The sequence below is a fragment of the Acidovorax sp. genome, assembly GCF_046291265.1.
Taxonomy (GTDB): domain Bacteria; phylum Pseudomonadota; class Gammaproteobacteria; order Burkholderiales; family Burkholderiaceae_C; genus Acidovorax.
Map to the genome: position 1 here is coordinate 1 of NZ_JBKBTV010000041.1, position 45,686 is coordinate 45,686.

Below are 45,686 nucleotides of genomic sequence, written 5' to 3' on the forward strand. Positions count from 1 at the left end.
GGGGTGTCTGGCGGTGGAGGGGAGGTTATTGGTAACGCTAGGCGATGTCGTCCATACCGTTCGGGCTAAGCCCGTCGAAGCCTCGCGCAGCGCTTCGACAGGCTCAGAGTGAACGGTTGGTAGTGGGTGTTATGAAGGCGGACAGCCATCAAGGTTTGAAACCAGAGCGCTGCACCACCGGCGCCCACTGCGCCCGATAGGCCTTGAGCATCGCCTCGGTCTGCGCCATGGTCGCCACCACCGGCTCCATCTTCGCCGCCTCGAACTTGCGCTGGGTGTCCGGGTCTTTCATGACGTCGTGGATCAGCCCGGCCAGGCGTTCGGCCTGGGCCTTGGGCATGCTCATGGGCGCAAAGAAGGTGTTCCAGCCCGTAGCGGCCAGGTCCAGCCCGCCTTCTTTGAAGGTGGGGATCTTCGGGTCCAGCGCACTGCGCTTGGTGCCCGACACGGCCAGAATGCGGATCTTGCCCGCCTCGTGCTGGGGCAGCATCGTGTCGAAGGTGTCAAACGCCACGGGCACCTGCCCGCCCAGCAAGTCGTTGAGCAGCGGCGCCGAGCCGCGGTAGCCCACCACCTCGGCGCGCACCTTGGCGGCGTCGCCCACCATCAGGCCAAAAAAGTGCGGCAGGCTGCCCGTGGCGGGCACGCCGAAGTTGGCCTTGTCGGGGTTGGCGCGCAGCCAGGCCATCAGGTGCGGCAGTTCTTTGACCGGCACGGCGCTGGCCACGGCCACGCCAAACTCGTAGCTGTTGACATGGCTCACGGGGCGAAAGTCGCGCTCGGGGTCATAGCCCGCGTCGGGGAAGACCAGGGGCGCCACCAGCATCACGGCCGGGTTGGCCAGCAGCAGCATGGGCTGGTTGGCGGGCGCGGCTTTGACGGCCTGAGCCGACAGGCGGCCGCCCGCGCCCGTCTTGTTCTCCACAATGACCGGCGTACCGAGCTTGCTGCCCAGCTTGTCGGCCACGATGCGCGCCACGCGGTCGGTGGCGCCGCCCGGGGCGTAGCCGACCACGATGCGCAACGGTGCTTCTTGCGCTTGCGCGACGGAAGCGGCCAGGGCCAGCGCAGTGGCCAGAACAGAGGCAAGGGGTTTCCACATGGTCGAAACATCTCCAGGGGCAATGACGGGCCTGCACCACCGTGCAGGTTGATGGGCGCACTGTATTGGCCACACAATCAATTGATCTAATCAACTCTTGCCCGGAAATACCCTGATGCCCACCCCCGCCCCGGCACCCGCAGGCCCTGCAGACCCGGGCCACCGCCTGACCCATCCGGCAGCGGCCAATGATCTGTTGATGTACCGCCTGAACCGCCTGTTGGCCGTGGCGGGCAGCCTGGTGGTGCGGCTGTGCGAAGGGGGTTACGGCATCACGCGGCGCGAATGGGGCCTGCTGATGGTGCTGGCCCAGCACCCCGGCATGCCACCGGCCGAACTGGCGCAGCGCCTGGGGCTGGACCGCGCGCGCACATCGCGCGCCATCACATCGCTCTTGGCCAAAAAGCTGCTGACGCGCGACGCCATGCCGGGCGACCGGCGCCAGGCGGTGTTGTCGCTCACCCCCGCGGGGCAGGCGGTGCACGACGACCTGTTTCCGCAAGTGAAGGCGCTGAACCAGGACCTGCTGGCAGGCCTGAACGCAGGCGCCATCCAGGCACTGGACCACGCGCTGGCCGATATGCAAAAGCAGGCCGAGGCGCTGGTGGTGCGCCGCACCGACGTGCCGCGCACCTACCGGCTGCGCGGCGGGCGGCACACTGACTAGGAGCCGGTGGGCCAAGCAGCGGGCTGTGGCCTGCAAGGGACAAGCGGAACACGATGCCCCAAAACAGGGATGAGGCGATATCCTCGAACACCCAGGGCGCGCCCGTTGGACCCGCGCAACCGGCACGCCATCCCCTTTGTCTTAACCAGACCTGTTCTCCACCCCCCACATCCTTCATGTCGTCGCACTCAACCTCTTTGTGGAGCCCCCTGCGCCAACCCGCGTTCCGGGGCCTGTGGATCTGCGGTGGCATCTTTTTTGTGGGCAGTGGCATGCAGTCCATGGCGGCGGCCTGGCTGATGGTGGAGCTGACGGGCTCATCGTTTCTGGCGGCGTTGGTGCAGACCGCCGTGTTCATGCCGATGTTTTTGCTGGCGCTGCCCGCCGGGGTGCTGGCCGACACCACCGACCGGCGCCGCTTGATATCGGGCGCGCTGATGGCGCAGGTGTGCGCGTGCACCTTGCTCACGCTGCTGGTGCTGGGCGGCTGGGGGGGGCCGGCGTCGGTGCTGTTCCTGGTGTTCATCTGCGGCTGCTGCACGGCCGTGCTGACACCTGCGTGGAATTCTTCGGTCATCGACCCCGTGCCGCGCGACGAGTGGCCCCAGGCCATCACCGCCGTCAGCATTGCCTACAACGCCGCGCGCGCGGTGGGGCCCACGCTGGCCGGGCTGGTGTTTGCGCAACTGGGCGCGGGCTGGGTGTTTGCTGTCACGGTGGTCACCACGCTGGTGATGTGGGAGTCCATTCGCCGCTGGCCGCCCAAGGCGCATCCGCCGTCCAAACTGCCCGCCGAGCGCCTGTGGGGCGGCACTTTGAGCGGCCTGCGGTTTGCCTGGCACTCGCGCATGATCCTGGCGCAGCTCGTGCGGGTGATGGCGTTCAGCGCCGCGGGATCGGCCCTGTGGGCGCTGCTGCCGGTGATTGCGCAGCGCCTGGGCACCGGGGCGCCCGGTTTTGGCCTGCTGATGGGTTGCCTGGGCACCGGCGCCGTGTGCGTGGGGCTGTTTTTGGGACGGCTGCGGGCGCGTTTTGGCATGGAAGTCATCGTCGGTGTGGGCGGCGTGGTGTTTGCTGCGGCCATGCTGGCGGCGGCGCTCACGCAGATCGCCTGGCTGGTGTACGTGTCCATGCTGTTTGCGGGCGCGGCCTGGATGTCGGCCATGTCCACCTTCAACACCGCCACGCAGGCCAGCGCACCGCAGTGGGTGCGCTCGCGCGCGGTGGCCATGCACATGGTGGCCGCGCTGGGCGCGTTTGCCATGGGCTCGGCCGTCTGGGGCGCGGCGTCGGACATCGTGGGCCTGGCGCCCACGCTGTGTGTGGCCGCTGCCCTGATGACCGCAGGCCTGCTGCTGGCGCGCCCCATGCCGCTGCGCATGGGCGCCTTGCACGAGGTCACCCAGGCCACGCCCTGGGACGAACTCTTCATCGAAGCCGAGCCTCTGCCCGAAGCAGGCCCGGTGGCGGTCGAGGTGGGCTACCGCATCGCGCCCGGGGCGGATGCCGCGTTTCTGGACACCATCAGCCGCATGAAAGCCCCCCGCCGCCGCGATGGGGCCACGTTCTGGCGCGTGTACAAGGACTTGGGCGACCCCTCGCGTTATGTAGAGCGCTTCATCGTCACGTCCTGGGCCGACTACCTGCACCAGCGCGCCCGCGCCACGATGGCCGACCAGGCGCTGGAGACCGAGGTGCGGACGTTTCTCGCGCCCGGCGAGACGGCAAAGATGTCGCACTACATCGCTGAGCGCTGACCTCGCACACCCCGGCCTGTTCAACGCTGGTAGAGACGGAAAATTTTCAGAAAACTGATCAAAAGCAGGAGCTACTAGCGCTTATTGAACAAGCGCTAATACCCTATTTGTATAGGCATAAATCGCTATTAAAACAATAGCAATCAGACTCCAGCCTGCCGTCCCCCGCCCGAAGGCGCTTCAGACCGCCTGCGACAATCGGGGGCATGAGCAACACCTTCGCCCCCCTGCAGAACGACACCTTCCTGCGCGCCTGCCGCCGCCAGGCCACCGACTACACCCCCCTGTGGCTGATGCGCCAGGCGGGCCGCTATCTGCCTGAATACAAGGCCACGCGCGCCCAGGCGGGCAGCTTCATGGGCCTGGCCACCAATGTGGACTACGCCACCGAAGTGACCCTGCAGCCGCTCGAACGCTTCCCGCTCGACGCCGCCATCCTGTTCAGCGACATCCTGACCGTGCCCGACGCGATGGGCCTGGGCCTGACGTTTGCCGAAGGTGAGGGCCCACGGTTTGCAAGCCAAGTGCGCGACGAAGCCGCGGTGGACCAGTTGGCTGTGCCTGACATGGACAAGCTGCGCTATGTGTTTGACGCCGTCACCAGCATCCGCAAGGCACTGAACGGCCGGGTGCCGTTGATCGGCTTCTCCGGCAGCCCCTGGACGCTGGCCTGCTACATGGTCGAAGGCAAGGGCAGCGACGACTACCGCCTGGTCAAGAGCCTGATGTACAGCCGCCCGGACCTGATGCACCGCATTCTGGCCATCAACGCAGACAGCGTGGCCGCCTACCTGAACGCCCAGATCGACGCGGGCGCCCAGGCCGTGATGATTTTTGACAGCTGGGGTGGCGTGCTGGCCGATGGCGCCTTCCAGGAGTTCAGCCTGGCTTACACCACGCGCGTGCTGGCGCAGCTCAAACGCACCGGCGTGGACGGCACCGACGTGCCCCGCCTGGTCTTCACCAAAGGCGGCGCCCTGTGGCTGGAAGACATGAAGCCGCTGGACTGCGAGGTGCTGGGCCTGGACTGGACGGCCAACCTGGCCAAGGCACGTGCCTTGGTGGGCGGCGACGTGGGTGGCCCCGGCAAGGCGCTGCAGGGCAACATCGACCCCAACGTGCTGTTTGCACCGCCCGCGCAGATCGTGAAACAGGTCCACAAGGTGCTCGACAGCTTTGGCGCCCCCCACACCGACCGCACCACCACCGGGCCCACCCACATCTTCAACCTGGGCCACGGCATCAGCCAGTTCACGCCGCCAGAGCATGTGTCCGCGCTGGTAGAAGCCGTGCACAGCCATTCACGCGCACAGCGGAAGGCTTGAACCAACCCGACGGCCGGGCCCCGTGCGGACTTATGCACAAAACTGGAGCGCTGACCGGGCCCACGCCCGGCGGCACACTGGTTTTTTAAAAAACCAGTGTGTTTAGCTAAGTCGTTGAATTCAAACGCATTTAATTCCCTGCTTTTTTGACAGGCAACCCAGCGAAAGCACGGTTTTTCAAGGGCTTGCGAAGCAAACCCACGAGATATCAACAAAGTTATCCACAGAAATTCTGGATTGTTTACAAATACCCAGTCAAATCAAGCACTTGCGGCCTAAACCGGAGAAATCAGTGAACATGGACCCGGCCTGCTAGCACAATTTTGGGGCTTTCCAGCCCCTTGACGAAATGCAGATGTCCGACTTATGCACACAAACCGTGATGCAGCGCAACATGAATGACTCTCAGGCGCATAGCACAGAATTTGCGGGCAAATTTCTTCAGATGATTGATTCATAAGGATTTTTTCGGTGTGCCAATTTTGTGGGCAATCTGTTGGCACCCAGGTTTCATGCGGCCTGGACGGCGGTTGAGCAAGGATGTCAACAAAGTTATCCACAGAAATTCGGGATTACTCACATGCCCGATGCAAATCAAGCACTTAGCGGTTAAACCTCTACGTAACATCCACAACACCCCGCAAGCACCCTTCCGTCTTCATAGCCCGTGCCTATCCATAACGCCATCGTCCAAGTCGCATTGCATACCCCGTCGCACAGCGGCGTGGGCGACCTGCTGAGCTACGCCAGTGAGCGCCCGCTTGCGCCCGGCACGTTGGTGCGCGTGCCACTAGGCGCCCGCGAAGTGCTGGGCGTCGTGTGGGACACCGACGAGGCCACGGGCGAGCTGCCGGACGGCGCCACCCTGCGCGCCATTGCCGGGGTACTGGAAGGCGTGGCGCCGCTGGATGTGCCCTGGCGCCGCCTGGTGGCGTTTGCGGCGCGCTACTACCAGCGGGCCTTGGGCGAAATCGCCATGGCCGCCCTGCCGCCCCAACTGCGCGACCTGCGGCCTGAGCAACTGGCGCGCCGCCTGCGCCGCCCGGTGGCAGCGGCGGGAGCATTGCAAGACGCTATTCAAAACATAGCGCTCACACCAGAACAGGAAAGCGCTAGAGCCCGAATTTCTTCTGAAAATGGCCCCTTCCTGCTGTTTGGCAGCACCGGCAGCGGCAAGACCGAGGTGTATTTGCGCTGCGTGCAGGAGGTGCTGGAGGCCGACCCGGCCAGCGACTTTCCGACCCAGGCGCTGGTGATGGTGCCCGAGATCAACCTCACGCCCCAGCTCGAAGAACGTTTTGTCAGCCGCTTTGCAGCCCGCTTTGGCGCGGGCGCCGTGGTGTCGCTGCACAGCGGCATGACCAATCCGCAGCGCCTCAAAAGCTGGCTGGCCGCTCACAGCGGCACGGCGCGCATTGTGCTGGGCACGCGCATGGCGGTGTTTGCCAGCCTGCCAGGTCTGAAACTCATCGTGGTCGATGAGGAGCACGACCCGAGCTACAAGCAGCAGGAGGGAGCGCGCTACTCGGCGCGCGACCTGGCCATCTGGCGCGGGCGCGAGCAGGGTGCCAAGGTATTGCTGGGCTCGGCCACGCCGTCGCTGGAGAGCTGGCACGCCAGCCGCCCGCCCACACCCGAAGACCCCGAGGGTGGCCGCTACGTGCGGCTGCACATGCCCAGCCGGATTGGCGCAGGCGCCCTGGCCCGCGTGCGGCGCGTGGACATGAACCAGCAGCCGCGGCGCGCAGTGTTCAGCGCCCCGCTGCTGCAGGCCATCACCGAGCGCGTGGCGCGCGGTGAGCAAAGCATGGTGCTGCTCAACCGCCGGGGCTACGCCCCCGTTCTGCACTGCGTGGACTGCGGCTGGAAAAGCGACTGCCCGCACTGCAGCGCGCACCAGGTCTTCCACAAAACGGACCGCACCCTGCGCTGCCACCACTGCGGCTACACCGTGCGCGTGCCGTTTCACTGCCCCACCTGCGGCAGCCCCGACATCCACCCCATGGGCCGGGGCACCGAGCAGCTCGAAGAACAACTCTCTGCCCTGCTGTCCGAAGTGCTGCGGCCCGACCGCACCCCCGCGCGCATTGCCCGCATCGACGCCGACACCACCAAGGCCAAGGGCGCGCTGGAGGCGCAGCTGGCGCAGGTGCATTCGGGCGAGGTGGATGTGCTGGTGGGCACGCAGATGATTGCCAAGGGCCACGACTTTCGGCGCATCACGCTGGTGGCCGCCGTGCAGCCCGATGGTGCGCTGTTCAGCAGCGACTTTCGGGCGGCCGAGCGCCTGTTTGCGCTGCTGATGCAGGCCGCCGGCCGCGCCGGGCGCGATGCGGCCTACATGGCGGCGCAAGGCACGCAGTGCGAAATGTGGGTACAGAGTTTTCACCCCAAACACGCCGTGTTTGAAGCGCTGCGCACGCACGACTACGAGGCCTTTGCCGCCCAGCAACTGAAGGAACGCGAGGAGGCCGCCATGCCCCCCTTTGCGTACCAGGCCCTGGTGCGGTCGGACGCACGCACCCAGGAAGTGGCGCAAGGTTTTTTGACCGCTGCCACCGCCGCCGCCCACGCTGCGGGGCTGCCGGGGCTGGACGTGGTCACCTTGTACCCGCCCGTGCCACTGACCATTCAGCGCGTGGCCAATGTGGAGCGCGCCCAGATGCTGATGGAAAGCTCCAGCCGCGCCGCACTGCAGCGTTTTCTGGCCGCGTGGCAACCGGTGCTGCAAACCACGCGCAGCCAGCCCGCGCACAAGGGGTTGATACGGTGGCTGGTGGATGTGGACCCGTTGGCGATCTGAAACAGCCAGCCGCGCAAGCGCCCAAAAGAAAAAAAGGGGCAACGCCTACTGCGCAGCCCCCCGTGTGTTGAAGAAGCGTGCTTTGACTACAGCGCGCCGTCGCCCAGCACGATTCCTTCACGGCGCGGGTCCACGCCGCCTTCCAGCCGGGTCTGGCCGTTGCGCTGCACGCGCATGATGGTGGACACACCGCTGGACTGCGCGCCGCTGTTCACGGTGTGGCCCTTGGCCTTGAGACCGTCAATCAGCCCCGTGAGGTCGAGCGCAGTGTTGGCGCCGTCCACGTTGGTGGTGACGCTGTTGGTGGCGCCAAAGTTCACGAGCGACGTGGCCTGCTGCGCGTCCAGACCCCAGTCCACCGCGCCCACGACCGTCTTGAGCACGTACTGGATGATGGTGCCGCCGCCGGGCGAGCCGGTGGCCATCACGAAGTCACCCGGCTCCGTGCCGCGGAACACCAGCGTGGGGGCCATGGTGCTGCGGGGGCGCTTGCCAGGGGCCACGCGATTGGCAATGGGCACACCGGCACCGTCTGCGGGCTGGGCCGAGAAGTCGGTGAGCTGATTGGTCAGCAGAAAGCCGCCCACCATGTGGTACGAGCCCATGCTCGATTCGACCGTGGAGGTCATGGACACCACATTGCCGTACGCATCGACGATGGAGAAGTGCGTGGTGCCGTATTCGATGGTCTTGTCCACACCCAGCGGCACGCTTCCCAGGTCACCCGCAGCGACCACGCCCAAGGAGTTTCCATCGGGCTTGATCAGTGCGGCGCGCTGCTTGAGGTAGGCCTTGTCCAGCAGGGTGGACACGCCCTTGCCCGGCAGCGGGATGAAGTCGGTGTCGGCCACGTACTTGTCGCGGTCGGCATAGGCCAGGCGCTCGGCTTCGGACACCAGGTGCACGCCCATCACGCTGGGCACACCGCCTTCGTTGGTGGGGTTGGCCGGGCCGTATTTGGACAGCTCGAAGTTCTCCAGAATGCCCAAGCCCTGCGCAATGGCGATGCCACCCGACGACGGCGGCGACATGGTGCAGATGTAGTAGCTGGCGCGGTACGTGGTGCACACGGGTTCGCGCTTTTTGGCCTGGTAGTTCTTGAGGTCGTTCACCGACATCAGGCTGGGGGTGATGGGCGTTTTGGCCGCATCGTCGCCCACCGACTGCGCGGCCTTGGCCACGATGGCTTCGGCCAGAGGACCGGAGTACATGGCATTGGCACCACCGCTGGCCAGCGCGCGCAGTGTCTGCGCATAGGGCAGGTTGGTCGTCACGGTGCCGGTGGCCTTGGGCGTGCCGTCGGCGTTGAAGAAGGCCGCCATGGCGTTCGCGTCCAGCGCCAGGCTGGCGGCGTTGCTCTTGATGGCGTCGCCCAAGCGGCCCGGAATGCGGTAGCCGTTGGTGGCCAGGTTCACGCCCTCGTCGAACAGCTTGTCCCAGCCCAGCTTGCCGTGTTCCTTGTGGGCCACGTCCAGCATGCGCATGACGCCGGGCACACCGATGGAGCGGCCGCTGCGGCGCGCGCTGGGTACAGGTGCGGGGGACGACGCATCGCCCTGATCCTGGCGCACCAGATAGTAGCCATTGGCAGCCGAGGGAGCGGTCTCGCGGCCGTCATAGGCCACGACCTTTTTGCTCGCCGCGTCGTAATACATCATGAAGGCACTGCCAGCCAGCGTGCTGGACTGCGGCTCCACCAGGCCCAGCACGGCCTGCACGGCCACGGCGGCGTCGATGGCGGTGCCACCGGCCTTGAGCACATCACACCCGGCCTTGGTGGCCAGCGGCGTGTTGGCCACCACCATGTATTTGCTCGACTGCTTGGCCTTGTAGCCCAGGCGGTAGCCCGACGCGGCCTCGGGCGCTGCCGGGTCGCCTGCCACGCCTGAGCCCACCACCACGGCAGAGCCAGAGCTGGAGACCACCGAGCAGCTTTGCGCGTTGTTGTCCACGGCCAGATCGGAGTCCGATCCGCTGCCGCAACCATAGAGCGCCACCGAAAGGGCCACGGGCGTCAACACCCAGAGCCAGGTTTTCTTTTGCATTCAAAACTCCTGTTGTTTTCCATTGTGTGCAGCCACGGGCCACGCGCTATCGTCCGCGCAAAAAACATGCCGAAGCCACCGTTGTGCCGTGCCGATTGCGCACAGCAGCCGTCACCCAAAGGCAATGGCAATGGCAATGGCAAACCATGGCCCCGACCACCGGCTGGGCCCATCGTGCGCCCACGCCGCACAAAAAACAACAAAAAAGTGCCTCCAGCGCTTATCCATCAAGCGCTAACAGCTATCAAAATATGAGTTCCTGCAAAACCCGCAGGCACCGGGCTTCTCTTGCCTACACTCAACTCAACTCAACTCAGCCCACGCCCCCAGCAGGAGACCCGATGACCCCCGATTCATTTGCCGCCGCGCTCGAACAGGAAGGCTTTGAGCCCGCCGTCACCATCACACGCGAAGGCGGCGGCATGCTGGCCGACCACACCCACCCGTTCGAAGCCAAGGCGCTGGTGCTGGCGGGCGATATCCGCATCGTCACCGCTACGTCGGAGCGGGTGTACCAGCAGGGTGAGGTGTTCCACCTGCAGGCCCACGAGCCGCACTCAGAGTTTTACGGGCTGATGGGCGTGAGCTACCTCGTGAGACGCAAGACGCCGTCCTGAGAATTGCGCCTCAACTTCGCGCGTTCTGTGCGTATCGTCCTGCGCTACCGGCGGTACATGCAGGCGAATTTATTCTGATAAATGAGGTTATTCACAGTGGCATCGGCGAATCTGCGCCCCGCACACCCGGGCCAGGGCTGCGCCAGTGCGACGAACACGGAACAAAGCCTGCATCCTTAAAAACCAGACACCATGTACACAGAATCGAACAAATTCGAAGAACTCCCCCCCATGTGGGCCACCATCACTGTCGCCGTGGCAACGCTGATAACCAACTGGATCTGGGGGTCCGTGTTCTCCCAGGTCCGTGGAATGGAAGCGTTCCTCTTGATGTTTGTTTGCCTTCTTGGGTGGCCCCTGACGCTGTTTGTCATCATGCTGATCCTGACCTTTGTCCTCAAACTCTGCGAAGGCTATGCCTGGTTGCGCATGGCCATCGTGTTGTGTGTGATTGGTCCAGGCATCGCCGTGTATGGCGTGCCTCTGTGGAGCCTGATCGTCTGCGCGATCATGACCATCGGTGTCGGTTTCAAGATATTCAGGGCTGCGCAAGACGACGCAGATCTGGAGAACTTGTAAATGGCTGTCAGAGAAGCTCCGCCCCCCGGTTTGCTCGACAGTTTTTCGGCCCCGCTGTGGAAGAGATTGGGCCTTTCAGTACAAAGGACCGAGTGGATCGTCAAAGGCCAGCACCGAGGCTATGACTGGATGGCCATCGAAACTCATCACGAAACCACGAACTTCCTTGACAACCATGGGAGCAGCACCACCTTCTTCGTGATGCGGCTGCCTCGAAAATCCAGGGACTGGTATCTGCCGCCCAGCCGAATCACGCCCTCCCGACAGGTGTGCGTGGACGAAGAATGCGTTTACGTCGCAGAGCTCGGCCAACAACCCCGCGTGCGCGAGTGGCGCTATTGGCTCGACACTACCGCCGATGTGGCCGATGAAGTAGTGCGCACGAAGGGCACACGCACTGCACAACCGCGTGCGCATCTGACCGCCTCCAAAAAAGCAGCTAGCGAAACAGAGCGCAGTTGGAACCCACACGACACCAATTGGGTTCTTCTCTGGTGCTCTGTGATGTTGCCGCTGACTGGGCTCCTGCTTGTGTTGCTTACGTTCACCTACACCGACTGGCTGAGCACTGGCAACGTCACCGATTGCGACTCGGTGGGGTACACATTTTCGGCGATGCAAGGCTGGAGAATGTGGGCGCTATTGGCGATCCTGGTCACCCCCTTGGTCTGGATGTGCAAGATGGTCCACACCATGTTCACGCGCATCTACAAGCCGGGTTTTGCGCTGCAGATCAATCTGGAAGGTGCCGTTTTGGTGGGCGGCACGTTTGTGCTGGCACATGCCCTTGACGCTTTAGAAGCATCCGTGCGCACCGTGTGCTGACCCGCGCAACCCACAATGGCCCTTGACACCATGGGCCATCTGGCGATCAGGCCGGAACAAACTGCCCATGCAACCCCAGCGGCAGGCCATACGGCAGCGTGACGCTGGCTAACGGCCCGGCATTCACCGCCTGCGCGTCGAACACGGACAGCGTGGTGCGCTCGCTGGGCCAGTGGTAGGCGGTGCCCAGCACCCAGCCCCGGCCCTCGGGTGCCGTGGGGTTGGTAGGGATGTAGACATGCTCCTCGGCGATCCAGCCCGCGCCGTACCGGTGGCGCTGCGGTGTTTTGTCGCCCTGCAGCGTGAGCAAGCTGTCAAAGCCCTGCACTTGGGCATCCATGCCCGGGCTGCGTTCCAGCAGGGTGGTAAATCGCGTAGGCAGGCCGTTGCGTGCCGGGTGAATGCGCGGGAACTCCACGTGGGCCAGCCCCGGATATTCGAGCCGCGCCTCGCCCGTGGACGGGGTGAGCGTGATGTGCGCCCACCGGGTGGCGGCCGCTGCCGGATTGCTGCGCGCGCCATCCACGTTCAGGTGGCGCAGCGCGCTGAGGATGTCAGGCTGCGCCACAAACCGCACCTGCACCGTGCCGCCCTCTTCCCAGGCATTGGCCAGGTGGAACAGGCCGGTGGCGAGCAGCTCGAAGCGCTGGACCTTGAAGTCCGCTTTGTCGACCAGCAGCACCACCAGCGGCGCCTTGTGGTCCCAGCGGTAGTTCGGCAGCGGGCTGCCGACGCCAGGGTGTCCGTTGAACAGCAGCGGCATGAGCAGGAACACCAGGTGCCGTTCGGTGATGGCGAAGTCATGCACCATGTCGGCCTGCGCAGCATCCAGCACATGCTGGCGGCGCAGCTGGCCGGTCGGCGCAATGTCGTACACCAGCAGTTTCCCAGAGCCCGGCACGTAGCCAAAATTCCACACCGAGCCATCGGGCGCCACACGCGGGTGGGCCGAAAACGGCGCGCCCCGCGTCTCGGGCGACCAGGTCTTGAACCCCTGGGCCTGCAGCGTGACGGGGTCTACCGCCAGGGCGGAACCGGCCTCCCACAGTGCAAACAGCTCCTTGCGCGCGGGCAGGGCCAGCAGGTTGATGTTGGCGGGGTTGACGTCGTCGGGCCCGCTGAGTGGCGGCGAACCGGGCAGCGTGGTGGCAAACCCCGAGTACAGAAGCCGCCCAGCGGCCTCTTCCGCCGTGAGCTTGGGGGTGGCCAGCAGGGCACCGCGGTGGGAGATGCGGGGCGGTGTTTGTGTTGACGCCTGGCCGCCCTCCAAACGAAACGCCTGCAGCATGCCGTCGCCGTCAAACCAGTGGTTCATGGCCACGCCGCCCAGTTCGCGGCGGGCGGGGCCGATGCGGTACAGCGTGCCCTGCAGCGCTGCGGGCCAGCGCCCCCGCACGGGCAGCGGGCCGCTGGCCAGTGGCGCCTTCAAAGGCCCGTTGTAGGGGGTGTAGCTGCTGCGCCAGGCGTGGGGCGCTTCGGCACTGTGGCCCAGGGTGGGCAGCAGGCTGGCGCCCAGGGCGGCCAGCACGGCGCGGCGTGGTGGATGGGGGTGGGTCATCGCGAGGCTCCTTGCGGGCTTACTTGAGTTCGACCAGCTGCGTGACGGGGTCTGCACCCACACGAAATGCAGCGTCGGCAAACAGCGGCGGGCCTACGGGGCTGCGCGCGTTGCGGCTGAAGCCATACAGCTCGGTGGGCAGGCCGAACAGGTTGGCGTCCAGCTTCTTGTTGGCGTTCTCGTCCAGAAACACCGACACGGCGTAGTCGCCTTCGGGCAGGCCCGCAAACTGCACCACCGCCTTGCCATCGCCCGGTTGGGCCGTGGCGACCTGCAGCGGCTTGCCACGCGGAAAGCCCTCGCTTTTGTCAAACAGGGCCGCCAGAACGGCGCCTTGCTTGTTGGCGGGCAAGGACACTTCAACGCTCAGGTCGGCGGCATGGGCGGCCAAGGCTGCCATCGCGGCCAGGCCAAGGATCAGGTTTTTCATGAAAGGGCTTTCAGTGGGTGGTCGACGAGCTGGGTCACGCCCAGATCGACACGCACTGTGCCCAGCCCGCCGCGCGACGGCGAGTCGATTGCGACGAAATGCCGCAAACACAGCGTGATCCGCAGTACGCAGGCGCGAGTTACGCCAGCCTGCCAGGGGACCCTACCCCGGTAGGGGAACGCCAAAATACAAGTGTTATTGGCCGCTAGCGCTTGATAGCAAAGGGCCTATAGCTATCAAAAATGCAATCAGGTCAGCAACGCCACCGCCGCCGAAAAGCTCACAAACGCCAGCGCTGTGGACACCAGAATGATCCGCGCCACGCGCCCGTTGTTGGCGCCGAACTTCTCGGCCAGCAGCGACACGTTGCTGGCGCTGGGCAAGGCCGACAGCAGCACCAGCACCGTCAGCGCAAACGGGGTGAGCGGCACGCCCAGCGCCATCGCGGCCGTGCCCACCGCCCACACCAGCAGCGGGTGCACCAAGAGCTTGGCCAGCGCCACCGGTACGTAATCGCGTGCGGGTACCTGCTCGTGTTGGTTCATCTGTGACCGGGCCAGCACGGCGCCGATGGTGAACAGGGCCACGGGCGATGCGGCATCGGCCAGCATGGCCACGGTTTTGTCGACCGGACCGGGCAGCTGGAACTGCAGGGCCGAGGCCAGCGCGCCCAGCGCAATGGACCAGGGCATGGGATTGGTCGCCATGCCCTTGAAGGCGCTTTTGAGCGCCACGCCCACGCCGTGGGTGCCTGCGCCATCCAGCCGCGACAACGCAATACACAGCGAGCTGGTGATAACCATGTCCACCACGATGGTCACGATGGCCGGGCCCGCGCTTTGCGCGCCCAGCAACGCCACCAGCAGCGGCACACCCATGAAGCCCGTGTTGGGAAAGGCCGCCACCAGCGCGCCAAAGGCGGCGTCGTTCCAGCCGATGTGGGCCCGGCGTGTGAAGGCCACCGTTCCGCCCACCATGATCAGCGCGCACACCCCATACACCCCGGCCACGGCTGGGTCCAGCAGTTGCCCGATGGGCGTGCTGGCCCCAAACCGGTACAGCATGCACGGCAGCGCAAAGTACAGAACAAAGGCATTAAGCCCCGGGATGGCAGGCTGAGGCAGCACGCCACGCCGTGCGGCCAGATAGCCGCAGAGCACCAGCGCGAAGAAGGGGAAGGTGATGAGAAGGACGGAGAGCACGGGCGCTATTGTCTGTGCTGCGCCGCGGCGCCGGGCTGGTGCGCCGCCCCGGTGGTCAGCGCAAAGTCAGATGGAGGCCATCACACACAACGACGTGAGCCGGTTGAACACAAATCCACTTCACTGTTTGCGCTGAATGATCAGATTGCGCTTGGCATCTTCTGGGTAAGCAAACGTGATCGTACCGCTCTTGACCGCGCCAATGACCAGCATGTTGCGGGTGATCGCGTCCTTGTCTTCCACGCTGAACGGCTTTTCGTAGGTGGACACCACGCCGTAGTAGGTTTTCATCTTGCCCTCCAGCGACTCCTTGATGGCTTTGCCGTTCAGGTTGCCATCGCGAATGCCCAGCAGGGAATACATCAGCAGGTAGGTGGCGTCGTAGGCGTTGGCTGCGGCCATGGGCACTGCCACCCGGCCCTTGTATTTGCGGGTGTAGCTCGACAAGAACGAGGCCCGCCGTTCGTTGCTGGGCTCGGCAATGAAGGTCTGCACCATCAGCGCGCCCTCGGCCGCGTCCTTGGCACCGTCGATGAAATTGGGGAACGACAGGGGCCACGCGCCCACCTGCGGCACCTTCCAGCCCAGGGCCTTCTTGCCGTTGGCGATCACCGCGTTCTCGGGGCCCACGGTGTAGCTGTAGACCACGGTGGCGCCTGCGTTGCGCGCGGCGGTCAGCTCGGCGGTGAGGTCTTTGACGCCCAGCGCAAAACGCGCCACGTGCACCGGCTTGAGGTTCTTGGCGGCGAGGGCAGCCACCACGTCGTTGTAGCCGCCCTCGCCGTAGCCCGTGGTGTCGGCGAAGATGGCGACCTTGTCCCAGCCGCGCTTCAAGATGTCGTCCACCATGAAGGGCGCCTGCAGCGCATCGCGCGCCTGCACCCGAAAGATGTAGCTGTCGGCAGGCGGGTATTTGGCCGTGACGGCCGTGCCCGACGCGCACGGCACGATGAGCGGGGTCTTGGCGTCCTGAAACAGGTCGATGGCCTTCATCGCCACCCCGGTGTTGCAGAACCCGATGGCTGCGACCACCTTCTCCTTGAGCAGGTCCTGGCTGACCTTGCGGCCCTCGTCGGGGTTGGCGGTGTCGTCCTTGATGACCAGCTCCAGCGGCCGCCCCAGGTAGCCGCCCACCGCATTGATCTCGTCCACAGCCAGCTTGATGCCATTGAGCATGGGCACACCAAAATCTGCCGACGGCCCGGTGAAGGGGCCCACGACACCGATGCGCACGGGGGCACTGTTGCCGGTCTGGGCCTTGACCAGCCCGGGCGCGGTGGCAGCCCACACCAAAACGCCGCCCGCCAGGAGCACCTGCAGACACCTCAAAGACCGATGGCGGACGACCGAGGTGGCAGCCGCCATGGCGGGGGAGTAAAGCGCAGCAAAGGAGATCATGGGGTGTGCCTCAAAGCGCAGCCCGCGGGGTGGGGCGTGCGTCGAAGCTGCAGTATCAAAGTGCGACAACGGCCGTCACTACGGGGGTTTCCCGCAGCAAGATGGCGGAGGGAGTGGTTTGGCGCAGCTTTGGCGCTTTCATGTCAGGGCAATGTCAGGCGCCACCTGGCGGCCCAGACGGCGCCGGTATCATTGCGCGCTTCGGAGGCTGGTTCCAGCCCTCCTCCCGCACCGCCCCCTCCTTTCGCTCGCTCTCCACCCTCCTCCTCCCATGTCCGCCGGTCTCAACCTCGCCCAGCTTCAGGCTGTCCACTACACCGACGGTGCCTGCCTGGTGCTGGCGGGTGCAGGCTCGGGCAAGACGCGGGTGATCACGCAGAAGATTGCGCACATGATCGAGAAAGGGATGGACCCCAAACGCATTGCGGCCATCACCTTCACGAACAAGGCGGCGTCGGAAATGCGCGAGCGCGCCAAGAGCCTGATCGGCCGCCGCGCCAAGGATGTGCTGGTGTGCACCTTTCACGCGCTGGGCGTGCGCATGGTGCGCGAAGACGGCGCCGTGCTGGGCTTGAAGCCCCAGTTCAGCATCATGGACGCCGACGACGTGACCGGCATCCTGAAAGAAGCGGCGGGCGGCACCACCGACATGGCCACGGCCCGCCAGTGGCAGTGGGTGATCAGCAAGTGGAAGAACATGGGCCTGACCTCGGAGCAGGCCCTGGCCCAGGCCGCGGACGACAGCGAGCGCAGCATTGCCGTGCTGATGGCGCGCTACGAAGAGCGCCTGTCCGCCTACCAGAGCGTGGACTTTGACGACCTCATCGGCATGCCGCTGCGCCTGCTGCGCGACTTCCCCGAAGTGCGCGCCAAATGGCAGGCGCTGCTGGGTCACGTGCTGGTGGACGAATACCAGGACACCAACGCCACGCAGTACGAGCTGCTCAAACTGCTGGTGGGCGAGCGCGGGCATTTCACCGCAGTGGGCGACGATGACCAGTCCATCTATGGCTGGCGCGGTGCCACGCTGGACAACCTGAAAAAGCTGCCCGAGGACTTCCCGAGCCTCAAGGTCATCAAGCTGGAGCAGAACTACCGCTCCACCAGCGCCATCCTGCGCGCGGCCAACAACGTGATCGGCCCCAACCCCAAGCTGTTCCCCAAGACCCTGTTCAGCGAACTGGGCGAGGGCGAGCCCGTGCGCGTGGTGGACGCCGACAGCGAAGAACACGAGGCCGACCGCGCCGTAGCGCGTATCCAGAGCCTGCGCGCCGCCAGCAACCCGCCGCCGGACTGGAAGAGTTTTGCCATCCTGTACCGCGCCAACCACCAGGCCAAGCCGTTTGAAAAAGCGCTGCGCAAGGCCAACATTCCGTACAAGGTGTCGGGCGGCACCAGCTTTTTTGACCGCGCCGAAATCAAGGACCTGTGCGCCTGGTTTCGCCTGTGGATCAACAACGACGATGACCCGGCGTTTTTGCGCGCCATCACCACGCCCAAACGCGGCATCGGCCACACCACGCTGGCATCGCTGGGTGCGTTTGCCACGCAGCACAAGCAAAGCATGTTTGGCGCGCTGTTCAACGGCATGCTGCCTGCGGCTATCCCTAAGCGCGCCATGGACGGCCTGCACGAGTTTGGCCGCTACATCAATTACCTGGAATACAGCGCCCGCCGCACGCACGGCGCCGAAGACGCCCGCACTTTTCTGAACGAATGGCTCAAGGAAATCGGCTACGAGCAGCATCTATACGACGGCGAAGACAGCGAAAAGGTGGCCGCTGCCCGCTGGAGCAATGTGATGGAGTTCTGCGACTGGATGGCCCAGCGCGCGGGCGGGCAGATCGACGACACCTCGGGCGCCGTGGTGGCCAAGGAGACCAAAAGCCTGCTGGAGGTGTCGCAGACGATTGCGCTGCTGTCCACCATCTCCGAGCGCGAAAAAGACCAGGACATGGTGACGTTGTCCACCCTGCACGCCAGCAAGGGGCTGGAATGGCCGCATGTGATTCTGGTGGGCGTGACCGAGGGCATGCTGCCCTTCAAGCTCGACGACGACGAAGGCCGCCAGCACAAGATCAGCGACGACACCCTGCAGCGCCTGCAGGAAGAGCGCCGCCTGATGTATGTGGGCATCACCCGCGCCCAGCGCACGCTGGCCGTGAGCTGGACCAAAAAACGCAAGAAGGGCCGCGAGATGGTGGCGGCACAACCGAGCCGTTTCATCGCCGAGATGGGCCTCGATAAAACCACCGCCCGCGAAGACCCGCGCGAGAAGCTCAAGGCCCTGCGCGCTGAATTTGCCGCCAAGGCCCAGGCCAGCAGCGTGGCCAACGCCGCGGCGGCGGCCAATCCGGCGGCTGCGGCCTGACGGGCAGACCGCGAACTGCTTGCAGCTTTTTCGCCACTCCCCGTCCGCTACCACTTTGTTTTTGATAGCTATCAGCGCTTATCCTACAAGCGCTAGAGGCCAAAAAGACCCAAAATCCACGCCAGCCTGCCCTGCAGCGGGCTCGCTGAACTGCACAGCCCGGTAGCGGACACCCCGCCCCCGGCAGCGGTCACCACAGTGTTGCATTTGGGCCCACACCCCGAACGGGCACAGAGCGTGCGTGGTACCGTGCAGCGCAGCGGCCCGACGGCGCGACAACACCGATCAAGTCGGTGGCGATGTCGATGCAGGCCCCGCTGAGTTATCAAAAATCGATCAATGGCACCCACATCAGTGCGCCCTGGACAGGCCAGGTCGTGGCTGGTCGTGGCGGCAAGGAAATAAGCGCAACATGGAACAACGCCACACCCACCCCCTCGGCGCCTTCGGCTCCAACCATCCCCTTTGTCCTGCGCAAGCAGGCGGGCTGGCAATGACCCCCGCAACCCACCGCAACCGGCGCCTGCACCACACGGCAGCCCTGGTATTGGCAGCGCTGGCACCCGCAGGCGCCGCGTTGGCACAGGCGACGGCCGCAACCCCCTCGGCTGCCAGCGGCGCGGCCAACGCGCTGAGCCGCTGCACCGCGCTGTCCAGCGACAGCCAGGCCCGCCTGGCCTGCTTTGACCAGTGGGCTGCCCAGCAAGCCTGGCAAGCGCCGGCTGCATCAGCGGGGGCCGCTGCGGCGGTGGCGCCACCGGTGGACACCACGCTGCCCGCCACCCGCGTCATCGACGTCGCGCGCACCGAAGGCTGCCGCGATCCGCAGTACAGCGACCTGTCGCGCTTTTGGGAGCTGGAATCGGGCAGCGACTGCGGCACCTTCAGCTTTCGCGGTTACCGCCCCATCACCGTGTCGGTGGTGGCATCGAGCAGCGTGAACCGCCAGCCCACGTCCGGTTCCGAAAACGGCTCGGCCACGGAGTCCACGCCGTACCGCCGTACCGAAAACCGCATTCAGCTGTCGGTGCGCACCAAGGTGGCCCAGGGACTGCTCACCCAGGGGCACCCCACGCTGAAGGACTCTGTGTGGGTGGGGTACACGCAGCAGTCGTACTGGCAGCTGTTCACACCCGAGATCTCGCGCCCCTTCCGCACCACCGACCATGAACCTGAAGTCATGTACGTCTACCCCACCACGGCCGAGCTGCCGTTTGGCTGGAAGTGGCGCTACAGCGGCATCGGGCTGGTGCACCAATCCAACGGCCAGAGCGATCCCCTGTCGCGCAGCTGGAACCGCGTGTACCTGATGACCGGCCTGGAGCTGGGCAACAACTGGAGCGTGAACGCACGCCTGTGGCGGCGCCTTACCGAAAGCGCGGACAGCGACAACAACCCGAACATCAGCGACTACGTGGGCCGTGGCGAGTTGTCTGCACTGTGGAACTACGACAAGAACAACACCGTGGGCGCGACCCTGCGCAGCTCGTTGTCCAGCTCGGGCCGCGGGTCGGTCCGCGTGGAGTGGATGCAGGCCCTGGGAACGGGCATTTTCGGTGGCAAGACCAACTTGCGCCTGCACACCGCGCTGTTCAACGGCTACGGCGACAGCATGATCGACTACAACCGCAAGCGGACGGTGTTCAGCGTTGGTCTGAGCCTGGTGGACTTCTAGCCAGGTACATCCCCCTGAGGCGCTGCGCGCCTTCACCCCTTCTCTCGAATTGCTGCGCAATTCGGGACGGGGGACGCAGCCAGTGCGGCGGGGCAGCCCTTGCACGGCTGCCCTGGCTTGGGCCGCGCCAGTCTCTGCGGTTGGCGAGCAAGTCCGGACGGCGAAATGCTCGGCCCAGTTCGGCGCCGCACGCACTCACAACTCGTTACGACATCGCCCTCAAGTTTTGCGACGCGGTGTCGATGCGCCGCCACAATGGCACGCGCACCCAGACGCCATGGCCCGCAGCGCGCCACGCTTTTGATAAGAGCGGTTTTCCCGCCGTTTAACCTGCCATTGCCCCTGTGTGCGCCCCTCCAAAATGTGAGCAGAGAGGAACACCCCATGGACATGCAATACCAGCTTAAGGCAGGCAGCTACTACCTGTACGACATGCGCGACACGCCCAGCGCCGTCACGGGAGAACGCAGGTTCAAGCTCAAGACCGACACCGTCGCCATTGCGTTTGATGCGCACACGGGCGAGGTGCACCAGCATGGCAGCCCCACGCGCATCCAGTCCTGGGCCAACAACACCCGCCGCCGCCTGCGCGCTGCCGGGGCGCAAGAGATGGCCAACGACATCGTGGTGGTGTCGGGCCCGCTGCCCGTGGATGAACTCAATAAATGCCTGTGGGTGAACGGCTATGTGCGCCGTATGTTCTCGCGCCTGGCCACGTTGCCGCATGGCAAGCTGCAGCGGCCTGCTGCCGAGCCGTTTCGCAAGGCTGCCTGATTGGCGTGTAGAAATTAGCAGGAAGAAGGCTTCGCGCCTTGTTCCCCATCGCAAAGTATCTCAAGGGCCGCACGCAGCGGCCCTTGTCGTTTGCGCTGGTCTTCTGGTCGAGCGATCAGGCCTCGGCGTCCTCGGCCACGTCGCCGTCCACCAGCTCCAGCACTTCGGCATGTTTGACGATGGTCACCGGCACGGGGCTGGCGTGCGCCACCTCTTGCGACACCGAACCCAGCAGCGCGCTGGTGATGGCGCCCTGGCCCTTGGCGCCGATGACGACCATGTCGCAGCCCGAGCGCTCGATCATGTCCACCAGGGTGTGCGCCACATCCCCCACGCCCACATCGGTTTCGTACGAAACGCCCGCTGCATCCAGCAGTGCACGCGCAGACGCCATGAGGTGGTCGCCCGCCTCCAGGCTGGCGGCGGCAATCAAGTCGGGGTCGCGGGTGGTGACCAGCTCGTACAGGGTGGCGGGCTCCTGCACATTGGCCAGCACCATCGACGCCTGCAGCCCCTGGCGAACCAACGCAAGCGCGTGGTGAACGCCGTCCAGCGCGAGTTCGGAGCCGTCCACGGCGATAAGAATCTTGAGCATGGTGTTCTCCTTGAGTCAGTGAAGACCAGTGTAGCGACGCCATCCGCCAGCGCCAGCCCATACCCTTGAGCCAGGTCAGGGTAGCCCGTCTGGGACAATGCGCCCCATCATGCTGCAGTTCGACCTCCTCAAAACCGACCCCACCAGCCACGCACGCCGTGGCACGCTCACGCTCAACCATGGCGTGGTGCAGACCCCCATCTTCATGCCCGTAGGCACCTATGGCACCGTCAAGGGCGTGATGCCGCGCAGCCTGCACGACATGGGCGCACAAATCATCCTGGGCAACACCTTCCACCTGTGGATGCGCCCTGGCCTCGATGTGATGCAGAGCTTTGGCGGCCTGCATGGCTTTGAAAAGTGGGACAAGCCCATCCTCACCGACTCGGGTGGTTTCCAGGTCTGGAGCCTGGGCGCCATGCGCAAGATCACCGAAGAAGGCGTGACCTTTGCCAGCCCCGTGAACGGCGACAAGCTCTTCATGTCGCCCGAGGTGAGCATGCAGATCCAGACCACGCTCAACTCCGACATCGTGATGCAGCTGGACGAGTGCACGCCGTACGAGACCAAGGGGCATCTGACCACCGAGGCCGAGGCGCGCAAGTCCATGGAGATGAGCCGCCGCTGGGCTGTGCGGTCGAAAGCCGAGTTCGAGCGTCTGGAAAACCCCAATGCCCTCTTCGGCATCGTGCAAGGCGGCATGTTCGAAAACCTGCGCCAGGAATCGCTCGACGCGCTGGTGGAGATGGACTTCCCCGGCTACGCCATTGGCGGCGTGAGCGTGGGCGAGCCCAAGGACGAGATGCTGAGCATCATGGCGCACACGCCCCACCGCCTGCCCGCCCACAAGCCGCGCTACCTGATGGGCGTGGGCACGCCCGAAGACCTGGTGCAAGGCGTGGCCGACGGCGTGGACATGTTCGACTGCGTGATGCCCACCCGCAACGCGCGCAACGGCACCTTGTTTACGCGTTTTGGCGACCTCAAGATCCGCAACGCCCGCCACAAGACCGACCACCAGCCACTCGACACCAGCTGCACCTGCTACGCCTGCGCGGGCATGTCGGGCGTGTCGTGGGACGACGGCGGGCGCGAGGGCTTCAGCCGCGCCTACCTGCACCACCTGGACCGCTGCGGCGAAATGCTGGGCCCCATGCTCACCACGGTGCACAACCTGCACTACTACCTGAACCTCATGCGCGAGGTGCGCGAATCGCTGGACGCGGGCGAATTTGCGCAGTTCCGCGCGCGCTTCAAGGCCGAGCGGGCGCGGGGCGTGTGACAGACGCTCTGCTCATTTACTATTATTTTGATAGCTACTAGCGCATGATGCATAAGCGCTAGACGCCAAAATCATTAAAACTTTGATGCACCCCTGGCTGCGCTGGCCGCTGCGGGCCTTGGCGGGCACGCGCACTGGGTACACCTGAAGGCGGCGGTGCTGGCGCGAGCCCGCGCCTCCTGGGCATGGCGCATGGCCCGGGTCGTCAAGCGGTACTGCAAGCGGTGGTGACAGCGGCGCTGAGCCGCCCACCGCACTGCGCGCACCCTCCCTGACCGAAGCCCGTGCACCGGGCGTGGCGTGCGGTCCAGCGGTTTTCTGCACCGCCCCGCACACCTGTCAACCCTGCTTCAGTGGGGATGGGTCAACACACCCATCGACCGTAGAGTGCGTGGCACCTCCCCAGCGCCCGGACCACGCGCGTTGAGTGGCGGTTTTTCCAATTTTGAGCGCGCCGTTGGAACACTCACCCCGCTGCCGCACCCGGAGATCTCCACCATGCATCGCCCGCTTTCCATCCACCCCAAACCACAGCGTCCGCAGGTCCGTGCCGGATCAGATTCCGGTGCAGTTCGTTGGGCCGCGCGGCTGTGCGCTGCGTGGGTGGTGGGAGCCTTGCTGATGGCCTGTGGCGGTGGTGGCGATGTGGCAACGCCCCCGCCGCCACCGCCTCCCGCCACCGTGCAGCACTCGGTGGGCGGCACCGTCACGGGGCTGAGCGGCACACTCGTATTGGCCAACAGCACCGGCGGCGAATTGACCATCACGGCCAGCGGCAGTTACTCCACCCGCATTTCCCAAGGCGAGGCCTACAACATCACCGTGCGCACCCAGCCCGCCGGGCAGACCTGCGTGGTGGAAAACGGCTCGGGTGTCGTGGCAGGCCCGGTCACAAATATTCTGGTGACCTGCACCACCCACACCTATACCGTCGGCGGAACCGTCTCTGGCTTGGTGGGCGCTGTCACCCTGCGGCTCAACGGCGCGGCGGATTTAACGGTGACCGCCAATGGCGCATTCCGTTTTGTGGTGCCGGTACCTCACGGCAGCGCCTACACCGTGGCCGTGCACACACAGCCCGTGGACCAGGCCTGCGTGGTGGAAGCGGCAACGGGCGTGGCTGTGGCACCGGTGACCCAGGTGCAGGTGTTTTGCCGCACTGTGTCCGTGCCGCCCCCCCCACCCCCTCCGCCACCGCCCATAGCGCCCACACCGACAGGGCTGGGCATCACCTATGGACCAAAGGCACTGACTTTTTCCTGGGTAACCGCGGCGGGTGCCAGCAGCTACACCGTGTCCGAAGACCCCGATGGCGCTGGCCCACTGGCACCCGCACCCGTGGGTTCTACGGCGGCCACCACCCTGGTTTATGCCGTGCCGACCTTGTTGCACCACCGGCTGAACGCCACCTACACGGTGCAAGCCTGCAACGTGAGCGGCTGCAGCGCCCCCTCCGCGTCCGTCGCCGCGGACATGGTGCAGGCCATTGGCTACGTCAAAGCCTCCACCACCACCGTCGAAGGCCGCTTCGGCAACCGTGTCGCCCTGTCCAGCAACGGCGCCACACTGGCCGTGGGCGCCTACGGAGAGGGCGGCAACACGGGCGCGGTGTACGTTTTTGCAAAAAGCGGCGCCACCTGGTCGCAGCAGGCCCGCATTGCGGCGCCCGACGGGGAGGCCAACGACTACTTTGGAAACGCGCTGGCCTTGTCTGCCGATGGCAACACGCTGGCCATTGGGGCGGACGGCGAGAGTGGCGATCAGACAGGCACCTTTGCGACGATGCCGGCCAGCAACAACCTGGCGAACAGCTCGGGCGCCGTGTATGTGTATTCCCGCACGGGCGCCGCGTGGTCGCAGCAGGCATTCATCAAGGCGCACAACACCGACGCCAGCGATTTGTTCGGTTCGTTCGTTGCCCTCTCGAACGATGGCAACACGCTGGCTGTTGCCGCCTACAACGAGGATGGCGATCTGACCGGCACCCATGGCAACGCGGCCTATGCGGCGTCGGGTGCTGCCTATGTTTTTACCCGCACCGGCACCAGTTGGGCGCAACAAAGCTATCTCAAAGCCTCCAACGCGGGGGCAGGCGACTTCTTCGGTATCTATCTCAGCCTGTCCGGGTCGGGCGACACCTTGGCCGTCGGCGCATTTTTGGAAGGCAGCGCCTCTGCCGCCACCCCTGCGGATGACTCGCTGACCAATGCGGGGGCCGCCTATGTGTTCCAGCGCAATGCAGGCGCGTGGCTGCAGCAAGCGTATTTGAAGGCCCCCGCTCCTCTCGCAAACGACCGTTTTGGCGTGGCGGTCCAGCTGTCTGGCGACGGCAATACGCTGGCCGTGGGCATGGACGGAGACAGCAGCAACCACACAGGCACATTCCCGGTGCCACCTGCCAGCAACACGTTGGCCGTCAACTCGGGCGCGGTGTTTGTGTTTACCCGCGCGGGCGGGTCTTGGTCCACCCAGGCGTATCTGAAAGCCTCCAACACCCGCACGCCCCACCGTTTCGGGAACAACCTGGCCATGTCCAGCGACGGCAACACCCTGGTCGTGCCCTCCTACCGGGACGACAGCAACGCCAGCGGCTTCAACGGAGATCAAGCCAACACCAGCGCCACCGATGCAGGCGCCGTGCTGGTGTTTCGCCGCAGTGCGGGCACCTGGGTACAACAGACCTATTTGAAGGCGCCCAACACCGGCAGCGGCGACCGGTTCGGTGGCCGCGTGGCGCTATCGGGCGATGGGCATACGCTGGCCGTGGGGGCATCCACGGAAGACGGCGGATCGAACGGCATTGGCGGTAACCCGGTGGACGAGAGCAGAACCAACGCGGGCGCGGTGTATTTGTATTGAGGTGGATTTCTTTCCATTTTTGGTGAAATTTGGCTCTGGCGCTTATGGAATAAGCACTGCTAGCTATTGTTTTTATAGTTATTTGCATGCTTGTGTTGAGGGCGGAGGCCGGGAGTTTCCCGGCCTTCGTACTCCAACCAACAGCAGAAATCAAAACCGATAGCCGCCACCGCAATCTCACCCCTCGGGTGATGGCCGCACGCAACACGCAGCCCCGCAATTGTCAATAAATGTTTTTTTGTGTTGAGCCTACTGGCGCGTAACCCACTGCGCCCGATGACAATCGCCAGCAGCCCCGCTGCCACTTCGCTCCACACCATGATGACCCTCTCCTTTGCGCGCCCCCGGTCGCTTCCACGGTCATGGCTCTGGCTGGGCCTGGGTGTGCTGGTCTTTGCCGCCTGCCTGGTGGGCATCTTTGCGCGGCCCATCGGCTTTCTGTCGGCGTTTTGGCCCGCTAACGCTTTGTTGCTGGGGATTTTGGTGCGTTACCCCGCTCTGGCGCGCCCGGCCGCCTGGGGGGCGGCGGCGGTGGGCTACATGGCTGCCGACCTGATCACTGGCAGTTCCTGGGGCATGTCGCTGTGGCTCAACGGCGCGAACCTGCTGAGCGTGACGGTGGGCTGGCTGCTGCTGCGCCGCCTGAGCGAGCCAGTGCTTCGCCTGCGGCGCACGGTGTCGGCCATGTACCTGCTGCTGGCGGCGCTGGCAGCCAGCGCGGCGGGTGCGCTGGCGGGCAGCGGCGCGGCCCCGGTGTACTTCAACTCCCCCTGGACAGACCTGCTGTCGTTGTGGTTCAGCACAGAACTGATGAACTACATGCTCATCGTGCCCGTGGTGCTAGCGGCCCCGCGCGATGACGACCCACCCTCGGCCGTGCAAGGGGCACCGATGTTCTGGCGGGTAGCGCCAGTGGGCTCGCTGCTGCTGGCGGAAGGTATCCGCGGGCTGGTGGGCGGACCGGGCGTGCTGGCCTTTGCCGTGCCCGGCTTGCTGTGGTGCGCGTTGAGTTACAGCACCTTTGTGGCCAGCCTGCTGTCGCTGGTGGTGTGCCTGTGGACCATGGCGGGTGTCGCCATGGGGGTGCTTAACTTCACCCCGGCGCACGCGGGCGACGTGTTCTCGCTGCGGGTGGGCGTGACGTTGCTGGCGCTGGGGCCGCTGGCCGTGGCCTGCGCCAGCGCGGCCCGCGCCGAAACGCTGCGCCGCCTGGACCACGCGGTGCGCCACGACGACCTGACCGGCGTGCTGGCGCGCCGCGCCTTCATGCGCCAGGGCCAACGCCTGCTCACCCGCTATGGACGCGAAACGGCCGGTGTGGCGGTGCTGATGCTGGACATCGACCATTTCAAACACGTCAACGACCAATACGGGCACAGCGCCGGAGACCAGCTGCTCATCGGCATCACCCAGGCGATGGGCACCGCGTTGCGCGCGCAGGACGCGCTGGGCCGCATGGGCGGAGAAGAGTTTGCAGTGGTCTTGCCCGAGGTGTCCCACGCCGAGGCGCAGGCCATCGCGGAGCGCCTGCGGGACGCCGTGGCCAGCCAGCCCTTTGCAGTGGCGCCTGCGGGCCAGACCTTGCACGCAACCGTCAGCATTGGCCTGGTGCACAGCGCCTCGATGAGTGGCGAGGCAGACATCGACACCCTGCTGCTCGCCGCCGACGCCGCGCTGTACCGTGCCAAGACCGAAGGGCGCAACCGCGTGTTGACGGGATAGCGGGAAAACGGGACCAGACACCAGGACCGGGAGACGCCGCCCGTACCCTGTTTAGCTTCCAGATCGAGTCTTGAGGGTGGCGACCATCGCCACAACACAGCAAAGCACAGGGCTCGTGGGCACCCCCGATGCACACAAAAAAACACCTGCCGTGGGGTGCGGCAGGTGTCGTCTGGGTTTGAAGTGAAAAAGCGGTTAGTCGCGCAGTTCGGGCGGCAGCGTGCCACCGTTGGCCGCGATGCTTCTCATCACCTGTTTGTGAAGCCAGATGTTCCAGGCGGCGGACCCGGGTTCGTCACTGCCGCTGTAAAACAACTCGCCCGCCAGCTCCTTGCGCGCAGCCATGCTGCTGTCCAGGCCTAGCAGCTTGAGCAGATCGACGATGGAGGTGCGCCAGTTCAAGCCGCTGGCGCCCGGCATGGCATCCAGGATCGGCGCCACGTCGCCCAGAGGAATGGATGGCGGCGCTGCAGGTGCTGCCGAGGCCGGAGCGCCTGCGGAGGCCGCCGCCGGTGGAACGGGCACCACTTCGGCCGCATTGGCAGAGGGAAAAATCTTCGAAAAAATCTTGGAGAAAAAACCCATGAGGACTCCTTGGAATGGCGTTGAAGATAGTTGTGGCAGCAGCACCCGGGAACAACCCAAACGCTGTTTGGCGTTGTATCACGCTGGCGTGGCTGGAGATGCAGTGGACGACCCGCTCTCTGCCCCCGTGCCACATGCATGGCAGAACTTGGCAAACGCGCTCTTGCGGGTGCTGCACTGGCCACAGTGGTCAAACAGGCCAATGCCGCAGTGGGGGCAGAAGTCGATCTTCTCGTTCTTCAGGTCCACCGGCCGCTCGCAGCCAGGGCACACGCTTTTGGCCAGGCGCGCCAGGGCCACGTCGTAGCTCAGCTCCTTGCGGCGCTCCTGGTCGGGCATCGCCTCGGCGAGCTTCTGGCGCTCCAGGTAGCGGTTGAGCGCCAGGATGGCGTAGCGCCCCACGATGGCGGTGATGGCAATGCCGACCACATAGCGCACGTATCCGCCGTAGCTGGGCAGGTAAGGCACCAGCTCCACGAAGAAAGCGAACAACGCGAAGAAGATGAAGCCCCATACAAACGGCCAGTAGGTGCCCTTGCGCTTTTTGACAAACAACCAGCCCGCAATCGCCAAGAGCGGCAGGGTGAGTGCCAGGCGGTACAGAAACACCCGCAGCTCCACCTTGCGCTGCTCGACGCGCATCAGCTCGTAGCCGCTGGCTTCCAGATCGTGCAAGCGGTCTGTAGCAGCGGCGGCAGCCTGGCGCGCATCCAGTGCGGCCTGCTGTTGCTGCTCTACCGCCTGCTGGGTCTTGCGCTCGTTGATGCGCAGGGCGTCCAGCCCCTGGGTGCGCGACAGCACCTCGGGGTCCTGGTCGGCGCGCTGGGTCACGCTGCGGGTGGCCAGCCAGCTGTCAAAGCTGTCGCGTGCGGTGCGGCTTTCGCTCTGCGCCTTGCTGCGCTGCAACTGGGCTTGCTCCAGCGCCGTCTGCGCGTCCTGCTCGGCATCGCGCGCGTCGCGCACCTGCTTGCGCAGGGTTTGCGCGGCGGCCTTGTCCAGAAAGTCATCCACCTGCAATTGGGTTTCGACCTTGGGCAGGTCTCCCACCAGCGTACCGCCCAGGCCGATGAGGAAACTGGCAAACACCAGCGCCACCAGCCACAGGCCACGCCGGAACCATTTTTCAGACAAACGCAGGGATTTGCTCACGGTCTTCTCCTCTGTGATGGATCAACCAAAAACCCCATCGCCATTGCCCCGAAAGGCGGCGATCAAGGCATTTGCTTCTCTTTTTATAGCTGCTAGCGCTTATGGAATAAGCGCTAGAGCCCATTTTCATTCAATTTTTCATCACAAAGGTCACAGGCGCTGCCGCCAGCTGCGCACGCTGCAGCCAGGCCAGCACCGAGTCCACCGTGACCGTCTCGATGCGGTCTGAGAACCGCTTGTCGCCGGGGTGGTCGTCAAACGCGATGTTGGCCGACCCCACGCGACCGCCCATGCGCGTGAGCGGCCCGAGCTTGAGCGTGGTGGGCGTGTAGCCCTTGAACTGCAGCCACGCTTGCGCCTGGTCGCGCGTCAACACAGTGGCGGGCTCCATGGCCACGGCCAGGGTCTCCAGCGCCCACTGGTTGGACTGCTGGTATTTGCGGCCCCACACGTAACTGACCATGCTGTAGGCCGGTTGCTGCAGCGTGCGGGTGCGAGCGGTGTCCTGCAACACCGCCAGCAGGCGCTGCTGCACTTCGGGCGTGGGCACGGCGTAGACCGCCTCGTAGCGCCACAGGTCGTCCAAAAAGAACTCGCCCAGCCCCTGGCGGTAGAGGTGGCCTACCGCCGTGCCGCACTCGTTGAGCTTGTGGGCCACGCGCCACGGGCCCTCGGGGGTTTTGTAGGCCCAACCAAAGTGCGAATAACGCAGGCCGTACTTGCTCAGGTCCTGCCCTGCGCGGCCCAGCGCTACCACCCGCGTGCCCGATTTGGCATGTTCTGCATCCAACGCGGCCGAGGTCTGCTGGGCCAGTTGCATGCCGCGCTCGATCACCTTGGCAGGCAGGGGTTTCGTCGCCTCGCAGGATCGGCCCGCGTGGGCCGCAGGCGCTGCCAGCAAGGCCGCACCGGCCACCAGGGCCATGCACCACATGGCGGGGTTGAAGGAGCGCACGCGAACATGCGCTGGTGTCATCTGCTGCACAGCCATGGCGGCGCTCCTCACAGACGCTCGTTGTGCAGCAGCGCACGGCCGATGGCGTTGGGCACGAACGCAATCGCTTCACCCGCCACCGACAGCACCACGCCCGTTCCGATCACGCTGCAAGTCACCAGCGTGCCCACCGCATGGGCCGATGCGCCCACACCCCGGCCCGCCACTTCGACGCTGACCTGAGCGCCGTCGGAGGCGCGCTCCAACAGGTACACCGTGCCGGTGGCCGATGCCTCCACCGTTTTCACCGTCAGCACCGCACCGGCGACCGACAGTGCAGCAGGCACCGTCACGACCGCGCCAGCGGCGGCAGACGCCACCGATGCCGTGCCCACCACCGACGCGACGGGCAGCAGCGACAGCGCGGCCGAAGCCTCGCTCTGGGCCCGTGCGGGCAAGGCGACCAGCGTGCACAGCAGGCCGGCGGCCAGGGCAAGGGTCAGGATCTTCGGAAATTTCTTCATGGTTTCACTCCTCACGGGAGGTGCTGCGCGGTTGTCTGCAGCACCGGATTTTTCAGGGCAACCTCCGAGCATCCGCCATCACTGGATGGCGGATGCCGGAAACTCAGTTCGCGTTGTTACCAGACGTTGCAGACTGTGCAGCAGCGGCTTCGCGGCGGCCTTGCAGGCGGGCTTCGGCCAGGTCGGCCTCGTGGCGGTCGCGCAGCATCTTGGCCAACGTGAACGCTGTGGTGATCAGGTACAACCAGCTCACGCCCAAAAATGCTTTGTAGGTGGTGTTGATGTCCATGCCCAGCAGGCCCCAGCCTGTCAGGCCCATCGCCACGACAAAGCCGCCCCACACCACCAGCTTCCACATCGGCGTGTCACCTGCGCCGCGGCGTGTGGCGCTTTCGTTGTCCCGCACAAACTTGGCCAGCACAAACGCGGCGGACAAACAGAACACATATCCCATCACCATGAACGCCTGCTCCAGCTGCTGACCCGGCAGCCAGGCCAGCCCCACGGCGCACAAAAACACGGCGATACCGAACGAAACCCACACCTGCAACTGCCAGGCACGGGTGTCACGCTGAACGATGAGGGAAGAGGTAGACGACATACAGATGGGGTGGGCCACACAGGCCCGTGGTTGAACACGGAGCGAATAGTGACCGGGCGCCGCATCGGCGTCTGGCTTCATGCACCGCAGTGGCCCTGCACCGGCTATTGGGTATCGCTTATCGATACTTTTCCGGGTTTTATCGCCCCGAATGGATTCGAGTTGCGCAGCACCTGGGCGACAGACGGCTGCGCGCTTGTCTCTCACAATCGCCGCCACGACCCTGGCCTCAGCCACAGCCACAGCCTCACAGCACCCACAGCGCCTTGCACGGAGATACCCCATGACCACCAAACCCTTTGACCTCATCGTCCACGGCGCCACCGGCTTTACAGGCCGCCTGGTGGTCGAATACCTGCTGCAGCGCTACCCCGCTGGCAGCGGCCTGCGCTGGGCCATGGGCGGGCGCAATGCCGAAAAACTGGCCGCCGTGCGCGACGAAGTGGGTGCCCCCGCCGACACCCCGCTGGTCGTGACCGACACCAGCAACCCCGCCAGCCTGCAAGCCCTGATGGACCAGACCCGCCTGGTGCTGACCACCGTGGGCCCCTACCAGCTGTACGGCAACGAACTGGTGGCCGCGTGCGCCAAGTCCGGGGTGGACTATGTGGACCTGTGCGGCGAACCCGCCTGGATGCGCCACATGATCGACGCCCACGAAGCCACGGCCAAGGCCAGCGGCGCACGCATCGTGTTCTCGTGCGGTTTTGATTCCATTCCGTTTGACCTGGGCGTGTTCCTGCTGCAAAAAGAAATGAAAACCCGATTCGGCCACCCCGCCAGCCGCGTGCGTGGGCGCGTGCGCAAGATGAAGGGCACGTTCTCGGGCGGCACTGCCGCCAGCCTGAAAGCCACCATGGCTGCATCGGCCGCCGACCCCGCCGTGCTGGACCTGCTGAAGAACCCCTTCTCACTCACGCCGGGCTTTGAAGGACCGCGCCAGCCCACAGGCCACAAGCCCATGGTGGATGAGGCGCTCGGCGAGGGTGTGTGGGTCGCCCCGTTCGTGATGGCCGCCATCAACACCCGCAACGTGCACCGCTCCAATTTCTTGCTGCAGCACGCCTACGGCATCAATTTTGTTTACGACGAAATGCTGATCACCGGCCCCGGCGAAAAAGGCGAGGCCATTGCCAACGCCGTGGCGGGCGACAAGTCGTTGGGCTCTGACAAAGGCCCCAAGCCCGGCGAAGGCCCGTCGCGCGAAGAACGCGAGAACGGCTTTTACGACGTGCTGTTCCTTGGAACCGACGCCGAAGGCAACACGCTGCGCGTGGGCGTGAAGGGTGACCGCGACCCGGGCTACGGGTCCACGTCCAAGATGATTGCGGAGGCGGCTGTGTGTCTGCTGCAGGATGCGAACGAAACCCGCGGCGGCATCTGGACCACGGCGCCCGCGATGGGAGACCAACTGATTGCACGGCTGCAGGCGAATGCGGGGCTGAGCTTTGCGGTGGAGTCCGCGCCGCAAGTGGCCGCCTGACGTCTTGACCCTACCGCCGGGCCGCCCTCTGCGGCCCGCGCGGTCGCAGCGGCGCCTTTGCACCCGTTTGTCAATGCGCCCTCCACCGGGCAAATGAGCAACTTACACTGCCCCGTTCCAGCACATCAGACGGACAGGGAGAGCAGATGACGACAAAGAAAACGCTGCGGGCAGCAGCACTGGGCGCAGCGCTGTGTATGTTTCAGCTCGTGCCTACTGCGGCAATGGCCGGCGTGATTGCGGGCACGGGCGCGGCCCCATCGCGCACCGCCCTGGGCGCAACCAACGCGGTGGCCTTGCGGGTTTCAGAGACTGCACCGGGCCATCACCTGTTGTTCCCATACTTCACGGTGCAGCGAGGGCAGATGACGGTGCTGCATCTGATCAACACCGACTTCAGCAACGGCAAGGCGGTCAAACTGCGTTTTCGCGGCGCCGGCAACGGCGACAGCCTGCTGAGCCTGCAGGTTCTGATGTCGCCTGGCGACACCTGGACCGCGGCCCTCACCAGCGGACCGGATGGACGGGCGCAACTGGCAACCGCCGACAACACCTGCACCTACCCTGTGCTCGCCAAAGGAGCTGCCCAACCGTTCTTGGTCGACCGGTTGAATCCAGCGTGGAATCAGGAAACCCTTCACAACAATACCCGCGAGGGGACGGCGGAGGCGCTGCTGATGGCGGACATCCCCTCAGCCCGGGTGTATGGCGCACAGGCCGATGCACATTCCAGCCTGTACCTCGCGACCCGTCTGCTCACCGGGCAGGCGCCCTGCACGCCCACATCCCTGGACGAAGCCCTGACCCGCGATATCGGCGACGAATCGCAGGCCGCCGGCCTGGGCTTTGCGGCGCCCTCGGGCGGATTGAGTGCCACCTGGTACATCATCGATGTCCCCGCCTCCACCACCCTCTCTGGCCCTGCCACCTCGGTCGTCGCTGTGGACAACGCAGGGGCGCCTGCGCGGGGCAACTTTGTGGTGTTCCCGCAGTCTGCGCTGGTGGTCGACCAACCTGAGCGATACACCGCAGACCCATTGCTCGTCTCTGCCGGGCTGGCCAGTCGCTCCAAGACCGCTGAGGGCACCACCGCGTCACCCACGGCGTCACAGGTCGTTCAGGCCCGGCTCCATGACCTGCCCGACCTCTCTACTCCGTACTACCTGCCACCCTCAGCCACCCACGCACGCCAGACGGCCGCAGACTTGACCGCGCGCCTGATGACCAGCACCGTGCGCAACCAGTACGCGCGCGACGCCAGCATTTCGGCGCAGACGGACTGGATCCTTTCGATGCCTACCAAGCGCTACAGCGTGGGCTATGACTACAGCCAGGAGGCGGCAACCGCGCTGGTGTACTCCGTCGTGCCGCCGGTCGGCAGCGGACAGGCCCAGTTCTATGACAGCACCTCCACGTTTGCGCGATCCCACCAAGCCTGCGAGTCGTACAGCGAGACTGTCGCCGACCGCGAAGGAACTTGGTCAAATGCCGGGCCGATTTTCATTGCGCCCCCGCCGAACGTCGCCAGTTGCGGCGCAGCCGCCATCGTCTCGTTCAACACCGGTCCTTCGGTACTGTCGAGTTCAGTGTCCCGCTGGGACTATGGCCGGGGGTTCACCAACGGCTGGATGTCTTTGGCTCCCGAAATGCGGCCTGGACGGCCTGTCATCGGTGCGGCCGTGCTCAAGTTGACCAACCCGAACGCAACGCCCGGCGTTGCCGCCAACTACGGCATCACCTTTCCGCATATTCTGAGCCGCCAGCCGTGAGGCCGTAGGGGATAACGGCGGCGCGCTACCCGCCGCGGTTGCGGGTAGCGCGTACCAACTCAGGTGCCTCTCAAACCGCCAGCGGCAGCTCCGTCGTCGACAGCACATTGCGCAGCACCATGAACGACCGCACCTGCCGCACGCCTGGCAGGTAGAGCAACTGCTCGGCATGCAGGCGGTTGAAGCTGTCGTTGTCGCGCGTGCGCACCAGCAGAAAATAGTCAAACTCGCCGGTGACCACGTGGCATTCCATGCAGCCGGACACCTTGGCGGCGGCCTTTTCGAACTCGGCAAACGACTCGGGCGTGGAGCGGTCCAGCACCACGCCAATCATCACCAGCATGCCCGCGCCCACAGCCTTGGGGTTGAGCAGTGCCACCACCCCATCAATCAAGCCCAGGCGTTTGAGCCGTTCGACCCGGCGCAAGCAGGCGGGCGCGCTCAGGTGCACCTTCTCGGCCAAGGCCACGTTGGACAGCGAGGCATCGCGCTGCAACTGGCGCAGGATGGTTTTGTCGGTGCGGTCCAGCTCTGCGGACACATCTGCCTGCGGGACATTCGTGGGACGAACTTTTGTTGCGCACATTGGCAGAATCCAGAAATATTAGTCGCCTCAATTCTTATACAGATTCATAAATCTCCGCAATTTTCGACAAGTTCGCAACCACTTGATGCGCGTGTTTTTCTACGATGAAGGCACTGCAAGCACCCTTGCACCCACCGCCTTTCCATCGACCGGAACACCGCCATGAACCTGCAGAAATTTGCCCGCCACCCGCTGACCTTCGGGCCATCGCCCATCACCGCGCTGCCGCGTCTGTCGGCCCACCTGGGCGGCAAGGTGCATCTGTACGCCAAGCGCGAGGACTGCAACAGCGGCCTGGCCTTTGGCGGCAACAAGACACGCAAGCTCGAATACCTCATCCCCGAGGCGATTGCCGGCGGCTACGACACGCTGGTGTCCATCGGCGGCATCCAGTCCAACCAGACGCGCCAAGTGGCCGCGGTGGCCGCGCACCTGGGCATGAAATGCGTGCTGGTGCAAGAGAACTGGGTGAACTATTCCGACGCGGTGTATGACCGCGTGGGCAACATCGAGATGAGCCGCATCATGGGCGCCGATGTGCGGCTGGATGCAGCGGGCTTTGACATCGGCATCCGCCCCAGCTGGGAGCAGGCCATGGAAGATGTGAGGAAGGCCGGTGGCAAGCCCTTCCCCATCCCGGCAGGCTGCTCAGAGCACCCGTACGGCGGGCTGGGCTTCGTCGGCTTTGCCGAAGAAGTGCGCCAGCAGGAAAAAGAACTGAGTTTCCAGTTTGACTACATCGTGGTGTGCTCGGTCACCGGCAGCACACAGGCAGGCATGGTGGTCGGCTTTGCGGCCGATGGCCGCGCCCGCAAGGTGATCGGCATCGACGCCTCGGCCAAGCCAGAAAAGACACACGCCCAAGTGCTGCGCATCGCGCAGAACACCGCCAAGCTCGTCGAGCTAGGCCAGGAGATCACCGCCGAGGACGTCGTGCTGGACACCCGCTACGGCGGCCCCGAGTACGGCCTGCCCAGCGAGGGCACGCTCGAAGCCATCCGCCTGTGCGCGCGCCAGGAAGGCATGCTCACCGACCCGGTGTACGAAGGCAAATCCATGCACGGCATGATCGACATGGTGCGCAAAGGCGAATTCCCCGAAGGCTCTCGCGTGTTGTATGCGCACCTGGGAGGGGTGCCGGCGTTGAACGCCTACAGCTTTCTTTTTCGCAACGGCTGACCCACCCGGCACCGATACAGAGCAAGCGCGCTGGGCGCAATTGGCCACGTTGGCAGCCATCTGACGCGCTGCCTCAACACACGCGGCGGCAGGCAAGCCGTGCTGTGGCGGTTAGGTCAGCGGCTGTCGCGCTTGCCCTGGGCGCGGCGCACTGCAGACCCCTGGTGCGCATGGATCGCGATCTGGCCAGGCGCCTGCTTCATTGGATTGCCACGCAACGCGGCAGGAACCATGTCGATGGGCGCATGGACCAGCGGTGCATGCGCCTTTCCGTTGGACGTGGGCGCTTTGTCCGATGGCGCCTTGGATGAGCGGGTGGCGTGCTGATTCAGCACTGCCGCCTGCAGCGGCTCGGGGCGGGCAGCGCTTGCGCCATGGGTGTCAGCCGCGGCGACCGGGCCGAGCTGATTCTTGTCAGCGCTGGCCTTGGGGCTCGCGGACTGGGTGTTGGTGTTGGTACCCGATGCGGCACTGGCAACCGCGGTGGTAGACGACGGTGCTTTGGTTGCCGTCTTGCGGACGCTCTTGCTCGCTGTGGGGGTTGCAGACTTTTTCGCCGCTGGCTTCACCGGCGCCTGGGGCACGGCTTTTTGGGCCGCCGCCTTTGGGGCACTTCGCTTGGGGGCGGCTGCGCTGCTGCTTGAGCTTTCGCGTGCTTCGCGTGATTCCAGCTGGGTTACCCGGGCTTCAAAACGCCCCAGCACCTCTTGCAGGATGTCAGCCTTGCGCTGAGTCCGTTCATTGTCTGCACCCACGGGCGAGCGCCCCTTGGGGTACGATGCACCGCGCACGGCCACCGTCTGGCGGCGATAGAGGTCACGGTATTTGTCGCGCAACGTGCGCGCCCGCGTGACTTTGCCGCGAAGCCGCGCAAGCGTGAGCGCCTTGATGGGCTCGGCGCGGCTTTGGTCGAAAAGCTCCAGTTCGGCAGCGGTCAGCACGGTGCGGGCCTGGGTGATGGAGTAAGCCATGGTCAGTCTCCTTTGCAATACGTTGGCAAAGGAGTCACCGTAGTCCACACCACACTGCGCAAATGTGGGACGGGGGGCCGTCGTCCGGTCGTACGGCGGCGCCCCGTCCCACAACCCTGCGCACCGAAGCCCGAGGGCCGAAGTCAGCTCACCAGCAAGGTCTGTACGCGTTCGCGCAGCATGGTGGGCTGCACCTCGCGGGCGCCCACCGCGTGGCCGACGTTCAGCCCCACCCGGCTGAAGAAACCCCGGCGGAACGGCCGCACCATGGCGCCACCCTGCTCGATGCGGCTGAAGTACGAGCCCCACAGATTGGTCAGCGCCATGGGGATCACCGGCGCTTCGATGCCCTCTTCGCGCGCGCGCTCGATGATCTTCATGATGCCGCCCTTGAACTCCTGCAACTGACCGTCCTTGGTGATGCCGCCTTCGGGGAAGATGGCCAGCAAGTCGCCTTCGCGCAGCACCTGCGCTGCACGGTCAAACGCGGCTTGGTACGTGGCGGGGTCTTCCTTGTAGGGCGCAATCGGAATCGCCTTGGCCAGGCGGAAAAGCCACCCGAGCACCGGCACGCGGAAGATGCGGTGGTCCATCACGAAGTAGATCGGCCGGGGGCTCGCGGCCATGAGCAGCACCGCGTCGATAAAACTCACGTGATTGCAGGCCAGGATGGCGGCGCCCTGCGCGGGCAGGTTTTCGTCGCCCTGCACCTTGAAGCGGTACACAAACCGCGAAGACATCCAGGCCACAAAACGCAGCAGGTATTCGGGCACCAGCATGAAGATGTAGAACGCCACCACCGCATTGGCGATGCCGGTGAACAAAAAGATCTGCGGCACGGTGAAACCTGCGCCCAGCAATGCGCCTGCAATCAACGAACTCGCAATCATGAACAGCGCGTTCAGGATGTTGTTGGCCGCGATGATGCGCGCGCGGTGGGTGGGCTGGCTGCGCATCTGGATCAGCGCGTACATGGGCACGCTGTACAGGCCCGCAAACAGGCTGAGCAGCGCCAGGTCCAGCATCACACGCCAGTGGGCGCTTTGGGCCACAAAAGCCATGAGGCCCATGATTTCGGAGGGCGGCAGGCTGCGGGACGCGAAGTAGAGATCGATGGAGAACACGCTCATGCCGATGGCACCTAGTGGCACCAGGCCAATCTCGACATGGCGGCGCGAAAGCACCTCGCACAGCAGCGAGCCAATGCCAATGCCAATCGAGAACACCACCAGCAGCAGCGACGCCACCTGCTCGTTGCCATGCAACACCTCTTTGGCCAGGCTCGGGAACTGGCTCAGGAACACCGCGCCAAAGAACCACATCCAGCTGATGCCCAGCAGCGAGCGGAACACCACAATGTTCTGGTGCGCGAGCTTGAGGTTGCGCCAGGTTTCCGTGAAGGGGTTCCAGTTGATGGTGAGGCCCGGATCGGTGGCGGGCACCGACGGAATGAACTGCGCCACCGCCCGCCCGGCCAGCGCCGCCACCACGCAGGCCACCGCCACCGTGGTGTGGCCAATGCCCGGCAACGCGACCAACAGACCACCCGCCACGTTGCCCAGCAGGATGGCCACAAAGGTGCCCATTTCCACCATGCCATTGCCCCCCGTCAATTCGCGCTCGCTGAGCACCTGAGGCATGTAGGCGAACTTGACGGGGCCAAACAACGTGGAATGCACACCCATCAAAAAGGTGCACAGCAGCAGGATGGGGATGTTGCCGCCGATGAAGCCCACGGCGGCCACCAGCATGATGGCGATCTCCATGTTCTTCACGAAGCGGATCATCTTCGTCTTGTCGTACTTGTCGGTCAGTTGCCCCGATGTGGCCGAGAACAGCAAAAACGGCAGGATGAACAGCGCACCGATCACCAGCCCCGCCATCGCAGGCGGCAGCCACGACACGCTGAGCTGGTAGGTCACCATCACGGTGAAGGCGAACTTGAAGAGGTTGTCGTTGGCGGCGCCAGAAAACTGCGTCCAGAAAAACGGCGCAAAACGCCGCTGTCGCAGCAGCGCGAACTGGTTCGGGTCCTCGTGCGCGGGTGCAGCGCTGGTGGAGGGGGTCTCGGGGTGCATGCGTTTCTCCTCGTTTCCGATGGGTTGGCTTGTTGGAATTTTCCGTGCCCGTCCGTCAAGCGCGTTCATGCGCGCGACCTGCGGGCGACACCCACGGCGTGGGCGCCATTCTGCCCGGACAGCGTGACCTGCGGCACGCCCCGTTCGGCACTGTTGCGCAATGCCGCCAGTGCCATCAGCACAGGCCAGGCGGCGCCCGCCGCCAGCACGTGTTTGACGCTGTGGCCCGACACCCAGCGGTAGGTCGCGTCAAACACGGCGTGGTCCGCCGCCTCGAACAACTTGGCCACGGCATACAGGCCAATGACCGCGCCCAAGTGCACCGCCAGCGCACCGTCGCGCCGTGGCAAACAGGCCAGCGCCAACACCACCAGCATGCCGCCCAGCTGCACCACGGCCCAGGGCAAAACGTTGCCGGTGTGTGCCCACCACAGCACCGCCAGCGGCCCCGACAACAGCACCGCGCCTGCCATGGCCCAGCCTGCCCGCTCACTCACGCGGCTGGCCGCAGCCAGACCCAGCAGGCCCGCAAACGGAAGCACCATGCCCAGCCGGTCCCACAGCAGGCCCGCATCCAGCGGTTGCCAGTGGTACACGCTGGAGCCCACCGCCGTGCACAGCAGACCAGCAAAAAACAACGCTGCCAGCACGCGCGAGGTGTGGTCCAGAGCGCCCGGCGCCAGGCGGCGCAGAGCCCACAGGCCCCACACCCCGGCGATGGCAAACGGCAGATTGCTCAGCACGTCCAGCGCGCACGGGATGCCCCACAGCGCCCGCTGGTCGGCAAAACCGTGCTGATGTTCACCGGCAGGCAGCACGGGCCCGAACACGGCCAGCGCCAGCAGGGCCACCACGCCCAGCAGCAGGCCCGCTTCTGCGCGCGTCGCGGGCTTTTGGCGCCGGGTGGGCAGAGTAGTCAGAAAGGTCATGGTTGTCGCATCCGTGGATGAGTGGGGAATGCCGCGCAGTGTGTTCAGCCGCGGTCAGCCAGACACCAGAAAGTCGCTCAGAGGGCTACCCAAGCCACTCTGGGTATTGATAATCGATACCCATGAGCACTACCGCCGACCTCGTTCTCGCCCTCAAGAAAGAACTCAAGACCGCGCAAATGACCTACGCCGACCTGGCGTTGGCCCTGGGCATGGCCGAGTCCAGCGTGAAACGCATGCTGGCCAAAGGCGACATGCCGCTGTCGCGCATCGACGCCATCTGCCGCGCGCTGGCGCTGGACTTTGCCGACCTGGCGCGGCGTGTGGCCGACGAACAGCCGCTATTGAAAGAGCTGACCCAAGAGCAGGAAAAGGCCGTGGTGGCCGACAAGAAACTGCTGCTGATGGCGATTTGTGTGTTGAGCCAGTGGACGCTGGAGCAGGTGACGTCCAACTACCGGCTGACCGAGGCCGAGGGCATCAAATACCTCGCGCAGCTCGACCGCATCGGCATCATCGAACTGCGGCCGCTGAACCGCTATCGCCTGAAGCTGGCCAAAACCTTCCGCTGGCGCCCGCATGGCCCGGTGATGAACTACTTTCGCGAGCACGCCCTGCTCGACTACTTTGCGGGGGGCTTTGACGGCCCGGGCGAAGGCGTGCTGCTGGTGCACGGCGCCATCAGCCGCAGCCTGGCGCCCGCCTTCATGGAGCGCATGCAGCGCGTCGCGCAGGACTTTGCACAACAACACCTGGCCGACCAGAAGCTGCCCGACCGTGAACGGGAGGGCTACACGCTGCTGCTGGCGATGCGCAGCTGGGAGTTTGAGGCGTTCACGACGATGAGAAGGTGACCGGCTCCTCCCTGACCTACCGTCGTGGCGGGTGGCGCCGGGCACACCTAAAGCGATAGACGCACCCATCACTACATTTTTGATAGCTTATAGCGCTTTACCAATAAGCGCTAGAGGCAAAAAACACTGAATTTCTGGAATTTTTGCAGTCAGCTTGCCTTTTTGGAAGTAAAAGAAACTTGACATCGCCACCTTCACAGCACGACAATTTGTAAAGCAAACTTTACTTTTTGAGGCCCACATGAACGCACTTCCCCCTCCCCTGGAACAAATTAGCTACCTGGCCAAGGTGCTCTCCGGCCTGCTCGTGCTTATCTTGCTGGGCGTCGCTAGCCTTGAACTCGCACACCTGCCGCTGGCGTCGGGCCGGTGGGCGGCCCGGCTACTCGCGGCAGCGTGTGGGCTGTTGGCGTGGCTGGGCTATCGCCGCTACCGCCAACTGGACGAACTGCAGCGCCAGATGCATGGCCGCGCCTGCCAATGGGCGGTGGGGCTGGCGCTGGCCATGCTGCTGGTGGCGTCCGCGGTGCAGGCCTTGGGCATGGCCCCTGCCGTGCACCCGCTGGCCGTGGCCGCCGGGCTGATCGCCGCCTGGGGCCTGGGCCTGTGCATCACCCACCACCGGGTGAGCTGAGCATGGCCCGCGTGTTGGTGACCGGCGCGGCCGGATACCTGGCGTCGTGGATCGTGAAGCTGCTGCTGGAGCAGGGCCACACGGTGCACGGCACGGTGCGCAGCCTGAAAGACGGGCGCAAGGTCGCGCACCTGCAGCGCCTAGCACAGGCGCATCCCGGCCAGCTCACGTTGTTTGAGGCCGACCTGCTCGGAGCGCAGGGCTTTGACGCTGCGATGCAGGGTTGCAGCGCGGTGCTGCATACCGCTTCGCCCTATAAGCTGGGGCCTTCGGCCGACCCCGAGCGCGAGCTCATCGCCCCCGCCGTGACGGGCACGCGCCATGTGCTGGATGCGGCCAGCCGCACGGCGAGCGTGGAGCGTGTGGTCATTACCAGCAGCATCGTGGCGATGTTCGGCGACAGCGACGAGCTGCAATCCCGCCCGGGGCATGTGCTCAACGAAAAGGATACCAACCGCACGTCGACCGCGCAAAGCAACCCGTACGCGCTCTCCAAGACGCGCGCCGAGGCCCTCGCCTGGGATCTGCAGGCGCAGCAAAAACGCTGGTCGCTGGTGAGTTTGCATCCGGGCGCGATCTTCGGCCCCTCGCTGTCGCAGCGCGACGATGCCACCAGCGTGCAGCTGCTGCGCCAGTTTCTGGACGGGTCCTTCCGCCAGGGCGTGCCGCCGCTGTGGCTGGGCACGGTGGATGTGCGCGATGTGGCGCAGGCGCACGTCAGCGCCGCGCTGCAGCCGGCAGCCTCGGGCCGCTACCTGGTGGTGGGCGAAAGCCTGCGCCTGCTGGAGATCGCGCAGCGCCTGCGCCAGAGCCACCCGGACCGCAGCGCCAAGCTGCCCACCAAAGAGGTGCCCCGATGGCTGATGTGGCTCATCGCGCCCATGGCCGGCATGACGCGCAGCTACGTGCGCCACAACGTGGGTTATCCGCTGCAGTTCGACACCACACGCAGCCAGGCTGAGTTGGGCGTCCGCTACCGGCCGGCCAGCGCCACGCTGGGCGAGCACGTGGCGCAGCTGGTGGCCGATGGCCTGGCGCCGGACTGAGGCAACCCGCATGCACAACCACGTCAAAGCCCTGCGGCAAGACCGCGGGATGACCCAACAAGCCCTGGCCGACGCGCTGGGTGTAAGCCGCCAGACGGTGCACTCAATCGAAGCGGGCAAATACGACCCCAGCCTGCCCTTGGCTTTCAAGATCGCCACCGTGCTCGGGCGGACCATCGAGCAGGTGTTTGTGCCCGACGACTGAGCCGCAGCCCAGCGCACAGGCGAAAGTGTCTGCACCTCCGTCGGGCCCATCCTTCGATACCCATTGACTCTTTAATGGAAATTCACTATTCTTTAAATCATTGATTAAACGAATTTAAAGATACCAAAGTGAAAACCACCCGCCAGCAGCAAGACGCCACGCGCCGCCAGATCGTGGCCAGCGCGGTGGACCTCATGACCCGCCAGGGCTTTGACGGCACGACGATGAAAGACATCGCACGCGCCGCTGGCATTGGCGACGCGACGATCTATAAATACTTCCCCACCAAAGACCGCATCGTGCTGGGCTACCTGGACGACGTGGTCCACCAGGCGCTGGCCGAAACCCTCCAGACGCCTGGCTTCGCGGGCTATCAGCTGCAGGAAAAACTGCAGCGCTTGACGGACGCCGTGCTGGAGCGCCTGCTGGCCGACCGCGAATTTGTGGCCCAGGTGCGCAGTCTGGCGCGGCGCTCGCCGCTGTCGATGCTGGCGGAACCCCTGGCGGCGCGGCAAAGCCTGCGCGAGGCGGTCAGCAGTTTTCTGGAAGCGGCCGAAGCCAGCGGGGAGATCGAGCCCTGTGACTTCAAGGGCATGGCGGGCGGGTTCTACACCGACTACCTGGCCGGGGTGGTCACGTATTGGCTGGCCGACACATCAGACGAGTTTGCCGACACCACGCAGCTGGTGGACCTGTCGCTGGGGGTGTTGGTGCAGGCGCTGCGCGGCGGGCTGGTCAACCGCGTGCTGCAACTGGGCGGCTTTGTGCTGCGCAGCCAGATGGCGCGCATGGTGCAGAACAGCAGTGGTCTGCTGGGCATGCTGCACCTGGCCAAACAGGCCATGGCCAGCGCACCGCCCAGCCCTGCGCCCGCCTACACGGCAGCTGCTGAACCCTCCCACTCGCCGGAACCTTCCAAACCGCCGCGCAAACCACGCACCGCCAGCCCTGCAGCCGCATCTGCTGCAAAGCCAGCAGCCGCGCCACGCAAGAAGAAGTCCGTATGAACGCCGCCAACGCCGTGCGCGAAACCCAGGTGCCCGCTGGCACCGTCATCCATGCCACCTTGCCAGGCGCGCATTTTTTCGATGCCTACACCGTGACCGACCCGCGCCCCGCCACCAGCGCACTGCAGACCTGGCTGGACGTGGTGGCCCGCACACCCCGCTGGACGCAACACCTGCTGGCAGTCCGCAACACGGTGGTGCAATGGGTAGGACTCAAAGGCGTGGGGCAGTTGCACGACATGCATCCGCTGGCCAGTGGCGCATCCCCACGCGACGCACGCAGCTACCGCGTCGGAGATCGCGTGGGCATCTTCCTGATCCGGCATTTGAGCGACACCGAAGTGGTGATGGGGCAGGACGATAAACACCTCGACGTGCAGGTGTCGTTGACCAAACACGCGCAGGCTGATGACTCCGACGACTCCGACAACCCCGCCACGGTGGTGCTCAGCACCGTCGTGCACATCCACAACACGCTGGGCCATGTGTACATGGCCGTCATCACGCCGTTTCATCGCCGCATCGTGCAGGTCATGCTGCAGCAGCTGGCCCCTTCCAACCATGGCCCGCGCTGACGCGCCGCGCACCGGCCGCCTGGCACGCGGCACCATCACGGGCCTGGCGGCGGCCCGCATCGGCATGGCCCAGCTGGGGCACCGCGTGCGCACGCCGTCTGCCCAGGCGCAGGCCGACCACGAAGCCGCGCTGGGCCGCATTCTGTTTGGCGCTTTGGGCCAGTTGCGGGGCTCGGCGCTCAAGGTGTCGCAGCTGCTCAGCATGCACCCCGGCCTGCTGCCCGAGGGCGTGCGGCAAGAGCTGGCACGCGCCCACCACCAGGCCCCGCCGCTGAACCGTGCGCTGGTGGGGCGCGTGTTCCGCCAGGCGTTTGGGCAAGAGCCCGAGGCGCTGTTCGATCACTTCGAGCCCGCCGCCTTTGCCGCGGCCAGCCTGGGCCAGGTGCACCGCGCCCAGCTGACAGGCCACGGCACGGTGGCCGTCAAGGTGCAATACCCCGGCATAGCGGCCACCATCGCCAGTGACATGCAGTTGATGCGCGCCGCACTGCGCGCCCTGGCCCACACCGACATGCCCCTGCCCGCCACCACCGTGGTGGACAGCGTGATGACCGAGATCGAAACCACGCTGCTGCGCGAGGTGGACTACCTGCAAGAAGCTGAGCAACTGCAGTGGTTTGCCCAACATGCAGCGATGCCGGGCGTGGTGCTGGCCCAGCCCATCCTGTCGCACACGCGGGGCCAGGTGCTGACACAGCAGTTTCTGCCGGGCCAGCACCTGCAGGCCTGGCTGGCCACCCACCCCACGCAAGCGCAGCGCGACCTGGCAGGGCAGCACCTGTGGGACTGGTTCATGCACTGCATCTTTGTGCTGGGGCGGGTGCATGCCGATCCGCATCCGGGCAATTTCCTGTTTGCGCCGGATGGCACGGTGGGTGTGCTGGACTTTGGCTGCACGCGCACTCTGTCGGAGCACTTTCGCGCCCAGGTGACAAAGGCATGGTCTGCCTTGCTGAGGCCCGCCGCCGACCCGCAGCGCGACGCGCTGGTG

At 65.3% G+C, this 45,686-nt stretch carries 39 protein-coding genes; 23 read left to right on the forward strand and 16 right to left on the reverse strand.

The annotated features are described in order from the left end of the window. Positions 1–148: 148 nt before the first annotated feature. A complete protein-coding gene (locus ACK41V_RS15435; RefSeq protein ID WP_409783488.1) occupies positions 149–1,102 on the reverse strand; it encodes a tripartite tricarboxylate transporter substrate-binding protein in 954 nt (317 codons plus the stop codon). A 115-nt stretch (positions 1,103–1,217) separates the two neighbouring features. Between ACK41V_RS15435 and ACK41V_RS15440 the strand changes: the two genes are divergently transcribed. The 4 genes from ACK41V_RS15440 to priA all read left to right on the forward strand — a co-directional run bounded on the left by ACK41V_RS15440 (position 1,218) and on the right by priA (position 7,654). Beyond that, positions 1,218–1,769: a MarR family winged helix-turn-helix transcriptional regulator gene (locus ACK41V_RS15440; RefSeq protein WP_409783489.1), complete on the forward strand. Its 552-nt coding sequence runs from the start codon at positions 1,218–1,220 to the stop codon at positions 1,767–1,769. Between the two features lie 176 nt (positions 1,770–1,945). Continuing rightward, positions 1,946–3,526, forward strand: a complete 1,581-nt coding sequence (locus ACK41V_RS15445; protein ID WP_409783490.1) for an MFS transporter — start codon at positions 1,946–1,948, stop codon at positions 3,524–3,526. 206 nt (positions 3,527–3,732) lie between these two features. After that, entirely contained in the window at positions 3,733–4,851 is a 1,119-nt protein-coding gene (hemE, locus tag ACK41V_RS15450; protein WP_409783491.1) for a uroporphyrinogen decarboxylase, read from the forward strand. 667 nt (positions 4,852–5,518) lie between these two features. Beyond that, on the forward strand, positions 5,519–7,654 hold the full coding sequence (priA, locus tag ACK41V_RS15455; protein ID WP_409783492.1) for a primosomal protein N': 2,136 nt from the start codon (positions 5,519–5,521) through the stop codon (positions 7,652–7,654). Between the two features lie 86 nt (positions 7,655–7,740). On the opposite strand, the gene ACK41V_RS15460 is transcribed toward priA, so the two are convergent. Continuing rightward, complete coding sequence (locus ACK41V_RS15460) at positions 7,741–9,699, reverse strand: gamma-glutamyltransferase family protein (protein WP_409783493.1); 1,959 nt, start codon at positions 9,697–9,699, stop codon at positions 7,741–7,743. Positions 9,700–10,040: 341 nt separating this feature from the next. On the opposite strand from ACK41V_RS15460, the gene ACK41V_RS15465 reads away from it, so the two are divergent. The 3 genes from ACK41V_RS15465 to ACK41V_RS15475 all read left to right on the forward strand — a co-directional run bounded on the left by ACK41V_RS15465 (position 10,041) and on the right by ACK41V_RS15475 (position 11,720). Beyond that, entirely contained in the window at positions 10,041–10,316 is a 276-nt protein-coding gene (locus ACK41V_RS15465; RefSeq protein ID WP_409783494.1) for a cupin, read from the forward strand. A 192-nt stretch (positions 10,317–10,508) separates the two neighbouring features. Continuing rightward, a complete protein-coding gene (locus tag ACK41V_RS15470) occupies positions 10,509–10,895 on the forward strand; it encodes a hypothetical protein (protein ID WP_409783495.1) in 387 nt (128 codons plus the stop codon). Next, entirely contained in the window at positions 10,896–11,720 is an 825-nt protein-coding gene (locus tag ACK41V_RS15475) for a hypothetical protein (RefSeq protein ID WP_409783496.1), read from the forward strand. A 46-nt stretch (positions 11,721–11,766) separates the two neighbouring features. Here ACK41V_RS15475 and ACK41V_RS15480 read toward each other — a convergent pair whose 3' ends face one another. The 4 genes from ACK41V_RS15480 to ACK41V_RS15495 all read right to left on the reverse strand — a co-directional run bounded on the left by ACK41V_RS15480 (position 11,767) and on the right by ACK41V_RS15495 (position 16,308). Further along, complete coding sequence (locus tag ACK41V_RS15480; protein ID WP_409783497.1) at positions 11,767–13,278, reverse strand: carotenoid oxygenase family protein; 1,512 nt, start codon at positions 13,276–13,278, stop codon at positions 11,767–11,769. Between the two features lie 19 nt (positions 13,279–13,297). After that, complete coding sequence (locus ACK41V_RS15485) at positions 13,298–13,708, reverse strand: DUF2141 domain-containing protein (protein WP_409783498.1); 411 nt, start codon at positions 13,706–13,708, stop codon at positions 13,298–13,300. 248 nt (positions 13,709–13,956) lie between these two features. Beyond that, positions 13,957–14,910, reverse strand: coding sequence for an AEC family transporter (locus ACK41V_RS15490; RefSeq protein WP_409783499.1), 954 nt, complete (start codon positions 14,908–14,910; stop codon positions 13,957–13,959). Between the two features lie 120 nt (positions 14,911–15,030). Next, entirely contained in the window at positions 15,031–16,308 is a 1,278-nt protein-coding gene (locus ACK41V_RS15495) for an ABC transporter substrate-binding protein (RefSeq protein WP_409783500.1), read from the reverse strand. A gap of 271 nt (positions 16,309–16,579) precedes the next feature. Here ACK41V_RS15495 and ACK41V_RS15500 point away from each other — a divergent pair, with 271 nt between their 5' ends. The 3 genes from ACK41V_RS15500 (at position 16,580) to ACK41V_RS15510 (ending at position 21,128) form a co-directional block, all read left to right on the forward strand. After that, positions 16,580–18,679, forward strand: a complete 2,100-nt coding sequence (locus ACK41V_RS15500) for an ATP-dependent helicase (RefSeq protein WP_409783501.1) — start codon at positions 16,580–16,582, stop codon at positions 18,677–18,679. 493 nt (positions 18,680–19,172) lie between these two features. After that, a complete protein-coding gene (locus ACK41V_RS15505; RefSeq protein WP_409783502.1) occupies positions 19,173–20,354 on the forward strand; it encodes a phospholipase A in 1,182 nt (393 codons plus the stop codon). A 384-nt stretch (positions 20,355–20,738) separates the two neighbouring features. After that, positions 20,739–21,128: a hypothetical protein gene (locus ACK41V_RS15510; protein ID WP_409783503.1), complete on the forward strand. Its 390-nt coding sequence runs from the start codon at positions 20,739–20,741 to the stop codon at positions 21,126–21,128. Between the two features lie 115 nt (positions 21,129–21,243). On the opposite strand, the gene ACK41V_RS15515 is transcribed toward ACK41V_RS15510, so the two are convergent. Continuing rightward, the gene (locus tag ACK41V_RS15515; protein ID WP_409783504.1) at positions 21,244–21,723 is read right to left on the reverse strand and encodes a universal stress protein; all 480 of its coding nucleotides are present in this window, start codon (positions 21,721–21,723) and stop codon (positions 21,244–21,246) included. Positions 21,724–21,832: 109 nt separating this feature from the next. On the opposite strand from ACK41V_RS15515, the gene tgt reads away from it, so the two are divergent. The 3 genes from tgt to ACK41V_RS15530 all read left to right on the forward strand — a co-directional run bounded on the left by tgt (position 21,833) and on the right by ACK41V_RS15530 (position 27,586). Beyond that, positions 21,833–23,005 (forward strand): tRNA guanosine(34) transglycosylase Tgt, encoded by a 1,173-nt coding sequence (gene tgt / locus ACK41V_RS15520; protein WP_409783505.1) that lies wholly within the window; start codon positions 21,833–21,835, stop codon positions 23,003–23,005. 498 nt (positions 23,006–23,503) lie between these two features. After that, a complete protein-coding gene (locus ACK41V_RS15525; protein ID WP_409783506.1) occupies positions 23,504–25,864 on the forward strand; it encodes a hypothetical protein in 2,361 nt (786 codons plus the stop codon). Between the two features lie 318 nt (positions 25,865–26,182). Continuing rightward, positions 26,183–27,586 (forward strand): diguanylate cyclase, encoded by a 1,404-nt coding sequence (locus tag ACK41V_RS15530; RefSeq protein WP_409783507.1) that lies wholly within the window; start codon positions 26,183–26,185, stop codon positions 27,584–27,586. A gap of 195 nt (positions 27,587–27,781) precedes the next feature. On the opposite strand, the gene ACK41V_RS15535 is transcribed toward ACK41V_RS15530, so the two are convergent. From ACK41V_RS15535 to ACK41V_RS15555, 5 genes are all read right to left on the reverse strand, one after another. After that, entirely contained in the window at positions 27,782–28,171 is a 390-nt protein-coding gene (locus ACK41V_RS15535; protein WP_409783508.1) for a DUF3597 domain-containing protein, read from the reverse strand. Positions 28,172–28,249: 78 nt separating this feature from the next. Next, on the reverse strand, positions 28,250–29,320 hold the full coding sequence (locus ACK41V_RS15540; RefSeq protein ID WP_409783509.1) for a serine endopeptidase: 1,071 nt from the start codon (positions 29,318–29,320) through the stop codon (positions 28,250–28,252). Positions 29,321–29,450: 130 nt separating this feature from the next. Next, positions 29,451–30,296 (reverse strand): DUF2145 domain-containing protein, encoded by an 846-nt coding sequence (locus tag ACK41V_RS15545; RefSeq protein ID WP_409783525.1) that lies wholly within the window; start codon positions 30,294–30,296, stop codon positions 29,451–29,453. A 26-nt stretch (positions 30,297–30,322) separates the two neighbouring features. After that, positions 30,323–30,778 (reverse strand): hypothetical protein, encoded by a 456-nt coding sequence (locus ACK41V_RS15550; protein WP_409783510.1) that lies wholly within the window; start codon positions 30,776–30,778, stop codon positions 30,323–30,325. 103 nt (positions 30,779–30,881) lie between these two features. Continuing rightward, the gene (locus ACK41V_RS15555) at positions 30,882–31,379 is read right to left on the reverse strand and encodes a YiaA/YiaB family inner membrane protein (RefSeq protein WP_409783511.1); all 498 of its coding nucleotides are present in this window, start codon (positions 31,377–31,379) and stop codon (positions 30,882–30,884) included. Between the two features lie 283 nt (positions 31,380–31,662). Between ACK41V_RS15555 and ACK41V_RS15560 the strand changes: the two genes are divergently transcribed. Together ACK41V_RS15560 and ACK41V_RS15565 are read left to right on the forward strand one after the other, a co-directional pair. Then, complete coding sequence (locus ACK41V_RS15560; RefSeq protein ID WP_409783512.1) at positions 31,663–32,862, forward strand: saccharopine dehydrogenase family protein; 1,200 nt, start codon at positions 31,663–31,665, stop codon at positions 32,860–32,862. 146 nt (positions 32,863–33,008) lie between these two features. Continuing rightward, positions 33,009–34,631 (forward strand): surface layer protein NpdA, encoded by a 1,623-nt coding sequence (locus tag ACK41V_RS15565; protein ID WP_409783513.1) that lies wholly within the window; start codon positions 33,009–33,011, stop codon positions 34,629–34,631. Positions 34,632–34,701: 70 nt separating this feature from the next. Here the strand turns inward: ACK41V_RS15565 and ACK41V_RS15570 are convergent, their stop codons facing one another. Beyond that, complete coding sequence (locus tag ACK41V_RS15570) at positions 34,702–35,217, reverse strand: Lrp/AsnC family transcriptional regulator (RefSeq protein ID WP_409783514.1); 516 nt, start codon at positions 35,215–35,217, stop codon at positions 34,702–34,704. A gap of 162 nt (positions 35,218–35,379) precedes the next feature. On the opposite strand from ACK41V_RS15570, the gene ACK41V_RS15575 reads away from it, so the two are divergent. After that, the gene (locus tag ACK41V_RS15575) at positions 35,380–36,396 is read left to right on the forward strand and encodes a 1-aminocyclopropane-1-carboxylate deaminase (RefSeq protein WP_409783515.1); all 1,017 of its coding nucleotides are present in this window, start codon (positions 35,380–35,382) and stop codon (positions 36,394–36,396) included. 116 nt (positions 36,397–36,512) lie between these two features. Here ACK41V_RS15575 and ACK41V_RS15580 read toward each other — a convergent pair whose 3' ends face one another. The 3 genes from ACK41V_RS15580 to ACK41V_RS15590 all read right to left on the reverse strand — a co-directional run bounded on the left by ACK41V_RS15580 (position 36,513) and on the right by ACK41V_RS15590 (position 40,374). After that, positions 36,513–37,367 (reverse strand): hypothetical protein, encoded by an 855-nt coding sequence (locus ACK41V_RS15580; RefSeq protein WP_409783516.1) that lies wholly within the window; start codon positions 37,365–37,367, stop codon positions 36,513–36,515. A 143-nt stretch (positions 37,368–37,510) separates the two neighbouring features. Next, positions 37,511–39,445, reverse strand: coding sequence for an MFS transporter (locus ACK41V_RS15585; RefSeq protein ID WP_409783517.1), 1,935 nt, complete (start codon positions 39,443–39,445; stop codon positions 37,511–37,513). Positions 39,446–39,510: 65 nt separating this feature from the next. After that, positions 39,511–40,374: a hypothetical protein gene (locus ACK41V_RS15590; RefSeq protein ID WP_409783518.1), complete on the reverse strand. Its 864-nt coding sequence runs from the start codon at positions 40,372–40,374 to the stop codon at positions 39,511–39,513. A 122-nt stretch (positions 40,375–40,496) separates the two neighbouring features. Here ACK41V_RS15590 and ACK41V_RS15595 point away from each other — a divergent pair, with 122 nt between their 5' ends. From ACK41V_RS15595 to ACK41V_RS15625, 7 genes are all read left to right on the forward strand, one after another. Continuing rightward, positions 40,497–41,228, forward strand: coding sequence for a helix-turn-helix domain-containing protein (locus ACK41V_RS15595; RefSeq protein ID WP_409783519.1), 732 nt, complete (start codon positions 40,497–40,499; stop codon positions 41,226–41,228). A gap of 241 nt (positions 41,229–41,469) precedes the next feature. Then, entirely contained in the window at positions 41,470–41,862 is a 393-nt protein-coding gene (locus ACK41V_RS15600; protein ID WP_409783520.1) for a hypothetical protein, read from the forward strand. A gap of 2 nt (positions 41,863–41,864) precedes the next feature. Continuing rightward, a complete protein-coding gene (locus ACK41V_RS15605; RefSeq protein WP_409783521.1) occupies positions 41,865–42,908 on the forward strand; it encodes an NAD-dependent epimerase/dehydratase family protein in 1,044 nt (347 codons plus the stop codon). Between the two features lie 10 nt (positions 42,909–42,918). Further along, on the forward strand, positions 42,919–43,113 hold the full coding sequence (locus ACK41V_RS15610) for a helix-turn-helix transcriptional regulator (protein ID WP_010466251.1): 195 nt from the start codon (positions 42,919–42,921) through the stop codon (positions 43,111–43,113). Positions 43,114–43,241: 128 nt separating this feature from the next. After that, positions 43,242–44,120, forward strand: coding sequence for a TetR/AcrR family transcriptional regulator (locus ACK41V_RS15615; RefSeq protein ID WP_409783522.1), 879 nt, complete (start codon positions 43,242–43,244; stop codon positions 44,118–44,120). After that, the gene (locus ACK41V_RS15620) at positions 44,117–44,695 is read left to right on the forward strand and encodes a DUF2867 domain-containing protein (RefSeq protein ID WP_409783523.1); all 579 of its coding nucleotides are present in this window, start codon (positions 44,117–44,119) and stop codon (positions 44,693–44,695) included. The genes ACK41V_RS15615 and ACK41V_RS15620 overlap by 4 nt, the downstream gene beginning before the upstream one ends. After that, positions 44,682–45,686: ABC1 kinase family protein (locus ACK41V_RS15625; protein ID WP_409783524.1), on the forward strand; the 1,005-nt coding region annotated here is incomplete at its 3' end. The genes ACK41V_RS15620 and ACK41V_RS15625, both read left to right, overlap by 14 nt.

Bases quoted from the DNA above. Each gene is read 5' to 3' on its own strand.
- ACK41V_RS15435 (WP_409783488.1), bottom strand. From the start codon at position 1,102: ATGTGGAAACCCCTTGCCTCTGTTCTGGCCACTGCGCTGGCCCTGGCC.
- ACK41V_RS15440 (WP_409783489.1), top strand. From the start codon at position 1,218: ATGCCCACCCCCGCCCCGGCACCCGCAGGCCCTGCAGACCCGGGCCAC.
- ACK41V_RS15445 (WP_409783490.1), top strand. From the start codon at position 1,946: ATGTCGTCGCACTCAACCTCTTTGTGGAGCCCCCTGCGCCAACCCGCG.
- hemE (WP_409783491.1), top strand. From the start codon at position 3,733: ATGAGCAACACCTTCGCCCCCCTGCAGAACGACACCTTCCTGCGCGCC.
- ACK41V_RS15460 (WP_409783493.1), bottom strand. From the start codon at position 9,699: ATGCAAAAGAAAACCTGGCTCTGGGTGTTGACGCCCGTGGCCCTTTCG.
- ACK41V_RS15465 (WP_409783494.1), top strand. From the start codon at position 10,041: ATGACCCCCGATTCATTTGCCGCCGCGCTCGAACAGGAAGGCTTTGAG.
- ACK41V_RS15470 (WP_409783495.1), top strand. From the start codon at position 10,509: ATGTACACAGAATCGAACAAATTCGAAGAACTCCCCCCCATGTGGGCC.
- ACK41V_RS15475 (WP_409783496.1), top strand. From the start codon at position 10,896: ATGGCTGTCAGAGAAGCTCCGCCCCCCGGTTTGCTCGACAGTTTTTCG.
- ACK41V_RS15480 (WP_409783497.1), bottom strand. From the start codon at position 13,278: ATGACCCACCCCCATCCACCACGCCGCGCCGTGCTGGCCGCCCTGGGC.
- ACK41V_RS15485 (WP_409783498.1), bottom strand. From the start codon at position 13,708: ATGAAAAACCTGATCCTTGGCCTGGCCGCGATGGCAGCCTTGGCCGCC.
- ACK41V_RS15495 (WP_409783500.1), bottom strand. From the start codon at position 16,308: ATGATCTCCTTTGCTGCGCTTTACTCCCCCGCCATGGCGGCTGCCACC.
- ACK41V_RS15500 (WP_409783501.1), top strand. From the start codon at position 16,580: ATGTCCGCCGGTCTCAACCTCGCCCAGCTTCAGGCTGTCCACTACACC.
- ACK41V_RS15505 (WP_409783502.1), top strand. From the start codon at position 19,173: ATGACCCCCGCAACCCACCGCAACCGGCGCCTGCACCACACGGCAGCC.
- ACK41V_RS15510 (WP_409783503.1), top strand. From the start codon at position 20,739: ATGGACATGCAATACCAGCTTAAGGCAGGCAGCTACTACCTGTACGAC.
- ACK41V_RS15515 (WP_409783504.1), bottom strand. From the start codon at position 21,723: ATGCTCAAGATTCTTATCGCCGTGGACGGCTCCGAACTCGCGCTGGAC.
- tgt (WP_409783505.1), top strand. From the start codon at position 21,833: ATGCTGCAGTTCGACCTCCTCAAAACCGACCCCACCAGCCACGCACGC.
- ACK41V_RS15525 (WP_409783506.1), top strand. From the start codon at position 23,504: ATGCATCGCCCGCTTTCCATCCACCCCAAACCACAGCGTCCGCAGGTC.
- ACK41V_RS15530 (WP_409783507.1), top strand. From the start codon at position 26,183: ATGATGACCCTCTCCTTTGCGCGCCCCCGGTCGCTTCCACGGTCATGG.
- ACK41V_RS15535 (WP_409783508.1), bottom strand. From the start codon at position 28,171: ATGGGTTTTTTCTCCAAGATTTTTTCGAAGATTTTTCCCTCTGCCAAT.
- ACK41V_RS15545 (WP_409783525.1), bottom strand. From the start codon at position 30,296: ATGACACCAGCGCATGTTCGCGTGCGCTCCTTCAACCCCGCCATGTGG.
- ACK41V_RS15550 (WP_409783510.1), bottom strand. From the start codon at position 30,778: ATGAAGAAATTTCCGAAGATCCTGACCCTTGCCCTGGCCGCCGGCCTG.
- ACK41V_RS15555 (WP_409783511.1), bottom strand. From the start codon at position 31,379: ATGTCGTCTACCTCTTCCCTCATCGTTCAGCGTGACACCCGTGCCTGG.
- ACK41V_RS15560 (WP_409783512.1), top strand. From the start codon at position 31,663: ATGACCACCAAACCCTTTGACCTCATCGTCCACGGCGCCACCGGCTTT.
- ACK41V_RS15565 (WP_409783513.1), top strand. From the start codon at position 33,009: ATGACGACAAAGAAAACGCTGCGGGCAGCAGCACTGGGCGCAGCGCTG.
- ACK41V_RS15570 (WP_409783514.1), bottom strand. From the start codon at position 35,217: ATGTGCGCAACAAAAGTTCGTCCCACGAATGTCCCGCAGGCAGATGTG.
- ACK41V_RS15575 (WP_409783515.1), top strand. From the start codon at position 35,380: ATGAACCTGCAGAAATTTGCCCGCCACCCGCTGACCTTCGGGCCATCG.
- ACK41V_RS15580 (WP_409783516.1), bottom strand. From the start codon at position 37,367: ATGGCTTACTCCATCACCCAGGCCCGCACCGTGCTGACCGCTGCCGAA.
- ACK41V_RS15585 (WP_409783517.1), bottom strand. From the start codon at position 39,445: ATGCACCCCGAGACCCCCTCCACCAGCGCTGCACCCGCGCACGAGGAC.
- ACK41V_RS15590 (WP_409783518.1), bottom strand. From the start codon at position 40,374: ATGACCTTTCTGACTACTCTGCCCACCCGGCGCCAAAAGCCCGCGACG.
- ACK41V_RS15595 (WP_409783519.1), top strand. From the start codon at position 40,497: ATGAGCACTACCGCCGACCTCGTTCTCGCCCTCAAGAAAGAACTCAAG.
- ACK41V_RS15600 (WP_409783520.1), top strand. From the start codon at position 41,470: ATGAACGCACTTCCCCCTCCCCTGGAACAAATTAGCTACCTGGCCAAG.
- ACK41V_RS15605 (WP_409783521.1), top strand. From the start codon at position 41,865: ATGGCCCGCGTGTTGGTGACCGGCGCGGCCGGATACCTGGCGTCGTGG.
- ACK41V_RS15610 (WP_010466251.1), top strand. From the start codon at position 42,919: ATGCACAACCACGTCAAAGCCCTGCGGCAAGACCGCGGGATGACCCAA.
- ACK41V_RS15620 (WP_409783523.1), top strand. From the start codon at position 44,117: ATGAACGCCGCCAACGCCGTGCGCGAAACCCAGGTGCCCGCTGGCACC.